General features: G+C 41.8%; 48 protein-coding genes (1 of these 48 running past the window's edge). 12 read left to right on the top strand and 36 right to left on the bottom strand.

Annotation, left to right across the window (positions count from 1 at the left end):
* Nucleotides 1–481, bottom strand: the 5' portion of a protein-coding gene (locus tag ACQ4LT_RS11545; protein ID WP_445666206.1) for a fasciclin domain-containing protein. It extends 95 nt beyond the left edge of the window; only the first 481 of its 576 coding nucleotides appear in the window; it begins with the start codon at nucleotides 479–481; its stop codon lies beyond the left edge, outside the window.
* Between the two features lie 187 nt (nucleotides 482–668).
* Here ACQ4LT_RS11545 and ACQ4LT_RS11540 point away from each other — a divergent pair, with 187 nt between their 5' ends.
* From ACQ4LT_RS11540 to ACQ4LT_RS11525, 4 genes are read left to right on the top strand one after another with little or no spacing between them, the layout of a single operon-like run.
* Nucleotides 669–2,501, top strand: coding sequence for a MutS-related protein (locus tag ACQ4LT_RS11540; protein ID WP_445666205.1), 1,833 nt, complete (start codon nucleotides 669–671; stop codon nucleotides 2,499–2,501).
* A gap of 27 nt (nucleotides 2,502–2,528) precedes the next feature.
* A complete protein-coding gene (locus ACQ4LT_RS11535; RefSeq protein ID WP_445666204.1) occupies nucleotides 2,529–3,212 on the top strand; it encodes an SGNH/GDSL hydrolase family protein in 684 nt (227 codons plus the stop codon).
* Nucleotides 3,213–3,217: 5 nt separating this feature from the next.
* On the top strand, nucleotides 3,218–4,174 hold the full coding sequence (locus tag ACQ4LT_RS11530) for a threonine/serine dehydratase (protein ID WP_445666203.1): 957 nt from the start codon (nucleotides 3,218–3,220) through the stop codon (nucleotides 4,172–4,174).
* Between the two features lie 30 nt (nucleotides 4,175–4,204).
* Nucleotides 4,205–4,876, top strand: coding sequence for an SIMPL domain-containing protein (locus tag ACQ4LT_RS11525; protein ID WP_445666202.1), 672 nt, complete (start codon nucleotides 4,205–4,207; stop codon nucleotides 4,874–4,876).
* Nucleotides 4,877–4,928: 52 nt separating this feature from the next.
* On the opposite strand, the gene ACQ4LT_RS11520 is transcribed toward ACQ4LT_RS11525, so the two are convergent.
* Nucleotides 4,929–5,858 carry a PIG-L family deacetylase gene (locus ACQ4LT_RS11520; protein ID WP_445666201.1) on the bottom strand — a complete coding sequence of 310 codons (930 nt, stop codon included), beginning with the start codon at nucleotides 5,856–5,858 and terminating at the stop codon, nucleotides 4,929–4,931.
* A gap of 18 nt (nucleotides 5,859–5,876) precedes the next feature.
* Entirely contained in the window at nucleotides 5,877–6,524 is a 648-nt protein-coding gene (locus ACQ4LT_RS11515) for an arylesterase (RefSeq protein WP_445666200.1), read from the bottom strand.
* A gap of 122 nt (nucleotides 6,525–6,646) precedes the next feature.
* Here ACQ4LT_RS11515 and ACQ4LT_RS11510 point away from each other — a divergent pair, with 122 nt between their 5' ends.
* The 5 genes from ACQ4LT_RS11510 to ACQ4LT_RS11490 all read left to right on the top strand — a co-directional run bounded on the left by ACQ4LT_RS11510 (nucleotide 6,647) and on the right by ACQ4LT_RS11490 (nucleotide 13,317).
* On the top strand, nucleotides 6,647–7,366 hold the full coding sequence (locus tag ACQ4LT_RS11510; RefSeq protein WP_445666199.1) for an ABC transporter ATP-binding protein: 720 nt from the start codon (nucleotides 6,647–6,649) through the stop codon (nucleotides 7,364–7,366).
* 19 nt (nucleotides 7,367–7,385) lie between these two features.
* A complete protein-coding gene (locus ACQ4LT_RS11505) occupies nucleotides 7,386–9,932 on the top strand; it encodes an ABC transporter permease (RefSeq protein ID WP_445666198.1) in 2,547 nt (848 codons plus the stop codon).
* Nucleotides 9,933–10,193: 261 nt separating this feature from the next.
* Nucleotides 10,194–11,315, top strand: a complete 1,122-nt coding sequence (corA, locus tag ACQ4LT_RS11500; protein ID WP_445666197.1) for a magnesium/cobalt transporter CorA — start codon at nucleotides 10,194–10,196, stop codon at nucleotides 11,313–11,315.
* Nucleotides 11,316–11,370: 55 nt separating this feature from the next.
* The gene (locus tag ACQ4LT_RS11495; RefSeq protein ID WP_445666196.1) at nucleotides 11,371–12,255 is read left to right on the top strand and encodes a universal stress protein; all 885 of its coding nucleotides are present in this window, start codon (nucleotides 11,371–11,373) and stop codon (nucleotides 12,253–12,255) included.
* Nucleotides 12,256–12,261: 6 nt separating this feature from the next.
* Nucleotides 12,262–13,317, top strand: a complete 1,056-nt coding sequence (locus ACQ4LT_RS11490) for an endonuclease/exonuclease/phosphatase family protein (protein ID WP_445666195.1) — start codon at nucleotides 12,262–12,264, stop codon at nucleotides 13,315–13,317.
* Nucleotides 13,318–13,328: 11 nt separating this feature from the next.
* Here the strand turns inward: ACQ4LT_RS11490 and ACQ4LT_RS11485 are convergent, their stop codons facing one another.
* The 8 genes from ACQ4LT_RS11485 to ACQ4LT_RS11450 form a co-directional block, all read right to left on the bottom strand.
* Nucleotides 13,329–14,819 carry an OmpP1/FadL family transporter gene (locus ACQ4LT_RS11485; protein ID WP_445666194.1) on the bottom strand — a complete coding sequence of 497 codons (1,491 nt, stop codon included), beginning with the start codon at nucleotides 14,817–14,819 and terminating at the stop codon, nucleotides 13,329–13,331.
* Between the two features lie 36 nt (nucleotides 14,820–14,855).
* Nucleotides 14,856–16,163 (bottom strand): hypothetical protein, encoded by a 1,308-nt coding sequence (locus tag ACQ4LT_RS11480; protein ID WP_445666193.1) that lies wholly within the window; start codon nucleotides 16,161–16,163, stop codon nucleotides 14,856–14,858.
* Between the two features lie 114 nt (nucleotides 16,164–16,277).
* Nucleotides 16,278–16,913, bottom strand: coding sequence for a response regulator (locus tag ACQ4LT_RS11475; protein WP_445666192.1), 636 nt, complete (start codon nucleotides 16,911–16,913; stop codon nucleotides 16,278–16,280).
* Nucleotides 16,914–16,955: 42 nt separating this feature from the next.
* Nucleotides 16,956–19,817, bottom strand: a complete 2,862-nt coding sequence (locus tag ACQ4LT_RS11470) for a ligand-binding sensor domain-containing protein (RefSeq protein ID WP_445666191.1) — start codon at nucleotides 19,815–19,817, stop codon at nucleotides 16,956–16,958.
* A 124-nt stretch (nucleotides 19,818–19,941) separates the two neighbouring features.
* Nucleotides 19,942–20,796: a sigma-70 family RNA polymerase sigma factor gene (locus ACQ4LT_RS11465; protein WP_095607284.1), complete on the bottom strand. Its 855-nt coding sequence runs from the start codon at nucleotides 20,794–20,796 to the stop codon at nucleotides 19,942–19,944.
* A gap of 177 nt (nucleotides 20,797–20,973) precedes the next feature.
* Nucleotides 20,974–22,155: a phosphopentomutase gene (locus tag ACQ4LT_RS11460; protein WP_445666190.1), complete on the bottom strand. Its 1,182-nt coding sequence runs from the start codon at nucleotides 22,153–22,155 to the stop codon at nucleotides 20,974–20,976.
* Between the two features lie 5 nt (nucleotides 22,156–22,160).
* Complete coding sequence (locus ACQ4LT_RS11455; RefSeq protein ID WP_445666189.1) at nucleotides 22,161–23,672, bottom strand: GAF domain-containing protein; 1,512 nt, start codon at nucleotides 23,670–23,672, stop codon at nucleotides 22,161–22,163.
* 6 nt (nucleotides 23,673–23,678) lie between these two features.
* On the bottom strand, nucleotides 23,679–25,475 hold the full coding sequence (locus ACQ4LT_RS11450; protein ID WP_445666188.1) for a M3 family oligoendopeptidase: 1,797 nt from the start codon (nucleotides 25,473–25,475) through the stop codon (nucleotides 23,679–23,681).
* Nucleotides 25,476–25,694: 219 nt separating this feature from the next.
* On the opposite strand from ACQ4LT_RS11450, the gene ACQ4LT_RS11445 reads away from it, so the two are divergent.
* Nucleotides 25,695–29,354, top strand: coding sequence for a multifunctional oxoglutarate decarboxylase/oxoglutarate dehydrogenase thiamine pyrophosphate-binding subunit/dihydrolipoyllysine-residue succinyltransferase subunit (locus ACQ4LT_RS11445; protein ID WP_445666187.1), 3,660 nt, complete (start codon nucleotides 25,695–25,697; stop codon nucleotides 29,352–29,354).
* Nucleotides 29,355–29,702: 348 nt separating this feature from the next.
* Here ACQ4LT_RS11445 and folE2 read toward each other — a convergent pair whose 3' ends face one another.
* The 24 genes from folE2 to ACQ4LT_RS11325 all read right to left on the bottom strand — a co-directional run bounded on the left by folE2 (nucleotide 29,703) and on the right by ACQ4LT_RS11325 (nucleotide 54,551).
* On the bottom strand, nucleotides 29,703–30,602 hold the full coding sequence (folE2, locus tag ACQ4LT_RS11440; protein WP_445666186.1) for a GTP cyclohydrolase FolE2: 900 nt from the start codon (nucleotides 30,600–30,602) through the stop codon (nucleotides 29,703–29,705).
* Between the two features lie 26 nt (nucleotides 30,603–30,628).
* The gene (locus ACQ4LT_RS11435; RefSeq protein ID WP_445666185.1) at nucleotides 30,629–31,081 is read right to left on the bottom strand and encodes a 6-pyruvoyl trahydropterin synthase family protein; all 453 of its coding nucleotides are present in this window, start codon (nucleotides 31,079–31,081) and stop codon (nucleotides 30,629–30,631) included.
* Between the two features lie 143 nt (nucleotides 31,082–31,224).
* Entirely contained in the window at nucleotides 31,225–32,304 is a 1,080-nt protein-coding gene (arsB, locus tag ACQ4LT_RS11430) for an ACR3 family arsenite efflux transporter (protein WP_445666184.1), read from the bottom strand.
* Nucleotides 32,305–32,400: 96 nt separating this feature from the next.
* Entirely contained in the window at nucleotides 32,401–32,997 is a 597-nt protein-coding gene (locus tag ACQ4LT_RS11425) for a protein-tyrosine-phosphatase (protein WP_445666183.1), read from the bottom strand.
* 86 nt (nucleotides 32,998–33,083) lie between these two features.
* Nucleotides 33,084–33,989, bottom strand: a complete 906-nt coding sequence (locus tag ACQ4LT_RS11420) for an arsenite methyltransferase (protein WP_445666182.1) — start codon at nucleotides 33,987–33,989, stop codon at nucleotides 33,084–33,086.
* Between the two features lies 1 nt (nucleotide 33,990).
* Nucleotides 33,991–34,326, bottom strand: a complete 336-nt coding sequence (locus ACQ4LT_RS11415) for an ArsR/SmtB family transcription factor (RefSeq protein ID WP_445666181.1) — start codon at nucleotides 34,324–34,326, stop codon at nucleotides 33,991–33,993.
* A gap of 174 nt (nucleotides 34,327–34,500) precedes the next feature.
* Nucleotides 34,501–36,135, bottom strand: coding sequence for an IPT/TIG domain-containing protein (locus tag ACQ4LT_RS11410; protein WP_445666180.1), 1,635 nt, complete (start codon nucleotides 36,133–36,135; stop codon nucleotides 34,501–34,503).
* 138 nt (nucleotides 36,136–36,273) lie between these two features.
* Nucleotides 36,274–39,015 (bottom strand): TonB-dependent receptor domain-containing protein, encoded by a 2,742-nt coding sequence (locus tag ACQ4LT_RS11405; protein WP_445666179.1) that lies wholly within the window; start codon nucleotides 39,013–39,015, stop codon nucleotides 36,274–36,276.
* Nucleotides 39,016–39,214: 199 nt separating this feature from the next.
* Nucleotides 39,215–41,272, bottom strand: a complete 2,058-nt coding sequence (gene ftsH / locus ACQ4LT_RS11400) for an ATP-dependent zinc metalloprotease FtsH (RefSeq protein ID WP_445666178.1) — start codon at nucleotides 41,270–41,272, stop codon at nucleotides 39,215–39,217.
* A 165-nt stretch (nucleotides 41,273–41,437) separates the two neighbouring features.
* Complete coding sequence (gene thiL, locus ACQ4LT_RS11395; RefSeq protein ID WP_445666177.1) at nucleotides 41,438–42,478, bottom strand: thiamine-phosphate kinase; 1,041 nt, start codon at nucleotides 42,476–42,478, stop codon at nucleotides 41,438–41,440.
* Nucleotides 42,479–42,552: 74 nt separating this feature from the next.
* Nucleotides 42,553–42,999 (bottom strand): ExbD/TolR family protein, encoded by a 447-nt coding sequence (locus tag ACQ4LT_RS11390; RefSeq protein ID WP_445666176.1) that lies wholly within the window; start codon nucleotides 42,997–42,999, stop codon nucleotides 42,553–42,555.
* A 13-nt stretch (nucleotides 43,000–43,012) separates the two neighbouring features.
* Nucleotides 43,013–43,555 carry a biopolymer transporter ExbD gene (locus ACQ4LT_RS11385; RefSeq protein ID WP_445666175.1) on the bottom strand — a complete coding sequence of 181 codons (543 nt, stop codon included), beginning with the start codon at nucleotides 43,553–43,555 and terminating at the stop codon, nucleotides 43,013–43,015.
* Between the two features lie 21 nt (nucleotides 43,556–43,576).
* A complete protein-coding gene (locus ACQ4LT_RS11380) occupies nucleotides 43,577–43,846 on the bottom strand; it encodes a hypothetical protein (RefSeq protein ID WP_445666174.1) in 270 nt (89 codons plus the stop codon).
* A gap of 53 nt (nucleotides 43,847–43,899) precedes the next feature.
* Complete coding sequence (locus tag ACQ4LT_RS11375; RefSeq protein ID WP_445666173.1) at nucleotides 43,900–44,619, bottom strand: MotA/TolQ/ExbB proton channel family protein; 720 nt, start codon at nucleotides 44,617–44,619, stop codon at nucleotides 43,900–43,902.
* Nucleotides 44,620–44,773: 154 nt separating this feature from the next.
* Entirely contained in the window at nucleotides 44,774–46,780 is a 2,007-nt protein-coding gene (locus ACQ4LT_RS11370; RefSeq protein WP_445666172.1) for a cytochrome c biogenesis protein CcdA, read from the bottom strand.
* A gap of 33 nt (nucleotides 46,781–46,813) precedes the next feature.
* On the bottom strand, nucleotides 46,814–47,272 hold the full coding sequence (gene rplI, locus ACQ4LT_RS11365) for a 50S ribosomal protein L9 (protein WP_445666171.1): 459 nt from the start codon (nucleotides 47,270–47,272) through the stop codon (nucleotides 46,814–46,816).
* Between the two features lie 16 nt (nucleotides 47,273–47,288).
* On the bottom strand, nucleotides 47,289–47,540 hold the full coding sequence (rpsR, locus tag ACQ4LT_RS11360) for a 30S ribosomal protein S18 (RefSeq protein ID WP_445666170.1): 252 nt from the start codon (nucleotides 47,538–47,540) through the stop codon (nucleotides 47,289–47,291).
* 31 nt (nucleotides 47,541–47,571) lie between these two features.
* Entirely contained in the window at nucleotides 47,572–47,955 is a 384-nt protein-coding gene (gene rpsF, locus ACQ4LT_RS11355; RefSeq protein WP_445666169.1) for a 30S ribosomal protein S6, read from the bottom strand.
* Between the two features lie 175 nt (nucleotides 47,956–48,130).
* Nucleotides 48,131–49,582 carry an NADH-quinone oxidoreductase subunit N gene (locus ACQ4LT_RS11350; RefSeq protein ID WP_445666168.1) on the bottom strand — a complete coding sequence of 484 codons (1,452 nt, stop codon included), beginning with the start codon at nucleotides 49,580–49,582 and terminating at the stop codon, nucleotides 48,131–48,133.
* A gap of 5 nt (nucleotides 49,583–49,587) precedes the next feature.
* Nucleotides 49,588–49,878 carry a 4a-hydroxytetrahydrobiopterin dehydratase gene (locus ACQ4LT_RS11345; RefSeq protein ID WP_445666167.1) on the bottom strand — a complete coding sequence of 97 codons (291 nt, stop codon included), beginning with the start codon at nucleotides 49,876–49,878 and terminating at the stop codon, nucleotides 49,588–49,590.
* 4 nt (nucleotides 49,879–49,882) lie between these two features.
* Nucleotides 49,883–51,490, bottom strand: a complete 1,608-nt coding sequence (locus ACQ4LT_RS11340; protein WP_445666166.1) for a complex I subunit 4 family protein — start codon at nucleotides 51,488–51,490, stop codon at nucleotides 49,883–49,885.
* A 13-nt stretch (nucleotides 51,491–51,503) separates the two neighbouring features.
* On the bottom strand, nucleotides 51,504–53,525 hold the full coding sequence (gene nuoL / locus ACQ4LT_RS11335) for an NADH-quinone oxidoreductase subunit L (RefSeq protein ID WP_445666165.1): 2,022 nt from the start codon (nucleotides 53,523–53,525) through the stop codon (nucleotides 51,504–51,506).
* A gap of 209 nt (nucleotides 53,526–53,734) precedes the next feature.
* Nucleotides 53,735–54,037 carry an NADH-quinone oxidoreductase subunit NuoK gene (gene nuoK / locus ACQ4LT_RS11330; RefSeq protein WP_445666164.1) on the bottom strand — a complete coding sequence of 101 codons (303 nt, stop codon included), beginning with the start codon at nucleotides 54,035–54,037 and terminating at the stop codon, nucleotides 53,735–53,737.
* Nucleotides 54,030–54,551 (bottom strand): NADH-quinone oxidoreductase subunit J family protein, encoded by a 522-nt coding sequence (locus ACQ4LT_RS11325; protein ID WP_445666163.1) that lies wholly within the window; start codon nucleotides 54,549–54,551, stop codon nucleotides 54,030–54,032. The genes nuoK and ACQ4LT_RS11325 overlap by 8 nt, the downstream gene beginning before the upstream one ends.
* A 282-nt stretch (nucleotides 54,552–54,833) precedes the next feature.
* Between ACQ4LT_RS11325 and ACQ4LT_RS11320 the strand changes: the two genes are divergently transcribed.
* Nucleotides 54,834–55,835 (top strand): AAA family ATPase, encoded by a 1,002-nt coding sequence (locus tag ACQ4LT_RS11320; protein WP_445666363.1) that lies wholly within the window; start codon nucleotides 54,834–54,836, stop codon nucleotides 55,833–55,835.
* Between the two features lie 72 nt (nucleotides 55,836–55,907).
* Nucleotides 55,908–56,165: a hypothetical protein gene (locus ACQ4LT_RS11315; protein ID WP_445666162.1), complete on the top strand. Its 258-nt coding sequence runs from the start codon at nucleotides 55,908–55,910 to the stop codon at nucleotides 56,163–56,165.
* A gap of 106 nt (nucleotides 56,166–56,271) precedes the next feature.
* Here ACQ4LT_RS11315 and ACQ4LT_RS11310 read toward each other — a convergent pair.
* Nucleotides 56,272–57,671, bottom strand: a 1,400-nt coding sequence (locus ACQ4LT_RS11310) for a 30S ribosomal protein S1 (RefSeq protein WP_445666161.1), incomplete at its 5' end; no start/stop codon positions are given.

Raw genomic sequence — 57,671 nt, 5'->3', positions numbered from 1 at the left:
CATCGCCATCCTTCACTTCTGACTGTACGTACTGCCCAGTGGCCAGATATACATTCATCCCCTTAGCCAATTGATCTTTACTAAGTGAAGCTGGGGATGCGTGAGAAGTTAAAATTTTAGCTAACTTCGATTTATTTTCAGGCTTCATCAAATCATCAAGCGTTCCTTCAGGCAATGCCTTAAAAGCTTCATCAGTTGGAGCAAAGACTGTTAACGGTCCTGGGTTAACCAGCACATTTTGGATACCCGCTGCTTCAATCGCTTTTTCTAATATGGTGTGATCAGGTGATTCTTTAGCAATTCGTAAGATGTGTGCTTTAGACTCATCATCCACTACGCCAGCCTGACCTGTGGTAGATGCAGATGTTGATTGATTTTTAGAAGTGTTATTAGATTTTTCTTCTGTATTCCCACACGAAATTAATGCCATCGAAATTGCCGTCACTAACACTATCGTGCCTACTTTTTTTAAAATACTCATAACTTTTTATTGATTTTTTATTTTGATATATCTCCTAACCGGAGTAAAAGACCTTTTTATCTCTTACATAAATTTATCAAAAATTTATTACTCGGCCAATAATAAATTATATCCAAATTTCTATCTGCATCTTTTCGTTGCTTTCTCTATCCTTTGACATAGTATTTTTATCCCAATAAAACTTCGTATGCATAACTATTCCCGACAGTCATTAGCAAACGCGCTCAAGAACCAAGTTCACCGTTTATCAAATCGTATTGAATCACTTAACAAGTTAAGTGATCGTCTTTCAATGGGGCGTCTTTTCGGCTTTATTGGCGGACTTACGCTGGTTTATGCCTCCGGAAATTGGGGACCGGAATGGTTTTTCTGGATTACACTGGCAGCCTTTCTTTTTGGATTTAGCCGATTAGTAAAAATCCACAATAAAGTAGAACAATCTAAAGAAGGATTTGAAATCTGGAAGTCCATTCGAGAAACCCACTTGGCCCGACAGCAATTAACATGGGAAAACATTCCAGAACGAGAAACTACCTCAAATTACGAAGATCATCATTTTGCTAACGACCTCGACATTATCGGAAAGCATTCTCTGCTCCAACTTATCGATACTTCAACCTACCAAGGCAGTACCGATGAATTGGCAAACTATCTACTAACACAGAATCCCTCTATTGACGACATAGAAAAGCGTCAGGAAATTGTTGAAGAGCTTACACCAAAACCACACTTCCGCGATAAATTACACCTGTTGACAGAGCTCAACAGCAAGCAGGAACTCGAAACCGACTGGAACCTAGATGAACTGCTCAACTATTTGCGAAATTCAAAAGTAGTAAACTACACGCTTCCCCTGACGATCCTGGGGGGACTTTCGACTCTCAACATCGTGCTGCTGGTACTCTATCTTATGGGAACAATTGCTCCCTATGTGATCATCACCTTTGTGGCATATTTAGTGATTTACAACTTCAACAGCGAAAAAATATCTGGCTTATATACCGAAGCACATCAGATTGAAAAGCAGCTCAGTCGATTTAATCCCGTTTTACGCTTCTTGGAAAATTATAATTATCAATCAAATGAACAGCTGAAAGCATTTTGTAAACCCTATTGGAGCAGCGACTATTCTCCATCAAAATACGTGAGCGGCATTATTCGCATTGCCGGAGCGGCCTCCTCTCAACAGAGTGAGATTGTCTGGGTGCTGCTCAATTTTTTAGTGCCGTGGGACCTCTATTTTTCACAAAAACTGAGCACGTATAAAAAAGAGTTGGCCCCAAAACTGGATGAATGGCTCACACATTTCTATCAGCTTGAGGCTTTTTGCGCGATGGCTAATTTTGCGTGGTTAAATCCGCAGTATCATTTTTCTTTGCCGGATGATCAATCATCAACTCCATTTTCTGCCACCGATCTGGGACATCCGCTTATCCCCCACGACGAAAAAGTAACTAATGATATTACTATTAACTCAAAAGGTGATATTCTGTTGATCACCGGTTCCAATATGGCCGGGAAAAGTACCTTTTTACGAACAATGGGGATCAATTTATCCATGTGCTTTGCCGGAGCTCCCGTTAATGCTTCAAAATTCTATACAATTCCCTTTCGGATTTATAGCAGTATCAATGTAACCGACTCACTTGACAACGGATTATCTCACTTTTATGCAGAAGTGAAACGCCTGCGGGAATTAATGGATATGCTCAATGATGACCATGAAACTCCGGTATTTTTTATGGTCGATGAGATCTACCGCGGCACCAACAACCGGGAGCGTCTGCAGGGCAGCGAGGCATTTCTGAAAAATGTGGCAGGGAAAAACGGTGTGGGGCTTGTCTCTACCCACGACCTCGAACTGGCACAGCTCGAAGAATCCATCCCGGAGCTCAGTAACTGGCATTTTGCTGAAACAATTGAGGGCAACAAAATGAGTTTTGAATATAAACTAAAACCTGGTCCCTGCCCTTCTACCAATGCCCTCAAAATTATGGAAATGGAAGGATTGCCTACTTAGGAATCAAGAATTGATAGGCCATAAACTATGAATAGTTATTTGCGATCATTTACTTTTGGACTGCTCTTTTCGGCATTACTATTGTTGGGAGGCTGTGAAGAGGAGTCTTCTCCTATTTCTTTTTTAGCACTGGGTGACTCTTATACTATTGGCGAAAGTGTGGATCAGGATCAGCGATGGCCGGTACTTCTTGCTGATTCGTTGCGCAGTCGCGGATTAGCCGTTAACAAGCCCAATATCATTGCCAAAACAGGCTGGACAACCTCCGATTTACAAGAAGCTATAGGTAAAGAAAGTCCTCATTCTAATTACGATCTCGTTTCTCTGCTTATTGGCGTTAATAATCAATATCAGGGATTGGATTTCAATCAGTTTGAAAGGGAATTTGAGGAGCTACTGCACCAGACAATTTCTTTTGCCGACGGTAATCCCCGAAACGTTTTTGTGGTTTCTATTCCCAACTATGGCGTTACTCCTTTTGGGCAGGATAAGAATCCCGATCAAATTACTGAAGAGATAAATCGATATAATTCAACTGCCAAGGAAATTGCCCAAAAACATGATATTACATTTATCAACATTACTCCTATTTCTGAAGATGCTCTTAACAATCCGGATCTAACGGCAAATGATAGACTGCATCCCTCTGGAAAAATGTACCAGCAGTGGGTTTCAAAAATGCTTCCCTCAATTCTACCTAAACTACAGTAACCAATATGGAGTTACTCAAAAAGATCAAACAAGCTTACAAGCGTATTCGGGATGATGTTTTTCAAACACCATTAATCTACTCAAATTGGCTGAGTGACTACTGTAACGGCGATGTCTACCTAAAACTCGAGAGCGAACAGATCACCGGATCGTTTAAAGCGCGTGGTAGTTTAAACAAGCTCAAATGGATTCAGGAACAAAATCTTACAAGTTTGCCCGTTACCGCCTCAACGGGAAATCACGGACTCGGGTTTGCCCGGGCCTGCGATCTTCTGGGAATCAAAGGAAAGGTTTTTCTACCGCATAATGCAGTTTCATCCAAGGTAGAATCCATCAGGGCTTTTGATGTGGAAATCCAATTTCACGGGGATGATCCCTATACAACCGAAACGTATGCTCGCAAAACGGCAGAGGACAACGGGTGGATCTACGTATCGCCCTATAACGATCAACAGATTATAGCGGGACAGGGAACCATCGGGATAGAAATATTAAATACCATTCCCAATCCTGATAATATTTTAGCTACGGTGGGTGGTGGAGGACTCATTTCAGGTATCGGCACTTATGTAAAAGAGCAATCTCCTTATTCTAATATCATTGGCTGTCAACCAGAGAACTCACCGGAGATGAGCATGAGCGTACGTGCCGGGAAATACCGCGAAGTAGAATCCAAGCCTACCCTTTCGGACGGTTCGGCCGGTGGATTTGAGCGCGACTCCATCACTTTTGAGCTGTGCCAAAAGCTGGTAGATAACTTTATTTTAATTTCTGAAGACGAAATTGCCGATACCATTCGTTCTATGATAAAGCACCACAGCAAGTTAGTGGAAGGATCAGCGGGTGTGGCCATCGCCAGCTTGCTGAAATATCCCGATCAGTTTGCCGATCAGACCACTGTAATCGTTGTTTGTGGTGCCAATATTTCCCAAGACAAACTACAATCCGTTTTGTGTGATTAGCCTATTGAACCTAAACTAACCATTTGTCCTATGAGAGCACTAAGCCTTTTTCTCGCACTTTTTATCTTTGCTACAACCGGGCAAGCCCAAAATGAAATTTCGATAAATGCTGCTGCCCAGGTACTCATCCCGGCCAATAAAATTGCTTTTCAAATTAACCTGAATGCTGAAGGAGATAATCCGCAGGAAGCTTATGAACTACACAAAGAGCGTGAGAAAGTGTTGGTCCAACAGTTGAAAAAGCATGACATCAAAGAAGAAAATATCAACTTTGAACCCATCTCTATCAACAAGAGTTATAACGGATCGTATCGAAATGAGAAAAATAAACGCATTCAAACGCGTCAAAAAGTTATTGTAACCCTGGATAACTTTGACATCTATGAGCAAATTCAGATTACGCTTATTGAAAATAACTTTGACGAATTCAGTGGCAATTTTACATCCAGTGAATCTGAAAAAGGAGAAAATGAAGCCCTTAAAAAAGCATTAAAAACTGCACGTGAAAAAGCTGAAATTATTGCCACAGAAACAGGTGTATCTATCACCGGTATCAAAAATATTAGCCATTCATACAGCAGTCGTCCGCCCAGACCAATGATGGAAATGGCTTCCGCAAAATCGTCTGACAGTCTTTTGGAATTTGATCAGTCGGTAAGTGTTTCAGCTAATGTATCGGTGATATATAAATTTAAGAAGTGATTTTTTTAAATATAAGATGCCATCGGTTAATACGATGGTATCTTTATTTGTGTCAATTCCGAAAATCAATATTGGGATTTCGATAGATTGGCACCTCGTTAACGGCTTCAAAGAATTCTTTTGCTTTCATCAGATCTTCTCTGTCGTTAAGGGCATAGGGCCAATACTGCTCTACGTTACCGCGTCCCATCAGCAACTGCATGGTTCCCTGCGACTTATGCTCGGCAATCACCCAGTTGCCAATAATCTTGTAATCCAGCCGATTATCAAACCCAAACTTCTGCCTCCGATCAAATTCCATTGGCTGCTGTCCTTCCATCAGCTTAGAAATCGGATAGCCTTTCAACTGTGAATAGTCAATTTTCTCTCCCAGCGAATCAACAATAGTCGTGGCAAAAACAAGGGGTCGCTCCTCTTCGGGAAGCTCTTGTATTGTCTGCAGGGCCAAAATCGCCGAGGCTTTATGGTGTCCGTGAGTTTCCTTTGAAGGCATCATAGTAAATACAAAATCGTACTGTTCCTCTTTCAATATCTTTTCAAGTCGCTGTTTAATCCAGTCGGTGTCCCATTTTTCCAAGGGACTTGCAATATTTTTTGAATATTCGTCATCCACCTGATCAAAGAAGAAGTAGTTGCGCATACCCACGATTTTACCGCCGGCCATCAATTCCCGTTTACGGATGCTCGGCAGATAATCGCGCCCCACTTCTTCCCTGTCGAGCTCGCGATTGTAAATATAATTTCCCAACGTTGAGTATTTATATCCGCCTTCGCCGTTGGTCATAATTGCCAAATCCACTATCCCATCCAGCAGATGTGTAGTCTTAAAAACCGTGGCCGCATAAAGAGCGTCATCATCAGGATGGGCGGTCACCAGCAGTACTTTTGGCTCATAATCGAGTTCCTGACCCTGCGTTCTTTCTGCAAATCCAAACAAAAAAAGTAAGCTAACAATTAAGAAAATCCCTTTTATCCTGCGCATAATAATAGTAAATCCTATTTAATTAGTTTGATTACCTGCTCTTTTAGATTCTAATATCGGCTTTAACACTTTCCATGTTTTTTTAGCCAATAACCTATGGCCAGCTTCCGTCGGATGAATTCCATCGGACTGCATTAATTTCGAATCGCCTCCCAGCTCATCCAAAAAATAAGGAATTAGTTTGGCATTATTTTTATCAGCCAATTCCGGATATATCTCCTTGAATTCGCTGGTGTAGTCGGGACCTAAATTGGGTGGCACCTGCATACCGGTAATGACAATAGACGCATCGGGATACTTGGCTTCTACCTTATCAATAATTTTTTGCAAATTCTGTTTCGTTGCATCCAGATCAATCCCGCGCAGTCCGTCATTGCCCCCCAGCTCAAGCACAAAAACAGATACTGGCTGGCGCAACATCCAATCAATACGGGACAATCCACCGGCCGACGTTTCACCGCTCGATCCTCCATTTACCGCTTTAAAATTCCAACCCACCGAATCAATTTTCTGCTGAATAAATGCCGGAAATGCATTTTCTTCTCCTACTCCATATCCTGCAGTAATACTATCACCAAAGAAAAGTATGCGTTGGGGGGACTCCTGCCCAAAGAGCAAGATGGGAAGTAAAAAAATAAAAACAATAGCTGTCAAAATCCGTTTCATAAATCAGTAAGCGTAAATTATTGTTACAACATTTTCATTTAGGTTGGGAAACGCTTTCCTTTACGGAATGATTCACCCGCTGGTAGATGTTACTACCCATAACTCAATTACGATATTATTTTATGGCTTTAGATTCAATTCTGGAAGTTACAAATCTCACACAACAATTTAGAAGTGGCGATAAAAAGTTAACTGTTCTCGATCACGTTGACTTTTCAGTAGAAAAAGGTACCACCTGTTCTATTGTGGGACCATCGGGCAGTGGCAAAACAACCTTGCTGGGACTTTGTGCCGGCCTCGATCGCCCCACAACCGGCGAAGTCACGCTCAATGGCGTAAAATTAGGTTCGCTCAATGAAGATCAGCGCGCCGAAGTACGCAACAAGCATGTGGGATTCGTTTTTCAAACCTTCCAACTGGTGCCAACTCTTACCGCTTTAGAAAATGTAATGGTTCCGCTTGAACTCAGAGGCGTAAAAACTTCCGAAGTACAGCGCGATGCCGAAGAGTTACTTACACAGGTTGGACTTGCTGATCGGATGAGTCACTATCCCGCCCAACTTTCCGGAGGCGAACAGCAGCGCGTAGCTATTGCGCGGGCATTCATCAACAAACCAAAAATTCTTTTTGCGGATGAACCCACCGGGAACCTTGACTCCGAAACCGGAGCCACCATAGAGAAACTACTTTTCGATCTCAATAAAGCTCGCGGCACTACTCTCGTTTTAGTGAGCCACGACTTATCACTGGCCGAACAGTGTCAACGAATCATCCGGCTTAAGAATGGTCAGATCCATAAAGACGAATGGATTGACAACACCACTGCAGAACAGGTTCAATAGAGTTTTAGATAACCAATTTATGTCATCATTTTTTTCTAAATGGTCATGGAAAATGGCCTGGCGCGATGCCCGATCCAACAAAAAGAAATTGTTCGTTTATATATCTGCCATCATTATCGGCGTTGCGGCACAGGTAGCGATCACCTCATTTCGTGACAGCCTCAACAATACAATCGATAACCAATCGAAAGAACTACTGGGTGCAGACCTTGAAATTGAAACAGAGCAACCCCCTCCCGATACGCTTACTGCCTATTTTGACACATTGGGCGGAGAACAATCCACCATTACAGAGTTTCCATCGATGGTGTTATTTCCCCAAAACGGGAATACCCGATTAGCCAACGTTCGTGCGCTGGAAGGAAACTTTCCCTTTTACGGGGCACTCGAAACTATACCAATAGAAGCCGCGCAAACATTTAAGTCGGACACCACTGCCCTGGTTGATCAGGCACTCTTGACTCAATTTAATATTGAAGTCGGTGATTCTGTTAAAGTCGGAGAAGTTACTTTTGCTATCGGAGGTGGAATCACAAAAGTCCCCGGAGAAGCTGCGGCCGCAGCGATGGTTGGACCGCGCGTATTTATTCCCGCCTCAATGTTAGAGGCCACAAACCTTGTACAGCGTGGCAGTCGTGTAGAATACAAACAGTACTTTAGCTTTGATGATGAGCGGGATATGGATGCTATCGAAGCCCGCGTCGACTCACTGCAAGATGCCCTGGGCATTGATATCGACACGGAAACGGTCGAAGAGCGCCGCGAAGAAATCGGTGAGGCAGTCGGAAATCTTGGAAAATTCCTAAACCTCGTTGGTTTTATCGCCCTGCTGTTGGGGGGTATTGGCGTGGCAAGTTCCATCCATGTGTATATCAACCAAAAGATCAGTACGGCATCCGTTCTTCGATGTTTTGGGGCCTCTTCTAATCAGACGATGAGTATCTTTCTTATTCAATCTATTGTTTTAGGATTCCTCGGAGCTCTGGTAGGTACGGTAATCGGAGTAGGTGTTCAATATTTATTACCCGGCTTGGTTAGCGATTTTCTGCCCGTTACTGTAGAACTGACAACCTCGTGGTTGGCCATTGGGCTCGGACTCTTTACCGGCACGGGTGTTGCCCTTGCTTTTGCCCTGCTACCGCTTCTGGCACTCCGCAAAGCCTCTCCGCTGTATGCCCTTCGCACTATGGAGGGATCAATTACGGCACTGCTCTCAAACAAGACAAAGGCTATTATCTATGTAGCCATAGCACTCGTTGTTATGGGATATGCTACCCTTCTGACCTCCGACTGGATTGTAGGCGGACTGTTTACTGCCGGAATGATCGTTGCTTTCGGATTACTTTGGCTGGTCGCAAAGTTATTAATCAAGCTTATTCGTCGGTTTTTTCCCTCTAACTGGCCATACGTCTGGCGTCAGGGATTGGCAAATTTATATCGACCGCATAACCAAACGACGACGCTCATGCTCTCTTTGGGATTGGGAATGCTGCTGGTCAGCACGCTCTACTTTAGCCAGGATATGCTGATGGAGGAACTCGATTTTGCCACGCGCGATGACGCCCCCAACCTTATATTTTTTGATATACAACCTGATCAAAATGAAGGACTGAATCAGCTTTTAAAAGAAAACAATGTTCCCGTCCTTCAAAACGTGCCGATGGTAACTATGCGCTTGGATTCGCTTCGCGGACGCAGTACCCAAGCAATCGATGATGACTCGACAAACAATGTGCGCGACTGGGCGCTTCGAAGAGAATACCGCTCAACCTATCGCGATTCCCTTATTGATTCCGAAACACTGCTCAAAGGTGAATGGACTGGGCAAGCCCCCGATACGGGACGCGTTCCGGTATCAGCGGCCAAGGAAATTTCCGAAGATCTCAATTTAACTATTGGCGATTCGCTTACCTTTGATGTACAGGGAGTGCCGGTTGAAGCAATTGTGGGCAGCATTCGAGAGGTAGATTTCCAGCGGGTGCAACCCAACTTTTTCATGCTCTTTCCCACAGGCGTCCTGGAACCCGCGCCGCAAATTTATGTCACCGTTTCGCGAGCACCCAATCAAGAAGTTTCGGCTACTGTGCAACAAGCAGTAGTTCAAAAATATCCTAATATTTCGGCTATTGATGTCAGTCGTATCCTCGAGACCATCAACCAGTTTATCGATAAAATTTCGCTTGCCGTACAGTTTATGGCGCTGTTCAGTATTATTACCGGACTGATTGTTTTAGCAAGTTCGGTGGCCACCAGCCGTTTCCAGCGCATCAAAGAAAGTGTGTTATTGCGAACCCTCGGAGCCAGCAAGAAACAGATCATCCAAATACTGTCGGTGGAATACCTTTTCTTGGGGATTCTATCCGCACTTACGGGACTCATTCTTTCGGTAGGTGCTACCTGGCTGTTAGGGTACTTCTATTTTGATATCACTTTTACACCTAACCTTTGGGTTATTATTCTAGGCACGTTGATCGTTACCGGCCTTACCATTTTAATTGGTATGTTTAACAGCCGAAGCGTCTATAAAAAAACTCCACTCGAAGTCTTACGCATGGAAGCTACGTAAAGCGATGGATACAAAACAGAAAACAAATTTGATCTCTCTGATCATACTTCTGGCATGTATTTTAGCAGCTGTTTTAATCTACCAATATACAGGCAACATTGTCGTGGCTCTCTTTTTTGCTCCCCCTATCATCCACTGGATCCTCAGGAAAAGAAATAATTCGGAGCACTTATAAAATCAGCGCACAATTCTTTTACAACTTGTTTTAGGATTACAGCTTAACCATATTATTGGCACTGTTGAACAACAAAATCTATTTATATGGCTACTTCCGGTAAGATTAAAAAAATGCTACCAAGTATGCGATTTCGCAATACAAGACATCATAAAAAGCCAGGATCCCCACCCGGAACGATCGAGCATATTGGTGAACGACACATGGATGAGATCAAAATTACCGTTCACGACTACGATGAAGAACATATTGATGAAGTTCCGATCAGTAAGATCCAAAAAGTCCAACCTTATTTAGATGCTCCTTCAAAAACTTGGGTACAGGTACGTGGCCTACATGACACCGAAAAACTTAAATCAATATGGAACTTTTTTAACCTGCACCCACTAATCCAGGAAGATATTGTACACACGGCCCAGCGTCCCAAAGTTGAGCGGTATGACAACTGTATCTTTTTTGTACTTCGGTTGCTTACTTATTCAACTGAAGATCAAAAAATCCATGCCGAACAGATCAGTATTGTACTTGGAGAAAACTATGTATTATCGTTTCAAGAAACCGATAAAGACCATTTTAAACCTATCATTAACCGACTGACAATAGCAGCATCTCGCATTCGCAAGCTCGACACCGACTATTTAACCTATGCCTTAATTGATGCTGTTGTGGATTACTATTTTAACGTTCTGGAATTTATCGGGGACGATATTGAATTTCTGGAAGAAAAGCTTCTGAAAGACCCCGATGAAAATATTCTTGAACAGATTCACAGAATTAGACGTGAAGTCATATTCTTTCGAAAATCAGTTTGGCCACTGCGTGATGCTATCAACAGTGCTATCAGAGATGAATCGCAGTTTATATATGAAGACACCAAAATTTATCTCCGTGACGTTTATGACCATATGATTCAAATCATAGATAATATTGAGAATTACCGAGATACAATTCTGGGGCTACACGATATGTATATGTCGAACGCAAGCAATAAGATGAACGAAGTCATGAAAGTGCTCACTATTATTGCCACTATCTTTATCCCGTTAACATTTGTTGCAGGAATTTACGGTATGAACTTTGATCCCGGAGCAAGTCCCTATAACATGCCGGAACTCAGCTGGTACTGGGGATATCCAACTTCATTGGGGATAATGGGATTTATTGCACTAATCATGATTTTCTTCTTTAAACGTAAGGGATGGTTCTGAGATAAAAAGATATTTTAGTATTTTAAATAAAGTCTCAATTAAACAATCTACCATCATGGAAAACATCAAAATACTTGTGCCCCTCGACTTCTCTGACTTAGGATCAAAAGCACTTTATTCGGCCGAAAGAATGGCGAAATTATTTAATGGAAGTGTTACCCCCTTCCACTCTTACTTACCGCTAAATGAAGTGGATGGCGGACCCTACATGTTTGGAATGGGCACTTCGACAATGGAAGATTTTGATGAAATTGAGGAAGCACTATACGAACGACTTTCTGAACTGGCCAATGAAGAAATTGACTCCTCACTGGTTACTGAACCGCTGATATCTATCGGCAATCCGGCACAATCTATCGTGGAAGAATCCAAGGATTTTGATATGATTGTGATGACTACGCACGGACGTACAGGATTCTCCCGGTTTTTTCTCGGATCCGTATCCGAAAAGGTGCTTAGAATGTCAGATATTCCCGTTTTGATTGTAAACGAAGAACGTGAGCTTACAAACTTAGATCGCATTATGGTGACAACTGATTTCTCGGATCACTCCAAGGAGGCCTTTCCGGTGGCTATGGAAATTGCTAAAAAAGCGAACGCCAAACTTGAGCTGGTCAATGTGATGCCATATGATCCTCAGCATGAAGATGAGCCCGATGATTCCAAAAAACAATTGCGCGAACAGCGATTAAAGGTTTTATCCAAGGAAGTGATGCATGAAATGGGCAATCTGCTTGAAACCAAGGTAATTATATCAGAAGATACCCCACACGAGGCTATCCTCAATTATAATCTTGAGAATCCTCACGATCTTATCGTGATGTCCACTGTGGGGCGCACCGGCATCGACTACCTGATGATGGGAAGTACTACAGCTAATGTTGCCCGGCATGTAAAAAGTCCTGTGCTAAGCGTAAATCCCAAAGCCAATAATAATTAACTATTAATGAATTTTTCGTTTCAAAAGCTCTCCTATTTTCTCACCGCATTATTGATAGTGTTAGCGTCTTGCGGTACGCCCTATCAACCGGAAGAAGACCCCGATGAAAAGCAGGAGGAAGAGGAAGAACAAATCGAACAGAATGATTCTGTTCCTCCTGATGGAGTGCTTGAAACGGTAACATGGAATGTCGAAGGATTTGGTGACGGTACCTATGGCAGTGAAAACTGGGGTCCTGCTAACGAGCATCAACAAACAAAAAATATTTTACAAGTTGCGGATTCGCTTAAAGCAGACCTATATGCCTTCCAAGAAGTATACAGTCAACAAGCACTGGAAGATATCACCGAAAACATGAAAGGTTATAAAGGATTTGTAGCAGAGCATATTGACTGGAAACAAAAAATGGCTTTTGCATATAATACCAATACCATTAATTCAGTTGAGACTGGCTCTATTAAAGATGTAAGGGAAGAATATCAAAACGATTGGTCTTATTACTGGGCTGGTGGTCGCATCCCTTTATTTTTCCGTTTTCATTATACTTACGAAGATGCAACGCAGGAATTTTATGCGGTCGTAATCCATGGCAAAGCTAACACAGGTGACAATGCCCAAGAATATGCGGAAGCGTATAAACGTCGCAAAAAAGCAGCCGAAGGACTTTATTACTATTTAAAAGATAATAAACCGGATGCCAATATTATTCTTTTAGGGGATTACAACGATGATGTTGATAAGTCGATTTATTATGAAGAAGAAAATGGCGACAGAGTCTATCAGGAAACACCCTATGACGAATTTGTTGAAGACACTGATAATTTCGATGTAATAACGAAAAAACTATCAGATGCAGGGGAATCAGCTTCAATAAATTATGAAGATATTATTGATCATATTACGATTAGTGATGAACTATTTGATGAACATGTGCCAAATAGTACGTTAATTCATGATCCTCGGGAGTACATTGATGACTACGGCAACACCACTTCAGACCACCTTCCGGTCTGGGCTAAATTCGATATCACAGCTACTTCAAAGTCGATGGTCAACAAGTAGATAAAAGGATTCTACAATGTCATTCTTAAGCCTGTCATTATATTAAGGCGGGTGACCTGTTCGTTAACCACTTCGGTGACATCAGGTGTTGAATAGAGGGCGTTTTGATCATCCCAAAAACTATATTGGATACCAAAATCGAACGTAAGACCTTTGGTTAACACGGCACTGAATCCACCGCTGATAAACTGCCGACCGCTGTTAATGCCATCTTGCGGACTGGGAAAATAAGCATATCCCGCACGAGCTGTAAAATGATCGTTGGTTCTATACTCCAATCCACCCCTCAGATTTATAACATCATTAAAAGCAGACTTCACGTCGGAGTTTATTGCATTCTCCTGGGGATTTAAATTGATCTCATCAAAATCAATTTTTCCATCCGAATAGGAAATAACCTCAGCCGATCCCGAGAGTGTAAGCTTAGGTATACCTGAAAAGGTTACCCCTGCTTTAATCCGCTGTGGACGTGTTATTGTGTATGAAAATGCCCCGGGCGCCTCATCAGAAAATTGAATGGTATTATCAAAGGTTGTCGTGATTTCAGTATTAAATTCCTCATCAATGAAGAGCTTCGAGGGAAACTCATAGCTGGCAGCCAGTCTAAAATAGGGCATTGGCTCATAAACAATTCCCAGCCGAGCACTAAACGCCTGAATTTCGGCATCGATCCTATCGACACTTAAAATATTTTTAATATCGGTATCGGGATTGCCATCACCATCGGAGTCAATAAATGCGGCATTATAATCATCCTGCCGATCTGATTCCAGGAAATCCCTTTGATAGGTGTACGTGCCGCTATAGTAGCCAATCGAGCCACCGATGAATAAGTTTTCCATAAACTCGGTCGCCATAAAAATAGAATATTCCCCTGTTTTACCTCGCTCGGTCATCTCCACATCCTGATTGATCCCCGGGAATTGTGGGAACCCGATTCGAAAAATTGAGGAAGTCTCGGCATAAGAACTGTCGGTCGTAGCAAAGTCAACAGCATAAGTGTCAAAAGCGGCAAAAAACAGGCTGTCATCTGTCGTGGTGTTATAAAAGTCGGTAATAGTTGACTGCTCATTTCTTCCCGAAGCCGAAAGTGCCCGATTAAAATCGGTTGTTTGGCTATATCCGCCTCCCACTACCAGACTACCTCTCGTTGTCGGTACTTTATAGACTAATCCAAGGTCGCCAATACCTGTCTGATTATCAGAAAAGTTGGACGTATTTCCCAAATAGGTACCCGTCTCGTCGATAAAACGACTGCTTACTCCTACCGAAAGAAAGCTTTCATCAAACAGCGCCATGGATGCAGGATTTTCCTGATAGGCTCCAAATCCGGTGGTATTGCTAACCCCGGGCATTACTATGCTAATGGGATCGTACGAGGGATATTCCAAGCTGTATCGCAATACATCATCCGCACTCTGTGCCTTAACTTGAGTGGCAGAAATAATGAACACACTAATGAATAGCAGAATACTTTTTTTAGACATACTTCTATCATTCATGAATTAAAAATGATTTTGTTGAATGTGGCCAGTTTATTAATTGCCGCGACTCCTCTCCGAGCTCGATGAACTGCCACTATCGCTTCGGCTTCGAGACGAAGAACTGCCACTACCCCGAGAACGTGAATTGCTGGACGATGATTTACTTCTTGTCACCGAGCTGCGATTGTTACTGCTCGAACTACGGTTTAGAGCCGACCTGTTTGTTGATGGGAAACTACTTCTGGTACGTAATGTTCGTCCATTATTTCCATTCGAAAAGCTGCTGGTGTTTTGTTCGAAAAAGTTCTTCATCCGGTTAAAAAACGTTGTTCGGTCGTCCCTGTTACTATTTAACTGAGATCGGTTTATAATGCTCTTTCGATCATTGCTGATACGAGCTCGAATCTGTTCTAACTGCTTTTCATCAATAACAAGCGGTATCTCGTCACTATTACTGCGATAATCATAACGATCTAACCGGCTATTATCGATTTGATCCTGCCCTCTTGTTCGGCTCCGACTTGAACGACTTGAGGAACTGTTATCCCTGTCTTTTGCTCGGTTAACAGACGAGCGACCAGAAGTATCTCGAGTACGCGTTGTACCTACCGACCGAGTACGTACCGTTGACGATGTTCGGTTGGTCACCGCAGCACTTCGATTCCTGTCAACCGTCCTGGATCTATTACCATCCGTTACGACCCGGTTTGTACCGATAGACCGCGGACTATAACGGATATTATTACCCTCTCTCACTTTTTCATCGGGATAATATCCATGACCAAATCCAGACTTACCATAAAAATTCCAATATCCGTAACCGTATGCATATCGACTGTAATATCGATGCCAATAGTAGTCATAATAGGGTCTATAGAACGGATCGTAATAACCGTAATGATAACTTGGCCATCCCCAATTTAAAGTAACCGAAATTCCATAATGCGGTCGATCGTACCAGCGTCCATATAAACTATGATAGGTCCAGCGATCGTAACTAAACGGATGCCACGAATAAAATGAGTTGTATCTCGAATAAGGATAAGTTCTGTGCCCATACCAGTCATTCCCATAAAAGTTGTATACATTGCCATACTTGGTGGCATATTCATAATCTTTATAATAGACTGGGATGTAATCTCTGCGCTCCTCTTGGTTATTTTCTGCCTTAGCTACATCCTCATTCGTTTTATCTCTCGAAGATTCAGCTTTCTCTTCCCCATTCCAAGAGTAGCCCGGGGTATCGCTTGTTTGTTTCTTATCCGTAACCTTCTTCATGGTTTGGCTATACTGAAGCTGTGTATAGCAACCGGTTAAGAGGAGTGATATCAGCGTAATAATTATTGCTTTCAACAGTTTCATGGCGATCTCCGTATTATATTTCAGCAGAGTAATCTAGCATTTCAGTTAATTTCTATCACTATCTTATCAATCTAACACACAGTGATCAATCACATATTCATGCGAAGGGCGTCATTAAATTTCTCCCTTCAGTGACTTGGCAATAACTTCTGCCTTAGAATTAACGTGCAGCTTCTTGTAAATATTACGGATATGGGCACGAACCGTATCAATAGAAATATCGTACCGATCAGCAATCATTTTATAACTTAGTCCGTCTACAAGTCCATTTACAATATCATGCTCGCGCGGAGTTAAATCAGAATCGGTATTCTTTTTTGGAGCATTTTCCTGGAAATGGTTAATCACTTTGCGCGCAATCTGTGGCGACATGGGCGCACCGCCATCAACCAATTTTAATATCGATTCCTTAATCTCCGGCAGTGAAGTGTGTTTTAACAGATATCCCGATGCACCCGCCCGTAAAGCATTGAATATTTTATGAGAATCGTGGTATATCGTAAGCATGATGATATCCACATCCTCATACTCTTCTTTGATCAGGCTGATACCTTTAATACCCGACATACCCGGTAGTTGGATATCCATTAAAATAACATCAGGTGCCGGGTGTTCTTCCAAATACTCCTGCATCTCCTCTACCGAATCTACCGCTACAGGACAAGACAGCTCGTCCTGCATATCCAGGTAGCGCTGTATTAAATCCCGTATTTTTTTATTGTCTTCAACAATACCTACTACCGGTGCCATGATGCCAGAGTTTTATTACATTTTGTATTAAATCCGTACTAATTAGTTACGATTCTCTACGATCACTTCAAAACCATTCTTATTATTAAATGTAATTTCTGCATCAATTCGTTTCGCCCGCATCCTCATATTTCTCATTCCCTGTCCACTTTTTCGCGATCCGGAAGCTCCAGTCCCATTATCTTTAATCCCCATTGTAAACCCACTACCATCAGCAATTAACTTCACATCCACACGTTCTGCGTTCGAATGCTTGGCTATATTATTTACCGCTTCCTTAAATATCAGATACAGGTTTTCTTTTACTGATACATCCAGCTGTTGCTGCATATCACAATCAAAATCGTAAAACACCTTCCGGTCCGGCAATACATTATTCACGTAGTCCTGCATGCGATCGGTCAGGTCCCCAATAGTATCATTACGGGCATCGATAGACCATACAATATCATCCAGGCTCGAGACTATTTTCCGGCTTTGAGCACCAATTTGTTTTAGGGGATCCTCCAATTTGTTCGGCACCTCCATTGTTTGCAAAAAGTCAGACTGTAGAGCAATTTCTGTTAGAGCTGATCCCACATCATCATGTAGATCGCTGGCAATTTGTACGCGCATTCGCTCCATTTCTATCATCTTTTTTACGCGATAATAGTTATAAATAAACAGGATTATACCTGCCAATGCGATAATAACCAATGCTATAAACCACCATCGCAACCAAAATGGAGCCTGCACCGAAAAACTAATATTGGCAGCTTCCGAACTCCATTCTCCATTAAAATTCCGTGCTTTCACCTCAAAGGTATAGTCCCCCGCCATAAGTGCAGAATACCGAACCGATGACTGGGTGGTTTCTTGCCATCCTTCGTTTGAATTTTTTAACCGATAGCGATATTTCACCTGGTGAGGGGCTGTAAAACTAATGCCAATAAACTCAAATGTGATATTCTGGTTATCACTTTCAATATCCAGCGGCTCCTTAATTGGAACACGTTGGCCGGATACGCTAATATTTTCTATATGCACTTTGGGAGCAGTCTTGCTAACCTTTTCTTTAGATGGATCAAAAACAGAAACACCCCCTACTGATCCGAACCAAAGTCGCCCCCGACTATCCTTAAACGAAGCCCCGGCATTCATTTCGTTAGACGTCAGCCCCTGATCTGTGGTAAGCAGTCGAAAAATTTGCTTATCAGTACTTTCATCCCCTGACTGGTAGGCTTGATAATCAAATCGAACGACTCCCTGGGTGGTACCAATCCAAAAAATTCCGCGCTCATCTTGTTCCATGAAGTAGCACACCTCGTCGGGCAATCCCTCTTCGGGTGTTATTGATTCAAAACCATCATCAGCAAAACGAGCAATGCCCCCAAAAGTCGTCACCCATAACTCTCCTCTATTATCTATCAAGACATCTAAAATGCCGTTGTGGGGCAGACCATCCTGAATAGTATAGTTGGTAACAGAATCATCTTGAAAACGACTTAATCCACCATAGGTACCAGCCCAAATAGTCCCTTCATTACTTTGTTCAAAGGCCATTACAGTATTATTTGGCAACCCATCAGCTTCGGTTATTTGGTTAAACTTACCATCTTGGAACTGGATAATTCCTTGCCCATAGGTTCCCAGCCAAAATTCATTCTCCCCTTCTACAGGAAGAATCGCTCTAATTTTACGATGTGGCAAGTCATCTTCATCAAAGTTCTGGAACGTATTTTCATGGTAAATACTCAGTCCCCAACGCGTACCAATCAGCAAACGACCCAGAGCATCTGTTTCCATAGTATAAACCTTGTTATCAACCAATCCGTCCGAGTTATTAAGGGTTTCAATATCGTTATTCTTAACTCTTGTAATGCCACCACCATACGTTGATATCCAGTACTGTCCCAACGGATCTTCGGCAATAGATGTTACAACATTATTGGGCAAGCCATTTTCAATAGTATAATTTTGGATTTGATCTCCCATAAACATACTTACTCCACCGCCGAAGGTTCCAAGCCAAATATTACCTTCGCGATCATAATAGGTTGTGTAAATAATATTATTGGAAAGCCCTTCATCAACAGAATAATTTTCAAATTCACCATTAGAAAAATAGCTGGCCCCCTCTTCTGTACCTAACCACAAGTTATTGTCGGTATCTACTGATATGGATTGAATCCGATTATTAATTAGGCCATCTCGCTGGGTAAAACAATTAATCTCGTCCTCAGATACAGTACAAAGGCCGCCCCGACTGGCAACCCAAAGAGTTCCATTTTCGGTTAAGGCAAGATCTCTGAGTCGATTGTCCGGCAATCCATGTTGTGTGGTAAAGGTTCTAAAATTTCCATCATCTAACTTAGTGAGACCGTCACGAGTAGCAAACCAAATAACTCCTTCCTGATCTTCAAGAACATCCCGCACCCGATTACTGCCCATCCCATGTACTTCTCGATATTGGGTCAGTTGCTCGCTGCGATCCCAGTGCCAAACCCCTTCGCCATCCGTGGTAAACCAAAACTCATTTTGACTATCTTTATAAATCGATAAAATCGAACTTGACGCCAATGGCTGTAACTCCGGTATGGTATGGATGCTGTCTTTTCTCATAACATTAACACCACCTTCGGTCCCAATCCACAGCTCATTTTCTCCATCGGCATAAAGCGACTGTATACTATTATTAAGCAAACCATCTTCAACGTAATAGTTCTTAAATCCAATGCCGTCAAAACGGTTTAAGCCATATCCCGTACCGATCCACAAATATCCGTCTTCATCTTGCGTAATCGTATTAACAACCGATTCGCTTAACCCGTTTTCAATAGAGTACGTGCGAAAGGGATACGTTTGCGCCTCCACTATAGTAGTCATAGAAAGAAGTAGAAGAAGTACACTAATTCCTTTTTTCATAATCATTTACATCATAAAACAGCTGAAGAATATTTAATATCTATACCCTATTCTATCAAAAGTTTCGACAAATAAAAAAGCCCCGGAATTCGGGGCTTTTAATCATTTAATATGTTTACAAATCTTATCCTAAATAGGCACGCAGTGCGGCACTTCTGTTGTGGTGACGCAATTTACGTAGTGCTTTTTCTTTAATCTGGCGAACTCGTTCACGTGTCAGATCAAAACGCTCACCAATTTCTTCGAGTGTTAACGAGTGTTCGCGACCAATGCCAAAATAAAGACGAATAACCTCTGCTTCCCGATTCGTCAGCTTAGAAAGCGCTCGCTCAATTTCAACTTTGAGCGATTCCCCCATCAGATCCGTATCGGGATCCGGGGTTTCTTCATTCTCAAGGACATCAAGCAGGCGGTTATCTTCACCCTGTGCAAATGGTGCATCCACAGAAAGGTGTCGGCCCGAAATTTTAAGCGTATCGGCTACTTCCGAGACCGTCATATCCAAACTTTCGGCAAGTTCGGCAGCAGAAGGAACACGCTCGTACTCCTGCTCTAACTTGGAAAGCTCTTTACCTATTTTATTGAGCGCACCTACACGGTTGAGCGGGAGACGTACAATACGACTCTGTTCAGCCAGTGCCTGTAAAATAGATTGACGAATCCACCAAACCGCGTACGAAATAAACTTGAAACCCCGCGTTTCATCAAAACGCTTAGCGGCTTTGATCAAGCCAAGGTTCCCTTCATTGATAAGATCGCCCAGTGAAAGCCCTTGGTTTTGATACTGTTTGGCAACAGAAACCACAAAACGCAAGTTTGCCTTCGTTAAATCTTCGAGCGCTTTTTGACTGCCTTTTTGTATTTCTTTGGCAAGTCTAACCTCGTCTTCGGGGGTGATAAGTTTTTCTTTTCCTATCTCCTGTAAATAGCGGTCGAGAGATTCTGATTCTCGAGTAGAAATACCTGAACTTCTAGCCACGGGATGTGATGGATTAAATTAGGATTTATTAGCGATGATTTGATCTGCTGCTAAAGATCACTTCGATAAGACAATCAAGTTTGTTAAATGGGATAATACAACGACTAAATCGGATATATGTTGTCTATTCTCGATCTCTATAATATAGGACTTTAAAATATAAATTTCGAACCGATTTTAACGCCCTTCTTCAGTTTTATTTAACATTGATGTGCCCGGAAATGTTTCCGAAATCCCGAAAAAATCAGCAGCGGTAGTTGCGATATCACTAAACGTATCACGGGTCCCCAAGTTAATGCGTTCAGCCTTATCGAATGGACATATTAATACGGGTACAAACTCTCGGCTGTGATCAGTACTTTCAGATGTAGGATCGTTACCGTGATCTCCGGTAATAATCAAAATATCATCCTCATCCAGCTTACTTACGATTGCCGGTATCGCCCGATCAAATTCCTGCAGACATTCTGCAAATCCCTGTGGATCAAGCCGATGACCATATTTTTGATCCGTATCAATCAGGTTTACAAATATAAAACTGTCTTCGACAGCTGACATCAGGCTTAGCAGTTGAGAAATGCCCTCTGCATTACTTTTGGTTCGCCGGAATTGAGTAAAATATTCTTCGGTAAAAAGATCAACGACTTTACCAATAGAATAGGTTTTCGTCCCCTGCTGCTGCAACCGATTGATAATATTGTGCTCCGGCGGCTTCATTGAAAAATCATGCCGCTTATCAGAAATGCGCTCAAAATTTCCCGGCTCTCCTGTAAACGGTCGGGCAATAACTCGTCCTACCCCGTGTTCCTCCTGCAGTACTTCTTTGCGCGCAAATTCACACCATTCGTAAAGCGTATCAACAGGAGTTACATCCACATGGGCAGCAACCTGGAACACACTGTCGGCCGAGGTATACACAATAGGATATCCGGTTTCCATATGCTCCTCACCGTAATCGGCAATAACCTCAGTACCCGAATACGGTTTGTTCACCAACGCCTTTTCTACGCCAATTCCCTCACAAAACTGGTTAATAATCTCTTGAGGAAAACCATCGGGATAGGTTGGAAATGGCCGATTGAGTTGTATCCCAGCAATTTCCCAGTGACCTGTGGTAGAATCTTTTCCGGCCGACAGTTCCCGCATTTTTCCATAGGCACAAATGGGCTCCGACTCAACAGCCACTGATGTCAGCGGAATAATATTGCCAAGACCCATTCGCTGCAAATTGGGTAGCTTGACATCTGTTTCTTCACACACGTGACCCAGCGTATTTTCATCTTCATCTCCATATTCGGCAGCATCTTCTTGCGCCCCAACGCCAAGACCATCAACAACAATTACATAACAATTTCCCATAAACGTTATACCGCTTCGTTTTTATTGGATTTTAGTGCCTGTGATAAAGCCGATTTAGCATTTTTCAATACTTGATAACTATCTGTATAGTCGCTGTCCAACCGCACAAATCCCACTTTTATACCAGTTTCAATATGCATACCGTTTGAAAGTTCAAACGAACCGTCAAACTTCTTTTTCACGGACTTACTCCAGTTTTTTACGGCATCCCCATCTTTGCTCTGAATTAAAAAGGAATACACATAGTCAGAATTATATCCCAAAATCCCATTATAGCCGAACTGATTGGGATTAAATGATTTGATCAAATCTTTCTGCATCTGATCCAGCTGATCCATCCGCAACTTTGTTCGCAATTCAGGTAGATTGGAAAGGGTAATCAATCCAAACCAGCTTTTCTGTATCGCCGAATCGGGTTTAAGACGCTTTAATTCTGAATTGATCGTCTGCTCCCATAGTTCCGGCAAATAAGCTTCATACTGATTGGCAAAAACGGAACTGTCAACATCCAGCTTGGGATTATTTGAGAGCATCTGTAATCCCGCGATACGCACCAGATTTATTAACTTGTGTTTCGTAGATTCCTTAAAAATCAGCGGATTTTTATCATATACCAATACCACACCCTGGCGACGATCTTTCATCATCAACGGGATAGCAAGTGTAGCCCCCTCCGAATTCAATTCCCTTGGCGAAAGTCGTTTGGGATTATTATTAAAATGGATGGCAAACTCAGCCTTACCTTGCTCAGCAGCCTCATAAGCCAGCGAACGCTCTTCCATCTTCATCCCAATAGGCGGTGCATAGTTGGCTTCATCAGCGTTTAGAACATTATACCAGTTGTCCATTCCCCGGGTGATAAACGAAACCCCACCGTCATACAAAAAGGATTGTATGGTATTCAAGAGCCTCTTTATCAACTCTGTGCGGTGACAACGAATTTCCAATCCGGAAATACAATCCTCGTAATTAATCCACTCATCCTGCTGTTCGTAAAGGTCACTGATTTCCAAATAGGTATTCAGCACATTGCGCAGCGCATTGATGTACGAATAAATAACATCGCTCTTATTTTCGGTAAAGATATGATCCCGAGACTCCAACACGGTTATAGCTACCGTTTCCCCGTTATTCACAAATGGAAGCAACGTAATGTACTTGACCGGTACTTCGCTGTAGTAATGATTTAATGCAGAGGCCGGTATATCCTCACCAACTTCAATCGCAGTGGGTTCATCCAGATCCTTAAACTCATCCAAAAAGTGTTTGTCAAAACTAATGCGATCTTTAAACATCACATTGTCAAACACCGTGGATTTCGTCTCCATTACAAACTGCTCCCGCGAACGGTTTACCCAGTACATATACACCGTTTCCATCTCGGAAGCACTCTGCAACATAAAAATCAGGTCATTCAGCACTTGCTTAAATTCACGCAGCGCTTTTTCCTGACGCTTCTGCCCCATTAATTCCGCGTTCGATCGCTCCTTTTCCCGTGCCGTTGCGTAATTATCCATCCCCTGTTAATTTATCTTTTTTGCCAGTTCTTCTGCCTGTTTAATCATCTCCTCAATAGCCGCAAGACCGTTATCCCAAAAATCCGGCTGCGTAATATCTAATCCCAACTTCCCGACGATGTTTTCCGGCCAGTCAGATCCACCTGCACGCAACATCTCAATATACTTATCTGAAAATCCATTTTGCGATCGCGTGTATTGTTGATAAAGCGCCAGCACCAGCAGTTCACCAAAAGCATAAGCATACACATATCCCGGCGTATGCAAAAAGTGCGGTATGTAGCTCCACCAAAGATTGTATTCCTCCGTAAGTGTAACGGAATCACCATAGACCGCTTCCTGCGTTTCACGCCAAAGTGTAGAGAAATCTTCGGTTGTCAGTTCTCCTTTCTGGCGCCGGTGGGTGTGCATCGCATCTTCGAATCGATTCATAGATACCTGTCGAAACACCGTTGCAATAGTATCATCAATTTTGCCAATCAGCAGTGCCAGCTTTTCTTTAGGATCGTCGAGTTTGCCCATCAGTTTCTGAAAGACCAACATTTCACCAAATACCGAAGCCGTTTCCGCGGTCGTCAGTGGCGTATCCGCCTGCAGCGCACCTTGCTCTCTGGATAAATACTGATGAACCCCATGTCCCAACTCATGAGCCAATGTTTGTACGTCTCGGACTTTACCATCAAAATTCATAAATACATAGGGATGCACCGACGGTACGGTGCTCGCCGAATAGGCTCCTCCCCTCTTGCCGGGTTTCATTGCAGCGTCAATCCAGTTGTTATCGAAAAATTTACCGGTGACCGTTCCCATTTCAGGATGGAAATCGGTGTAGGAATCCATCACCATTTCCCGGGCTTCGTCCCAGCTAATCTTCTTTTCACTTTCTAACAACGGCGCATAACGATCGTAGTCATAAAGCTCGTCATAGCCCAGCAAACTGCGCTTCAGATCATAAAAACGATGCACCAGATTATAACTGTCGGTTACCGAATTGATTAAAACATCCACCGTTTCATCGTCAATTTCGTTGGCCAGGTTTCGTGATGAAATCCAGCTATCGTAGCCGCGCAACTTATCATCGGTATGCTTGTCGGCCAGCAGCGTATTAAATATAAACGTCATCGTGCGACTGTTATCTTCGAACGTATCTGTCAGCGAAGCATGTGCTCGCTTTCGAAGATCGCGATCCGGCTCATGCAGCTTACTCAATACTTCTTGCTGCGTTAATTCTTCTCCATCCAACTCAAAGCGGGCCGCGCCCATAGTTTCATCAAAATAACGATTCCACGCACTGCGTCCGGTTACTTTCTTGGCGGATAATACCTGCTCTTCCTTTTCACTCAGCACATGATCCTTATATCGACGGGATGTTTCCAGATAGTGCTTATACGGTTCCAGCTCACCACTTTCGATCAGCTTCTGTGCTTTTTCATCATCCACATCAAGCCACTCCACATCAAAAAACACCAACTTCTGATGAATTTCGGAAGAAAGCTCATTGGCTTCCTGCATTAGCTTGCCGTATTCGGATTTGTTGGTATCGGTCGACCAGATGAGATGCGCATACGAACCGATCTTGCCAACCGTTTCAATCAGCTCTTCATAATCTTCAAGAGCCTGTTTCATACCTTCTTCATCAAGATCCGCTACGTTCCCTTTATAAGTTGATGCAAATTCTTCTGCCTGCTCAATGAGCTTTTTCTTGTCGTTTTCAAGAGCGGGATCATCAATGGAATCATAGAGGTCAGAAAGATCCCATTGCACATTTTCTGCCCCTGTTTTTTCTTTCACTTTATCACTCATAAATTTCCTGAAACCTACTTTATCTAATCATTGTTGAAGTATCCAAATAAGCAGAATAAAGCCAAAAATTATCTCTGCTCAAGAATCGTAATTTAATATAACAATGATTAACTTTACGCTTGATTGTTTATGGTTTAAAGAAACCAAAAATAACATTCAATATTAACTCTTTCAGACGTTTATTTACTAATAATCTAAACCTACTCAATAAGACCTATTTTGAAGTCGCTCGAAGCTGTTTTTGGACCTAATTCCGCACTTGTTGAAGAACTTTTTAATCAATACAAAGAAGACCCCTCTTCTGTACCCAATCACTGGCGTCAATATTTTGATGAGATCGAAGGCGTTGAACGGCCAGAAGATATAAAATCGGAAGCGCAAAAAGCCGATGACGGTTCGTCTACTGCCAAAGCTGCTCCATCGAAATCCCAAAAACAGGAAAAGGTGAAAAAAGCACCTCAGCCAAAAGAGGATACCGATGCTGATATCCCTTCAGGAGCTACGCTTGAAAAAATTAAGGGGGTTTCCAGCAAGATCGTCCAGAACATGGATGAAAGTCTGGAGGTTCCCACTGCCACGTCGGTTCGTTCACTGCCCATGAAGATGCTCATTGAAGATCGGGCTATCATCAACCGGCATCTAAAGCAGCGCAACGAGCCCAAATCTTCGTTTACGCACTATATTGCTTGGGCTATTATCAAGGCGCTGGAAGAATATCCCAACATGAACAACTCGTTCATGTATAAAGATGACGATCCCTACAAAGTTATTCCACAGCAGGTAAACCTGGGACTCGCTATTGATGTACAGAATAAGGATGGTTCTCGAAATCTATTGGTGCCCAACATCAAGGGCGTTGATAAGATGAACTTCAAGGAGTTCCTGCATGCTTATTCGGATCTTGTTGACAAAGCCCGAAACGGCAATCTTGAAATTTCTGATTTCCAGGGCACCACCCTTACACTTACCAATCCCGGCATGATCGGAACAGTACAGTCGGTACCGCGCCTGATGAAAACCCAGGGAGCCATTATTGCTACCGGGGCCATTGATTATCCGGCCGAGTATCAATCAATGTCGCAAGAAGTGCTCAACAAGCTGGGCATTAGCAAAGTGATGAATATGACATCAACCTACGATCACCGCGTCATTCAAGGGGCTGAATCAGGTGCATTTCTGAAGAAAGTACATAGTCTCTTAAATGGCGAAGAGGATTTCTACAGTGATATCTTTGAAGATCTCGAAATTCCATACGATCCCCTGCCCTTCGGTGCGGATAATTATGTTGGTCAGCTTGATGGTAGTGGCGCTACCCTGGAACAAAATAAGCGCGCCATTAATGTGATGAGACTTATTAATATGTATCGCACGCGCGGACATGTTCTTGCTGATCTCGATCCGTTGAGCGACGAAACGGGACACAGTCCCGAGCTCGATCTCAGTTACTACGATCTCACACTTTGGGATCTGGACCGAGAATTTTACTGCGGAGGTCTGGGTGGCAACGAAAAAGCTACACTGCGCGAAATTATCACCTTACTGCGAGATACCTATTGTGGTAAGATGGGTGCTGAGTTTATGCATATCCTCGATCTCGAGGAACGCAAATGGCTGCGCGAGCGAATGGAATCCACCACGAATACTCCAGAGCTTACTAAGGATCAGAAAGAACAGATCTTGCACAAGCTCAATCAGGCGATGGCTTTTGAACAATTTCTGCATAAAAAGTATATCGGGCACAAGCGTTTCTCCCTCGAAGGTGAAGATACGCTTATTCCCATGATGGATCACATGCTTGAAAAAGCGGGGCAAGACCAAGTGGAAAAAATATTTATGGGTATGGCCCACCGAGGACGTTTGAACATTCTCGTCAATATTATGAACAAGCCGTACCGAAAAGTCTTTGCCGACTTTGAAGGCAACCTCGATCCCGACAGTATTCAGGGATCCGGTGATGTAAAATACCACTTGGGTTCTAAAGGAACGTATGAAACCACGGCTGGGGAAGAAGTTGAAATTGAATTGATGCCGAACCCAAGTCATCTCGAATCGGTGAACCCGGTTGTTGAGGGAGCGACACGAGCAACGCAAGATCACGACGGCGAAAATGCCGAAAAGAAAAATGTTCCTGTACTTATTCACGGCGACGCAGCATTCTCTGGTCAGGGAGTAGTTGCAGAAACTTTAAATATGTCGCAGCTGGATGCCTACCAAACCGGGGGTACTATCCACATTATTTTAAATAACCAAATTGGATTTACGACCCTGCCTGAAGATGGACGTTCTACCGAATACGCCTCGGATCTTGCCAAAGCTATTCTTGCTCCAATCTTTCATGTTAATGGGGACAACCCCGAAGAAGCTGTACATGCTATGCAGATGGCGTTCGAATATCGGCAGAAGTTTGGGAAAGATGTGGTTATTGATCTGATAGGCTTCCGTAAACACGGCCATAACGAGGGTGACGAACCCGCATTTACACAGCCGGGTATGTATAAAGAAATCGAAGACCATCCCACAGTCCGCGATATTTATACGGAAACGCTCTTGGAACGCGGTGAATTTACTGAAGATGAGATGCAGGAAATCTTTGATGAATTTGATGACCTACTCCGAGAGGCTTTTGAAGATGCAAAAAATGCATCTCCCCTTGAGGTTACTGAAGATATGATTGATCGTCATGAAATGAAGCAAGAAGATTGGAACGAGTTCCCGGATACGACTTACCCCGAGGATGAAATCAAAGATATTGCGGTTAAGCTCAATACCGTTCCCAAAGATTTTGACGCAAATCCCAAGTTATTACGACAGCTGGCTAAACGCGCCGAAACCGTTGAAAAGAACGAGAAAAAAATTGACTGGGGCTTTGCCGAAGCTCTTGCTTTCGGATCGCTCCTCAAAGACGGTACCACTGTTCGTCTTACCGGTCAGGATGCTGAACGCGGAACATTCTCACATCGTCACGCAATTCTGCACGGAACGCAAACCGATCAACAGTTTATTCCGCTCAATAACCTTGAGGACGATCAGGCTCCATTTTATCCATATAATAGCTTGCTCAGTGAATTTGCTGCGGTAGGTTTTGAATTCGGATACAGCGCCGCCAAGCTCGATGCACTTGTTATTTGGGAAGCCCAATTTGGTGACTTTGCCAACGGTGCCCAAGTAGTAATGGATCAATATATATCGGCAAGCGAGGCCAAATGGGGACAGAAATCATCTCTGGTTATGACGCTTCCTCACGGATATGAAGGACAGGGACCCGAACATTCATCGGCACGACTGGAACGGTACTTACAACTTTGCGCCGAAGATAACATGCAGGTTGTCAACTTGACGACTCCTGCTCAATATTTCCACATCTTGCGCAAGCAGGCAAAGCAGGATAATAAAAAGCCACTAATTATCATGTCGCCCAAGAGCTTGTTGCGACATCCGATGGCTACATCCAGAACAGATGATTTAACCAAAGGACAATATCAGCCGTTTATTCCTGATCAGGAAGTGGAAGACAAGAGTAATATCGATCGACTGGTTATCTGCTCTGGCAAGGTTTATTATGATCTATACAAACAGCGTCAAGAAGAGGAAATCGATAATGTTGCCATTGTTCGATTAGAACAATATTACCCCTTCCCAGATAAAGATATCAACGATATTCTGGATGAGTACAGTCATGTTGATGATATTGTATGGTGTCAGGAAGAACCCAAAAATATGGGGGCTTGGACATTTGTATCCACACGTATCATGCAACAGCTTAAAGATGGACAGAATCTGCGCTATGTCGGTCGACTGGCTTCAGCTTCCCCCGCTGCCGGACAAAAGAAAGTCCATAAGGCCGAACAGGAGAAGCTTGTAAATGAGGCTTTGAACTAAGCTTTTAAATTTAAAGATGCCACCAACCTAAATGATGGCATCTTACTTGATAAATCTCAAAATTTATTCTGGCATCGTAGCTCTGCTGCGATGCCTTTTTTATTTCCAGGAAAGGAACATCCGCAACTTAGCCCAAAGATAAATCAGTAGGCTTTCTGTTAATAAGTCCGTTTTAAGCAGACTTCTACAAATATTGCAGTCTGATGAGTTATCTTCAGGCTAAATTTGATAAAAAGTTTTACTTTTCTCCAGTTTATCGAACAAGTGAAAGTAACACAATTTGTAAATAAAAATCCTGACAGGCTTCTCAATCCTGTCAGGATTTAATAAACTTAAAACTATTGATCGCTACCTAAGTCCGTTTTTAACCCCTTTACAAATACGACTAACCGCATCATGGCTGTGGAGGCTTTCCATATGCACGCATCGAATCACAAAATCATGGATACGTTCTTCCTCATTTAATTGCTCATAAAGCAGACGTGCCGCATCTTCCACAAATTTTTGATACGCCCCATTCATCTCTGCAAACGCCTGTTCATCTTCTCTTTTAACCATAACCTGGGTTTCCGTCATAAGTGCCTCTTGGCAATGGCTAACCAATTCCTCAATAAAGATTTCTTCATTCAGCTCAACCGTTAAGTTCGCAATACTGCGCTGGCTGTGTGGAATGCTTGCAACTTCTCTGGTTTCACGGGCATGCTCAGAAAGTTCGTACGAACACGGACATGCACTGCTGTATTCAAAATCAAGATGCATAAACTTGCGAAACTTGCCATTTGCATCCATGGTACCTTCGATAGCTACCGTATAATATTGATAGCCTTCTAATCCCGAGCGCAAACTTTCTTGCTTAATCGGATAGTTAAATGAAAGCCGCAGGTATGCCGATTTAGAATCCAGTTCATTGCGGTAGGTCTCAAGAACTTCTTCTAATTTATCCAGATGAAAGACATCATCTTCAAAATCATAAAAAGATCGCATAATGCGACTCATATTGATTCCCTTCTTCCCGGCCTCCAGCCCGACGTAACCATCCACTGATGTTTCCAACGTAAGCAATTCGCCATCGGGACGAGGATACTTTAGGGGCAGTTTAAAGTCTGATATACCAACCTGCTGAATCGGTACATCGGCCCCTTCAATTAATGAAGCAGGCCCGTTTTGCAAGTCGGGTAAACTCGCTTTATAGTCGTCAGAAACGGTAAATGTGGGATCGTAATGTCGATTCAATTTTGTAGAAATCATTCGTTTACGCTACAGTTCTTAAATTTTTAATCAATAGTGGGAGTCTCTTTTCCCAAAAGGTATGGACAATATTTAGCGGAATTTCGTTCGGTTTCCTGTAACTCAACCTCATACAGAAATCCATTATTGTTGGTTGCCTTTCGAATAGGATCTTCAAGTTCCTTGAAAAAGACCTCAACTAAATTCTCGGTTGAAGGTAAAATATCATCCAAAAAGGGAACATCCAGGTTTAGATTTTTATGATCACATTCATCAACAATACGAGTTTCAATTATAGATTTTAATTTGGATAAATCAATAACATACCCGGTTTCTGCATCAGGTTCACCGGCTACGGTAACCTTTATAATATAATTATGGCCATGCCAGTTTTCATGATTACATTTGCCAAAGGTTTCCTCATTCCATGCGTCGGATTTATCCGGGTTATGCAACCGGTGGGCTGCATTAAAATGTGCTTTTCGAGTTACAAGGACCAAGTTCTGCTTATTTATAGTTTGATATTGACCCTCTTTAACGTTTCTAAAAAATAAAGGGTTCCCAAATCATAAACCGAAGTTATTAGCTTCGGTCTATGATATCAAATATTACTTAAAACAGTATATTATTAGCTAATTTTTGATCACTCTCCCTGCTGTAAACTCGATTCAGGGGCTTGCGGATAATATTTATCTTTCAGCCAGAACGATACGTTGACAAGCCCTATCAGCGCCGGAACTTCAATTAACGGACCCACTACGCCGGCAAATGCCTGTCCACTATTGAGACCAAATACCGCAATGGCAACGGCAATAGCCAGCTCAAAGTTATTCCCGGCGGCGGTAAATGAAATAGATGCGTTCTTGTCGTATTCCGCTCCTATCATTTTGCTCACAGCAAAGCCAATAAAAAACATGACCATAAAATAGATTAGTAGCGGTACGGCAATGCGAGCAACATCCAGCGGAATTTGAACGATGAGTTCGCCTTTGAGGCTAAACATTACGACAATAGTAAAGAGCAGCGCAATGAGTGTCATCGGTGAAATAGCAGGTATGAATTTTTCCTCGTACCACTCCTTACTTTTTAATCGAACAAGTCCAAATCGGCTAACCATGCCTGCCAGGAATGGAATTCCCAGATAGATGGCCACACTTTCGGCTACGGTATAAATTGAGATATCAACGATAGCTCCCTCAAACCCGAAAAAAGGTGGCAGTTTGGTAATAAAGATCCAGGCATAAAAACTGTACGCAAACACCTGAAATACACTGTTGAGTGCTACCAGTCCGGCTCCATATTCACTGCTTCCATCGGCAAGGTCGTTCCAGACCAATACCATGGCGATACAGCGGGCCAGCCCAATGAGAATTAGTCCCGCCATATACTCCGGATAATCCTGTAAAAAGATAATGGCCAGCGCAAACATCAGTACCGGACCTATAATCCAGTTAAGCACCAGCGAAATACTGAGTACTTTCACATCCTTAAACACCTTTGGTAGAAGTTTGTAATCCACTTTAGCTAACGGCGGATACATCATCAAAATTAGTCCGATTGCTATGGGAATATTGGTAGATCCACTACTAAATGAATTGATGAATTCGGATGTAGATGGAATGAAATAACCGATCGCCACTCCTATAGCCATAGCTACAAAAATCCACAGCGTTAAATAACGATCGAGGAAACTCATCTTTTTCGTTGGTGCTGGTGTACTCATTTAAATCTTTAGTAATCAAATTTGAATTGTTAAGTGTATAACTGTATATCCTGAAACAAGATCAGGATGACATAGAAAAGATTTTCTTCCAATAACTCAGACGTTTGACATCAAATAATACATTTCCATCGCAATTTGTCTGCAACTCTCATCGTAGGTTTCAGCTTCTTGTGGTGTGCCGTCTGATTCTTTGGGATCGATGTAGGGAATAGAAAATCGTTTTTCAGCTCCTTGTACGAATGGACAGTTTTCATCGGCATCGGAGCAGGTCATAATAGCCGCAAAATCTTTCTGCGGATTATATGCGTCATCAAATGTTTTTGAGAAACAGATCAACGGTTCTTTCTGCCCATCAAAATATACTTTGTACTTAGGATTTTCTCCGCCAGGATTTTCGACCTTAAATCCTGCTCTCTTTATGGCTGCAACCGCACGTGGATTAAAAGCAGTAGATTCAGTACCTCCGGAATACGTTTTAATAATGTCCAATCCCACATAGTCTGCCATAACCGCTGACCAAATCTGACAAAAGTGGCTTCGCCTGCTATTATGCGTGCAGATGAAAATAAGCTTTGGCTCAACTTTTTCTCTGATATAATTAGCTATTTTTCTTAAATGGACTTTACGGCTTTCAGAAATTTCGGATTGTGCCTTTTTAACATTTTGTATGTATGAGTTTAGTTCTGAAAACATTTAAGCAATTACTTTGTCCCGACACAGTGCATTAGGATGAGATAACGAAAGATTCAGAAACGAGTTCAGAATGACACTGTGGAAAATCAGCAGCAGCCCGATCCCAGTGTGCAAGCAGGTCCCTCTTCTATCATTTCTATTTTCTGTTCATCAACATCACTTTTAGATCCATCCCCGGGTTTTTGGGCAAAAACCGTAATGCTATAAATACCGGTATTACCATTTTTGAACTCTTCCATCTCATCTTCAGATAAATATTTATCCAGAATATCGTCGGGAATGGTAATCGTCTTTTCTTTTTGAATGGTGATATTCTCAAATCCAAGTTCTGTAATATGTCCCATATATTTCTCTTTCTGGATAGCTCCCGCCACGCACCCGGCATACATTTCGGCGTCTTCGCGCAGGGCACCGGGCAGATCTCCCACCAAGACTATATCTGAAATACTGAAATGTCCGCCTGATTTAAGCGTGCGAAAAATCTCGGAAAAGACTCTCGGTTTATCGGGCACCAAATTCAATACACAGTTACTAACGATCACATCGGCCACGTTATCCGAGATGGGCATGTCTTCAATATCCCCATACCGGAATTCGACATTATTAAAACCAAGTTTATCAGCGTTCTTTCGAGCTTTGGCAATCATCGGTTCGGCAAAATCAATACCAATCACCTTCCCTTCCTCTCCCGTTTCGTGTCGAGCTACAAAACAGTCGTTACCGGCTCCCGATCCAAGATCAATAACTGTGTCTCCTTTTTTTATTTTAGCAAACTGGGTAGGCAGACCGCATCCAAGTCCCAGATCGGCATCGGAATTATAGCCTTCGACTTCGCTATAATCATCAGTCATGATGTTGTATACTTCATCAGAACTTTCTCCCGCCCCACAGCACGAGCTGGCATTATAATCCTTCGACTGTTCGCTAATTTGACTGTATTTTTCCTTTACCGTTTGTTTCAGTTCTTCAGCCGTTTTTTCTTTGGTACTCATATCAGCAGCATTGGTCTTTAATTGCACTTGAAAGATTAGTCAATAATGGTGTAAATAATTCTTCTATTTCCGCTATTCCCTCTTCATTCAGACAGTAGCACGTTCGTACTCCGTCGATCTCGCCTTTAATAATGCCCACTTTTTTAAGGGCTTTGAGATGTTGTGACACCGTTGATTGGGCCAGCGGCAATTCGTCGGTAATATCCCCACAAATACAAGTTTCACGCTCTGCGAGCAATTCAATAATAGCAATACGCGCCGGATGCCCAAGTGCTTTCATAAGCTCCGCAGTACGTTTCTGGGATGTGTCAAATAATTTCGCTTTGGTAATTGCCATGTGATTTATCGGTTATCGTAAATTTACGATTAAATGTATGTTTATTCCCTTCTTTTGTCAAGCACAATAATCTATTAAAAATAAAAAGGAAGGCCCGAATCAACGGACCTCCCTTGTGATCAGCACACCTCACATATAGGATGTGAGAGTTTTATAAAACTTGAGACTGCTATCTTATTTTTCCCACTTAATCCATTGAGCATCAGTGGTCCAGTCATGTTCAGAACCTTTAACTCCTACAGCACCACTGAAATCCACCTGGGTATAGAAAGATTCATTGGGAACAGAGACACCACCAGTGGCTGGTGCAGATCCTTCTACCAATGAAAAGTCGAAGTTTGCGGCATCGGTGAATGGTGAATCGTTAACAACTGTAAGACCTACATCTTGCTGTGTATATGGTAAGCCAGAATAGTCGTTAGATGCATTATTATAGGAGAAGTTTCCACCGAAAGTTAAGGAATTGCCAATGTTGTTTTCTGTACCATCAGTTTCAACATAAATGGGTACAACCGAATTTCCATAGTTGGCAATAATGTTATTTTTATATGCTCCGGTAAGACCTTCTCGGAACATCGTGCCATAGATTGTTTCACCATTGGCATTGTTATTGCCCCACATCGTTGCATTATAGACTTTGGGTTCCGTCGGGCCATTTCCGCCGTCACAATCACCAGTATCAGCACAACCATCGTTCTCCCAACCACGATTTGATGGCGTACCGTCGGTTGTAATACCTAACCAAAACTGACCTCTTCCAGTCCATCCCTGGTCACCATCAAAGGTGTCGTCTTGGGCGTCTACAATAACGAGGTATTTAATATCATGTGTACCTCCAAAAGGCTCAATCCCATCATCTACTGATCGAAAGATGCTAATATGATCAATCTGTGTTCCACTACCTACAGAATATGTGGTAAGTGCCTGCAACTCACTACCCGCAGCAATACTGTATCCTGAGTAGTTAATTTGGACATAACTCAGTACACCGCTGTCATCATCGTCTTTGAAGGATTGTCCTCCGTCAATGTCAGCACCGAATTGAACACCTTCTGAAAGACCTTCAATTTCGCCTTGTCCTCCGGGAACATTGTTGCTGGCTTCACCGGCTAAAATAATACCACCCCAACTTGCCACTTCTTTCCTGGTAGAGGTAAAAACAATAGGAGCATCCGCTTCACCATCGGCAACTAATCTGCCAGAAGGGCGTTCATTAGTGTAGTTAGATTGATCTCCTGGTATAGTAATAATGGTTCCTACATCATCCGCATTGTTGTCGTGATACTCAAACTGAACTGTTACATCCGGTTCTACAGTAAGCGTAGCGCCCGGAAGCACAAAGTGAGGACCTGTAACTGTTGTGTCGTTAGACCAAGTTACATCGCCGGTAATGAGCGTTTTATTACCTGGAAAATCTTGGTATTCCTGAGGAACAATAGCAAAGGCATCACCTGATTCAGCGGTTTCATCATTTGCTTCTACTGAAATAGGACCATCTACAGCTCCTTCTGGAACTGTCACAGTCAGTTCCGTTGAAGAGGCGGATTCTACTGTAGCTTCCACCCCTTCTGCAAAAGTAACCGTGTTATCATCGGCGTTAGAGGCAAAATTTTCGCCTGTAATTGTTATTTCTTGGCCAAAATCGGCATAAGCAGGATCAAAGGAACTAATAGAAGGTGTACCTCCATTGCCGTTTCCATTACCGTTTCCGTTAGGGTCAGTTGGGCTATCGTTGCCGCCGCAGCCGGCAAAGGTTAAGACAAAGGCAAGTACAAGTAAGCTTGCAAATTTAGTAAAGTAGGATTTCATGATATAGTATTTTGTATTTTATTTAGATTAGACTTTTGGATTAGTTCGAGCTAGGTTTGATTATAAAGCACATACTTTAAGAAACAGTTAACTCCACATCAGCAAACAATTAATTCTGACCACTGAGTTTTAATTATTTCATAACGAAAGTGTTGCTCCAAGTTTGAAAGTCATACCGGGCTTGTATTTAAATGTAGTCACATCTCCAAGTGTGTATTCGCGAGAATCATCAAGTAAATTGCTGGCTTCCAGACTCAAGTCGAACCGACCAATGGAATGATCAATTTTAACACCCAAGTCATGAAACGATTGCTCATATTCATCGTGACGTTGCGCACTTTTACCAACAGTCACGATTCTTTCTCCAAAAGTGTTATAGCTCACCGAGAAATCCGTACTCCAATCGGGCATGGAATAAAAGACCGATGCATTAATAACGTATGGAGATTGCCCTACCATCGGTCGTTCACTGTTGGCAACTCTATTTTGCTCTGTTTCACTCATTCGAGTTTCTGAGTAGATGTATGTAGCGTTGGCAACGACCTGAAGGCGATCAGTTATATTTTTACGACCCTCAACTTCAACTCCAAAAAGATCTGCTTCTTTGGCGTTATCAAACCTAACTTCGTTGGCTTCCGTAAGTCGGTAAAACTTTTCAATAGGTTTTTCAAACTGTTTGTAGAAGAGGCTAACGGCAAACATTTGTCCGCCTTGGGAATATTTCTCGAAGCGAATATCATAATTAGTAATATTGGTTTGCGTCAACTTCGGATTCCCGTACACCCGTTGGCCGACCAAATAATCAGCAAACGCAAAGTTTGATATCTCGCGAAATTCCGGTCGGGCCAGGGTCTGCGAATAAGCCAACCGAAAGTTTGTTCTATCAGCTATCTCATATGTGAGGTTAATGGCAGGTAAAATGTTAGTACTATCAACTTTTGATACTTCTTCATACTCCCCATTTATACCGTCTGGAGTCTCAATCCTCTGCGTAGACTGCTCAGCTCGCAATCCAACCTCAAACGAAAGATTATCAAGTACTTGCCATTTGGTACTGATGAAAGCTGCGTAAAGATTTTGTGTCCCATCATACCAATCTGCATCAAACTGAGTTGTTTCTGTCAACTCCATGTATTCAAGTACATTGGCATCATCAAATAAAATGCCAGGGCTTTGTCTTGCTAAGTCATCAGGAACATAAGGCGAAAGTACATCTCGATAAGCAAGACGGCGTGAAGTAAATCGACGCTCCTTGATTATCACATTTCCACCGGCTGTGACATCCAGAAATTTTAGCGGATTGAATTTATATTTAAGCTCACCTGAGTAGTTATTGTCGTCCTGATTGGAGAAGAAATGCCCGTTGTTATCTCCAAACGGACTAAATTGGAAATCTCCGGAACCTACTTCATTATACTGTGTACTACGGCGATCAGGACGAACACGTTGGGCTTTATTATATCCAATATGACCTTCAAGAGTTGACTGCAAGAAATTTTCAAAATAAGTCTCACCTTCCAATGTTGCCGAAAATACGGTGCGGCGGTCAAAATCTGAGACCGTTTGGCGTGTTGTGAAGTTTAAGGCATCTCCCTCAACGATTGTTTTACGATCCGTTGCCGAATTAGAATACAGCGTTTTCAAACCGAACTTGGTTACCGAGGATGGCTTTATGTAGATATTTAGCATACCGCTCAGATCTGCCGTTTCCAATCCTTCGCTTTTGCCAAAGTTAGAATTGAAATTAGGCGTACCATCATCTCTAAAATCCTGAACAAATTTTTCTGTCTTGCCGGGTTCTAAACTACGATTAAACTTGTATGAAAAGTTACTAACGATCCCAATGGGCATTTTATCTTGATTAAACTGATTTGCATAATTTATGCTATAACTCTGCGATGGCATGCTCCGCTTGTTATTGCTGATATTCCAGTCGTTATGCAAATCCTGCATAATACTATTTGCATTCGATTGATCTGCCCGCTGGTTGTTCAAGGTGGAAGGCATGCTCCGTTTCCCGTCATCATATCCTAAAAAGTCGGTAGTACTTCCAGAGCTGGTGAATGTATCCTCAAATGTCGAAACCGTGTTGTAACTGGTAGAATAGCTGATGCTGAAATTTCTGTCGTAAGGAAACTGTTTGGTTACGATCTTGACTGATCCTCCTGAAAACTCAGCCATTTGATCAGCGGTATAGGTTTTTTGAACCATTATGCTTTCCACCAGTCCACTGCTGAACAGGTCGGTGGGCGCTTCTTTTTTATTGGGATCGGTAGACGGTACTTGGGCTCCATTAAGCTGGATATTGCTATAGCGATTGCCAAGACCGCGTACATAAACATCCTTGCCATTACGAACAGTAACCCCTGTCACCCGTTTCATAGCCCTACCAACATCACCATCACCGATCTTTGATATTTGTTCTGAAGAAAGTCCATCTTGAACCGGTACTGATTTTCGCTGTATAGAAAGCAAACCTGCTTCGCTACTCTGGTTAGCCTGGGCAGTTACCGTTACTTCTTCCATGTTTACGGTTTTCGACTTTAGCGAAATATTAAGTGATGTGTTTTCGCCGGAAGATACTTCTACCCCGGTAATAGTCTTTTTGGCATATGAGATGTAGGATACAGAGATTGAGTAAATACCAGGTTCTAAATCACGTATGGTATAATTACCATCAAGGTCGGTTGCAGCGCCTTTTGTTGTTCCTGTAATAGAAACATTGGCTCCTATAACTGCTTCACCGGATTTTGCATCAACAACAGTTCCAGCAATTGTCCCTGTATTAGATTGGGCTGTGGATTTTAGCGGTCCAATACAAATAATAACGATACATACTGCTAGGTTTTTAAATAAAGATAGGTTTATAAAGTCCAACATAAGTGTGCTGATTATGTTCGGGTTGTCCTTAACATTACATGTCAAGGATAGCCCACTTAGGTTGTTGAACTGTTATGTGACAGTTATGTATCTGTTAACCTAATTTTAAGCGAATATTAAGAACCCTTTTTATTGAATATCAGGGGGATATTCTTGAGCAAGCATTCAAAATCCGCAAACAAGCCGTTCTTCTATCTCTCTAATTATCGCTGTTGTCAGGTAGGTCAGCAGGCGATTCTTCTGTCTGATCTTCGTTATCCAAACCAGCAGACTTTTTCCCATTTTTATCAGTTATGCTTTTCTCATGCTTAAAGATACCCTCCGGATATTTCCCTTCGGGATGATCGCCAAGCAGTTCTTTGAGATCATTATGATCGAGCACTTCTTTATCCAGCAATGTCTCTGCCATTTTTTCGAGCTTATCTTTGTGCTCCATAAGTAAATTTTTAGTACGCTGATAATTTTTCCGGATTATTTCTCGAACGGCGTTGTCAATCTGCTGAGCTGTTTGCTCAGAATATTTTTTATTAAATCCGTAACTATTTTCTGGATTCTGAGAATCTTTTAAAGAAAGATAACCCAGCTCTTCACTCATTCCGTATTCAGCCACCATAGCAAAACCCATATTCGTAATACGTTCAAGATCATTTTGAGCTCCTGTTGAGATACGTCCGAATATGATTTCTTCGGCAATTCTTCCACCAAGCAGTGCACAAATTTTATCATTTAATTCTTCAGTTGTCATTAGAAAACGATCTTCTAACGGGGTCTGAAGGGTATACCCCAATGCAGCCAATCCACGTGGAACGATACTCACTTTCAGCACAGGATCGGTATGCTTAAGATACCAACCCACAATAGCATGCCCCGACTCGTGATAGGCTACAATCTCTCGTTCTTTAGGACTAATAAGCTTATTTTTCTTCTCTAGCCCTGCAATAACACGCTCTATAGAGTCCTGAAAATCCTCCATTTCAACGGCATCTTTACCACGCCGTGCGGCAATCAACGCAGCTTCATTACATAGGTTAGCCAACTCGGCTCCGGCAAAACCGGGAGTCTGAGAAGCAAGCAATTTGAGATCAATGTCGTCAGCAAGTTTTAATTTATCTGCATGTACTTTCAATACCTCAACTCGTCCACGAAGGTCGGGCTTGTCAATAAGAATCTGTCGATCAAAACGACCGGGACGCAATAGCGCAGAATCTAAGACATCAGGGCGGTTAGTGGCTGCCATAATTATTACCCCTTTATCGGTATTAAAACCGTCCATTTCGCTAAGCAACTGATTCAGAGTGTTTTCACGTTCGTCATTTGACCCCATCTGCATACCCTTGCCGCGGCTGCGACCTATGGCATCAATTTCATCAATAAAAATAATACAAGGAGCCTTTTCTTTGGCCTCTTTAAACAAATCACGCACACGAGCTGCACCTACCCCGACAAACATTTCTACAAAATCTGATCCACTAAGGCTAAAGAATGGAACATCTGCCTCACCGGCAGTAGCTTTAGCCAATAACGTTTTACCTGTACCCGGAGGACCAACTAATAACACTCCTTTCGGCAGGGTACCACCGAGTTTTGTAAATTTTTGCGGATTTTGGAGAAATTCGACCACCTCTTCTACTTCCGCTTTAGCTTCTTCAAGTCCGGCAACGTCTTTAAATGAAACCTGATTTTCCGCCTGTTTATCATATAACGAAGCTTTGTTCTTGCCAATACTCAAAACCTGCTGGCCGGGATTCATTCTTCGAAATATATAAATCCAAAAAATAATGGCAAGACCTATTGGTATCAACCAGATAAGAATCCCACTAAACCAATCCTCTTCAATCTGTACATCATAGGCCACATTATTTTCATCCAGTATCGGACGGATATCATCCCCCTCAAGCATAATGCTTGTAAAACGGTTGGCTTCAGGTGCTGAGGAAAGCGCCCATTGATTTTCACCTTCAGCTGGTGGCGTTACAATTCCATCCTCAATCGCCTTTTCAGTATATTCACCATTTATATAAGCTCCATTCTTAATGGTAATCTCTTCCACATATCCTTTTTCAACATACTCTAAAAAAGTACTATACTTTATTTTATTCCCAGCATCCGGGTTCATGAAATAAAATTGTATGCCCAATAACACCAGTAACAAAATCACATAAATCCAGATAGGAAATTTTGGTGAACTATCAGTCCCTTTTAACGGAGCTTTAGAATCTCCCTTTTTACCTTGTGGTTGTTTTTTATTCTCAGACATGTAACAATACTAATTATTCGTTCAATAAATAGGGCAATATACGGCAAATATTAATGTTCTGCGTATTTCTTAGATATTAATCAATTAATTAAAATAATTGCTAAAAAAAATAAAGCCGACCATTTAGAACGGTCGGCTCTTATAGTTATTTGATTCGTAATTAACTTATTCATCATCTTCAGGTTCATCGAAAAGAATCATATCCCCTTCTGCCTGCTGCATTTTAACCCCTTCTTCTCGATCAATAATCTTTCCAATTACAGCAAAGTCAGAAAATTCATCCGTTAGTTTTTCTACATCATCTTTGGGCAATGTAAACATGAGCTCAAAATCTTCTCCGCCATATAGAGCATATTTATCTACATCCTCTTTCATCTCATCAGCTACGTGCCGTGTTTTTAATGAGATGGGAATAGTAGCACCATAAATATGAGCCCCAACATCAGAAGCATTTGCCAAATATTTTAAATCACTCACCAATCCCTGAGTAATATCCATCATAGAAGTTGGAATAATATTTAACTCATCCAACTTATCAATAACATCTTTACGAGCAATAGGTACCAGCTGACGTTTTACAACGTATTCATATTCATCAAGATTAGGCTCAAAAGCCTGTTGTTGCTGTTGCTCTTCCCAGTACTGTTTTTCTCTCATTAAAATCCTGAGACCTGCTATTGCTCCCCCCAAGTCTCCCGTTATACATATAGCATCGTCTTTTTGTGCTCCTCTACGATAGGTAATCAAATCTTTTGAAACATTACCGTAACAACTAATACTGGCACTCAATATTTGATGCGAAGCTGTTAAATCACCACCAACAATTTGAAACTCAAAATCTTTAGACGCTGCTTCGATACCTTTATATATCTCCTTCAGCATATCTACCGAAATTTTGTTGGGAACCGCAAGGTTTACCAATACAACCTCGGGATGTCCGTTCATTGCATATACATCACTTACGGCAGCAACCGCAATTTTATAACCCAGATGATGAAGCGGGAAATAGGTAAGATCAAAGTCGACCCCCTCCATAAATGTTTCAGAAGTCAATAATTGATAGTTATTACCATCCTCCAAAACCGCTGTATCATCACCAAAACTTTGAACAACTGATGATTTCTCGAAGGTAGCATGTTCCATCAGCTCATTAATAAGTTGAGTACGGCCAATGGATTGAATTGAACGAAAAGAATCTTTGTCCATAATATTTAGATAAATAAAAAAGGCAGGTACACAAAGTGTACTTGCCTTTTTTTGAAAAAATTAGATGTAAAAAATTATTGTTCCTGCTGTGTAGAATAATTGATACGTAGGGTACCAGCATCTCTAAGCTCTTCCTGGATATCTGTTACAATACCAAATTCAGTTTCATCATGTACACGAAGTGACACAATTATCTTAGGTTGTTCTTGAAGCTTATCATACATCAGCTGTTGAACAGCACCAACATCTTCAATTATTGAATCATCAATCTGGATTTTGGTATTACCTACTTTGTTACCCTGAAGTTTTTCAGGGCCGACATAGATGTAACTCACAAGACGCTTCTGTTCTATCTTTTCGATATTTTCTGCACGTGTAAAATCAACTTGAACCTGCAAAGTCACTTCGCGCAGTACTGTTGTCACCATAAAAAAGATGAGCAACATAAATATAATGTCTGGCATAGCCGTCAGTGAAATTGTTGGATCCGACTTTGCAGACTTTTTTTCAAATTTTCCCATAGGTTAAACTCTTTTATTGGTTGGGCTCTGCGATTGAAATTTTCTTGGGATAAGTATCCTTAATAGCTTCTTTCTGCTCGCTATTGTCTTCTAATTGTTCATAATTTCTCCCAAATTTTGCCTGGGCCGCCTGATTCCGTAACTCAGCATAAGCTCCCATTACTTCATCAAGCATATCAATATAAACGTTATAAGGAGTTTCCCTATCTGTTTTAATCGATACAATAGCTTTATCCGGAGAATCGGATAATTCAGGATCTTCTCCTCGGTTCGTAACAAAATCTTTTACCTTTTGTTTTACTTGATTAACCGGGGTAGGTTCTTCATCCATCAACACCATACCCTGAGAATTTACCAGGATATTTAAAAGATTCCGCTCTTTGATGGGTGGGGGCTCCTGATTTTCTTCAGGAGCAGGTGGCAACTGAAGGCCTATCCCCGTATCAACATCAATTGTTGTAACAAGTAAGAAGAAGATAAGCAGCAAGAAGGCAATATCGGCCATTCCGGCACCGCCTATTTCCGGATCTTCTCGATCTCTTTTATTATCAAACATCGCTTCGCTGTTTTAAAAAGATTATATATTAAATGTGGTGCGCATACCAGTAAGTGCGATAAGCAGTACCATTGCCCCCATCATGAACAACATTGTTCCTATGGCGGCCTCAGTAACCGTTCCCGCAATTCCGTATGCTATACCAAACACAACGAAAGGAACCAGCATAGTAATTATTTTTTTAACATCCTGCTTTCCCTTCATTACACTACTGATACCGGAAACTATCATGCCCAGTACTCCAAGGCCAATTAATCCTAATCCTAATCCTAATGCTATATTCACAATCATAATAGTAAACTAATTAATTAATATAGGTGAATTTCTTTTGGAAACTTTGGCTATTACTCAGTATCTGAGCTGCCGGAAGTATCGATAATTTGTTCACCTTCTTTAAGCCTAACAATAGAATCAATCAAGGTTATTGAACTTTCTTCCATTTCTGAAATAAGTCGATCAATTTTAGATACACAGTAGTTGTATCCTATCTGAAGGATAATACCGGCAAGCAAACCTGCGGCTGTTGTCAAAAGCGCAACCTTAATACCACCAGCTACAAGGGTAGGTGAAATGTCACCTGCTGCCTCAATGGCATCAAACGCCTGAATCATACCTACAACCGTTCCGAGGAAACCAAGCATTGGTGCAATTGCAATAAACAGAGAGAGCCATACAAGTCCCCGCTCAAGGAAACTCATCTCAATAGAACCATACGATGATATGGCTTTTTCTGCTGCTTCAACACCTTCATCAACGCGCATCAATCCAGCTTGAAAAACAGAAGCTACTGGACCTCTTGTTTCTGCACAAAGTTCTTTGGCAGCTGGTACCCCTCCTTCTTGAAGGGCTTCTTGTACGTCAACAATAAACTTACGAGTATCAATATCAGCTAAGTTAAGGGTAATTATACGCTCCAAGAAGATAGCCAATCCAAGAATTAGGGCGACAAGGACCGGCCACATGAACCCACCCTCATTACCTTCGTTAAATTTTTCTACGAGAACATTAAAAAATCCTTGGTCTACTCCTGCTTGAAGGAAAAAGAGAGTTATAGACGATGTCATACGATTACTCCGATTAGATTATATTTATTATCTGTTAATAAGGGCTTTTAAAGATGCAAAATGATAGATCATTTTGACTAAAATGTCAAAGATAGAAAGCTACATTTTTAATTAAATAGTATTTTTAAACGTATTTAACATAATGAAGCTCCCATCAAAGATTTTCTGCACTAAAACTTTTATTTAATTGTTCAAATCGTTGAAGTCCTGAATCTAAAAACTGCCGGAACTTTTTTTTGTTCGCATATCCCACAAGCTGATCCATAATTTTTTCGGTTTCAGGATCAATAATCACATAAGTAGGTAAAGCAACTGTTCCTGTCAATTCAAATTGAAACTTTTGATTTGCCGGTCCGTCAGAACCGTCATCAGTATATAAACGCACTTGCTGCATTTTTGCAAATCGATTTTGTATCTCTTCCAGTGGAAAAACATTCGCTTCCATAGCCCGGCAATTTGTGCAAGTATAGCCTGTGAAATCTATAAATACAGGTTTATTTTCATTTTGAGCTATCTCCCGGGCTTCTTCGTAATTGCTGGTCCAGTTTTCGGCTTCTGCAGAATTAGCAGTCCCACCTCCCTGCTGTGCGAGTGAACGAACTACACTAACATCCGTAGCCTGTTTCGGGGGAAGCCAAGCATCCCAAATCCCAAGTGATGCTCCCATCAAACCGGGAATCAAATAAAAACTAAATAAGATAAATGGCATAGCCAACATCAGGCGACCTGTACCAATTTGGGAAGTTTTGGTATCATGATTAATAGAATATACCCCTAACAGGTATAAACCCGCCATAAGAAAAATAGCAATCCAAGTAGCAATAGCAAATGGCCGTGATATAAGTCCCCACTCCCAAACAAGATCGGCATTAGATAAAAACTTCACAGCAGCAGCCAACTCAATAAATCCCAATAATACTTTCACAATATTCATCCAAGAGCCACTCTGGGGCAGGCTTTCGAGCCAGCGCGGAAACAGGGCAAACAATACAAAAGGACTGGCAAAAGCTGTTGAGAAACCGGCCATTCCTATTATAGGGTAGAACCACTCCCCTCCTGTGGTAGCTACCAATACGCCCCCCACAAACGGAGCTGTACAAGAAAATGACACAGCACTTATAGTCAATGCCATAAAAAGTATACCGATAAGCCCCGAACTTTCGTTGCTTTTTCGATTTAACCAGTTCGTAAGTTGATGCGGAAGGCGAAGTTCAAACGCCCCCAATAAACTTATGGCAAAGAGCACAAGTATAAATGCTATAAATAAATTGACCCACGGATTGGCTGCAAATTTGTTCGCGCCAGATGCCCCTATAAAAAAGGCCAGTAATGCCCCTAAAATGGTAAACGTAACAACAATAGCCAGACCAAAACCAAAGGCTTGTCCAATTGCTGCCGTGCCCGCACCTTCTTTTTGCTTAGAGAAGAAAGAAACTGTCAATGGAATCATCGGGAAAACACAGGGTGTCAACAAGGCAGCAAAGCCGGCAGCGAGTGCAATCCAAAGAAAAGAAAATATCCCACCTGAACCATATCCGCTTGTATCAATTTGACCTTGATTCTGTTCGTCTTCTGGCCCGGATTCCTGTTTTTCAACATTGGATTTTGCTTGTTCAGCTTCAGCATCTCCGGTCGCACTTTCCTCAAAGTTACTGTAGGGATTGTCAGCAACGCCTTCCACAGATATAGTATGAGCAATAGATTTTGTCTTTGGCGGCAGACAAGATTTATCATCACAAACTTGATATAATACCTCTAAAGCAATCTCTGAAGATCCTGAAACATCACTGCGCAATGCTACTGGAATAGTAAAGGTTGCTTCCTTGGTGTGCCATCCCAATTCAGCATTAAAATTGGGATCCATCTCAATAGAGGGCTCACTTTCTTGCACCTCTCCTGCAATAGCTACATCCGAAGAAGCCGATGAGAATTGGGTAGGATAAGGTCCGGCATCGGGATCGTTCGCAATAGAATACAGATGCCATTCCCCGTCAATAGAAGCTCTGACTGTAATTTCAAATACTTCGCCTGCTTTTATCTGTTCGGGGGCATCTACAACAGAATATGAGACAGGGTCTAACATTTGACCCTGTACTAAAAATGGGGATAACATCATAACGATGATCCCCACCACTTTCTTAATAGGTAAAGAATGTTTCATTACCAATCGATTCTACTAAACGCTAATGTGATTTTATTCTTTAACTACCCAAACCTTGATTTGTGCTTTTATTTCACTAATCAGGCTGATCGTTGCGGTGTATTCACCTAACGTTTTGATATCTTGATCTATTGTAATCTTACGTTTATCAATTTCTATATCGCGTTCCGCTAATGCGTCGGCAATATCCTGGGTAGTAACTGAACCATGAATACGTTCATCTTCACCTACTTCAACAGGTATAGTTACTGAAGTCGTTTCAAGGCGATCGGCCATATCCTGAGCACGTTCAACGGTTAGCTCTGCACGACGCTCTGCTTGTTCTTTCATGCGCTCAACCCGCTTCAGTGCCCCATCGGTAGCCATCATAGCTTTGCCTTGAGGAATCAAGTAGTTGCGGCCATAGCCGGCCCGTACTTCTACGATGTCGCCGGATTCTCCAAGTTTATCGACATCTTCTCGTAAAATTAATTTCATGTACTTATTAGCCATTGGAATAAAATCTTTTTTATCGAAGGTTATCTGCTACATACGGAAGTAATCCAAGAAAACGAGCGCGCTTAATTGCACGAGATAACTGTCGCTGATATTTTGCACTCGTCCCGGTCACACGACGAGGAAGTATTTTTCCCTGGTCGTTCATAAATCGTTCTAACAAGTCCGTATCTTTATAATCAATATACTCAATGCCCGCTTTGGTAAACTTACATTCGCGGGATTTAATATGTCCCTTCTTTGGATGTGATGGATTCTTAATCATAATCTAAAAAAATTTGGTTTATGGAGATGAATTAATCTTCGTCTTCTGTTTCTTCCTCTTGATCATCGACAAAGACTTGCGGCACGGCATTTTTACGCTGCAACTCACGATGGCGTTTCATTTTTGCATCGTACTTGAGCGTCAGATAACGCATAACATGATCTTCGATGCGAAGCGCACGTTCCAGTTTTTCAATCAGTTTGCCAGGGGCAGTAAAATAAGCGTTTACATAGTAACCGCTTGACTTATCATCCATTTCGTATTCAAACTTACGGATTCCCCATTCATCTACTTCATCAATTTCACCTTCATTATTTCGAATAAGTTCGGTGAATTTCTCGACGATCTCTTCATACTGATCGTCTTCTAAGACAGGATTTAGTATATATGTTAGCTCGTAATAATTTCTACTCATGTGATATGTTTCCTTTGGTTGTTCCTTAATTGAAACAGCCGACGTGGTGACTTTCACTCGTCAGCAGGCACGCAAAAATAGGCTTTTTTGTATTTAATTCCAATCTATGATTGGATAATATTTTCACATCTTCAATACGAGATAAACGAGGAAGTAATAACAAGATACCTTATATCTATTGCCCCATTAAATGAGTAACCCAATCAGCGGTATAGTAAGAGGAAAGCAAGTTATGCAAGTCGCCAAAAGCTATACCGAAGTAAACAGTTAATGCGGCAAGAACGACCAGCGTATAACGAAATACAATTCCAGAGCGAACCAGTGGTACATCTTTATGAGGATCTCTGAAATACATATACACCATCGGGCGTAAATAGTAATACACACTTGCTGCACTTGCCAATGCAAGAATTATAGCTAAGGCTACATATCCGGCATCAATAGCCGCAGCAAAGATTAAATATTTTCCGGCAAAACCTACAAAGGGAGGTATGCCAACCAATGAGAATAAGAAAAATGAAAGCAATATTCCCATTAAAGGCTTTTTAAATCCGAGCCCTACATAATTGTTGACATCAGTAAAATCCAACCCTTGCTGACGTTCATAATATGCTACAACCCCAAAAGCGCCAATATTCATGATAGTATAAGCGAAAAGATAAAATAGCACTGCGCTATACCCTTCTGGCGTTCCGGCTGCTAACCCAACTAACAGATATCCTGCATGGGCTATACTCGAATAAGCAAGCATTCTTTTAATATTATCCTGAACAATAGCTACCAAGTTGCCCAAGACCATTGTAAGAATTGCAATAACTTCAATTACTCCCGCCCAGTCAGCTGTTTCTGCTGGAATCATTTTGGATAAAACGACCAATAACGCGACGAAGGCCGCTGATTTTGAAGCCGTGGCCATATAGGCTGTGATTGTTGTTGGTGTACCCTGATAAACATCCGGCGTCCACATATGAAACGGTACAGCCGAAACTTTAAAGAAAAAGCCAACCAGCAATAGTCCTGCTCCTGATATGAAGATAAGATCTGAGCTTGCCGCTTCGGCAATTTCAGTAAGATACAATGAGCCTGTTGCTCCATATAACAATGCCATTCCATATAACAAAAATCCGGTAGAAAAAGCACCGAGCAGAAAATATTTGAGCGCAGCCTCGGCCCCGGTTTTTCGTTCTTTAATTAATCCTGCCAGTACATACAGGCAAATTGACATCGTTTCAATGCCGATAAAAATCATAATTAAATTATTGGCACTGGCCAGACCCAACATCCCGGCCGTAGCGAAAAGTATTAGTGCATACACTTCGCCATACTCGTGATCAATGGCATTTAAATATTCTCGAGATATCAACACGCAGAATAATGCCCCAAATAGAACTACGCTATTCCCAAATGCCGCTACGCCTCCATACGTTATCATCCCGGAAAACGCTTCTCCCACGGGACCAAACATATCTATAACCGACAGGACAAGGGCGGCCAACAGTGAAAAGACCGTAAGGCCATAAATAGCTCCGTGGTCATCTTTATAGGCGTCAATGACAATAGCAATAAGTCCGGCAAGGGCAACAATGACTCCGGGCAAAAAAACGTTAAGATCGTGTAGGTAATCCATGCAACTTATTTATTAAACAGTGACTCAATAGTTTTTGCGAACTTGATATCTTTTTCGGTTACTTTTCCGCCGGCATCATGGGTGCTCAACGAAATATTAACCGTGTTATAAACATTAAAAATTTCGGGATGATGAACCTGCTCTTCGGCTTCAAATGCTATACGATTGATAAAAGCCATCGCATCCCGAAAATTATCAAACTCAAACTCTTTGGTTAATTTATTATTTTCGTGACTCCAGCCAGGTAATTCCGATAGTTCATCCGCTATTTGATCATTAGAAAGTGGGTCGGCCATAATACTATTGGTTTTCTATTTTCGATACTAATTCATCCGTAACATCATACAAATTAGAAGCCCATTGCGGTAGCTCCTCACTATTAGCAGACTGCTGAATTGCTACCCGCTTTTCATTCGATGATTCTAATAGTTCTTGTACCTGAACTTCAGAGTACTGGGTAAAATCTGTCGGTCTGATTCCAATCCATACCATAAAAATAACCAGCGGAATCAGAAGCCCAATCTCACGTGCATTGAGATCGACCAGTTTTTTGTTTTCTTCGTGCTTAATTGGCCCAAAGATTACGCGCTGGTACATCCATAACATATAAACTGCAGCCAAAATAACACCCAGTGCAGCAAACACTACAAACGCATTTTGCGGAAGTACCTCAGAACTAAATGTTCCGTTTAGAATCAGAAACTCACCAATAAATCCATTTAATCCAGGTAGGCCAATTGAAGCCAACGTTGCAATCATAAACATTACGGCAAAAACAGGCACAACTTTCGCAATTCCGCCATAATCCTTGATCTCTCGAGTATGTGTACGGTCATATATCATTCCTACTATCAAGAAGAGTGCTCCCGTTGAGAGACCGTGATTAATCATTTGGATAAGTGCACCCTGTACAGCGATAGTATTAAAGGCGAACAATCCCAATACCACAAAACCCAAGTGACTGACCGATGAATACGCCACCAGTTTTTTTACATCTTTCTGAACCATTGCCACTAGCGCGCCGTAAATAATACCGATAACTGCCAATGTAGCCAAGTAAGGCGCAAATTCTACAAACGCATTGGGGAAAAGGGGCAAACAAATTCGTAGCAAACCGTAGGTTCCCATCTTCAGCATAATAGCTGCAAGTACAACCGAACCTGCTGTTGGTGCTTCGGTATGGGCATACGGCAACCAGGTATGAAACGGAAACAATGGTACTTTGATACAGAATGCTAACGCAAATGATAAAAACAGGTACGTCTGTTCTACTAAACCAATATGATAACCATCACCTGATAAAAATCGCCAATCAGTCGTAAACTTATATCCTTCAATAGCAGCTCCTGCATCGTATCCTGTATAAATTAATCCAACTAACATGACGAGCGAGCCAACTAACGTATAAACAAAAAACTTGACCGTTGCGTGGATCCGATTCTTCCCACCCCAAATGCCGATAAGAAAATACATCGGGATTAATGAAAGCTCAAAGAAAACGTAAAACACGATTAAATCTAAGGAAGCAAATACTCCCATCGAAGCAGTTTGCAACAACAGAAGCATCGAATAGTATCCTGCTAAATGTTTCTTAACGGAATCCCACGAGGATAGAATTACAATAGGTCCCATTAGCGTAGTAAGCATAAAAAGCAACAGGCTAAGACCGTCAAGTCCAATCAGATACTTTATATCAAGGCCATTCATAATATTACTGCCTTCTGTCAGATATTGAACCGCGCCTGAATTGGCTATATCAAAACTAAAAAGCAGTGGCAGTGAAAGTAAAAATGTTGCTGAAGTGGCGACAAGACTTATCCACTTTGTAGCTTTATCATTCCGGAGAGCAAGAATTCCGGCAATTCCTAAAAGGGGTAAATAAATAACTAAATTTAGCAGTAACTCCATTATCAGTTCTTTTTTACAGGATCAACATACTTAATACAAGAATAACACCTAACACCAGTGCCAATGCATAACTGCTGGTAACACCCGTCTGGATATATCGGAAGACACTTCCAAATAGCCTGACAACACCGCCAACAGTATTAACAATTCCATCCACGATTTTCATATCGAATTTGGCCAAGCCTTTGTCTGACCATCGAACAATGGGATGGACAACAAGACCTTCATAAAATTCATCGAGGCTATACTTTTCTTTCCAAGTTTCGTAGAGCGCTCCAAAGCGATCGGCAAGCTTCGCATCAGATTCCTCTGTAGCACCACTTCCATACATTCGATACGCAGTATAAACGCCTCCAACAGCAACAAGAATTGATACCGTCATCAAAATCCATTCTACCGAATGAGACAATCCAAGCTCATAATCTGCGGTGACGTTGTAGAGCCAGTTATGAAGAAGATTAATATGCTCTTCCTGGTGCGTAAATGTTGACAGCAAGAAGTTTGGAACACCTAAAAATCCACCAACAACCGAGAGCCCACCGAGTGTCCAGAGTGGAATCGTCATACTTTTCGGACTCTCGTGCAAATGCTTTTCTGCCCCTGCCGCCTCACTAATTTTCTCGGGGAGCTTAAACTCACCGTTGAACGTTCCGAATGTGAGACGGAACATATAAAATGCTGTTAAAAAGGCTGTGAGTATTCCCACGCCCCAAAGAACCATATACAACGGTTCGGCAAAACCTGCAAAGCCGGCATTAAAAGTAAATGCTAAAATCTCATCCTTCGAGAAAAATCCGGCCAGTGGCGGTATCCCTGCAATGGCAATAGTGGCAATTAAAAATGTCTTATAGGTAGATGGCATATACTCTTTGAGTCCACCCATGAAACGCATGTCCTGTGGATCAAAGTGAACATCTTTGCCCTCTTCGTGAAGTCCATGCTCGACATGTTCCATAGCGTGAATAACCGATCCGGAACCAAGGAAAAGCAGCGCCTTAAAAAATGCATGAGTTACAACATGGAACATAGCTGCCGTAAACGCTCCCGACCCCAGCGCCAAAAACATATATCCAAGCTGCGAAACGGTTGAATACGCTAATACTCGTTTAATATCATTTTGTGTGAGTGCGATTGTTGCTGCAACAAGTGCTGTAAGAGCTCCAATCACCGCAATGATCATCATCACTTCTGGCGACATCACAAACATTTCGGACATCCGAGAAATCAAATAAATACCAGAAGTAACCATCGTCGCGGCGTGTATCAATGCTGATACCGAAGTGGGACCGGCCATCGCATCAGGCAACCAGACAAAAAGTGGAATTTGAGCGCTTTTACCCGTTGCTCCAATAAACATTAAGAAAGCAATCCAAAACTTATCATCAGCAGGAATAGCCTCAAGGCTCGAAAGGATTACATCAAAATCTAAACTGCCCACATGTTGGAAGGTCAAAAACATAGCTACCAGAAAAGCAAAATCCCCAACGCGATTATACCAGAAGGCCTTGCTGCCCGCGGCAGAGTTAGCCATATCGGTATACCAGAAACCAATCAATAGATAAGAACAAAGTCCTACCCCCTCCCATCCAAGAAAAAGAAGCAACAAGTTATCCGCCATCACCAAATTGAGCATCGCAAAAATAAATAGGTTCAGATAGGCGAAAAACTTCCAGTAGCCCTCATCTTCCCACATATATCCAATAGAATACATATGGATCAAAAATCCAACGCCCGTAACAACGAGTGTCATCAGTATTGACAGCTGATCGAGCTGGTAGGCGATATCTACACTAAAACTTCCAACTTCAATCCAAGTAAACAGCTCTGCAAAAATAGGTGCAGAATCCTGCCCCATATTTATAAAGAAGTAAACAGCAATAGCGAATGGAATGAAGACCGTAAGATTGGCAATCGTTCCAATAAGAGCCTTCCTCTGACGGAAAGATTTTGAGCTCAATCCAAGGAGCCCATTTACGAGAAACCCCAGCAGAGGCAATGCAATAATCAGACTTGTAAGCGTAGTAGCAGAATCCATTAAAGATGATCTTTCAAATTTGTATCCATATACATTTTCGGCCCAAATGTAGCCAACACCCCATGCATTCACAAGGGTAAATTCTCAAGTGGCAAAGATACAAAAAAGTAAGTGAAGGTAAAGAGATTTATTGCTGTTTAGACCTATTATAGAAATGCAAAAAGGCTCCTAAAAATGGGAGCCTTTTTACATTAAATATCACAAAAAAATTACCAGCGCATTAGATTCACTTTATTGATATCAACAGAAAGATTATTGCGGAAAATGGCAATAATAATGGCTAATCCAACCACCGCTTCTGCGGCTGCTACAGCCAAAGCAAAAAATACCAGTATCTGTCCATCGATATTACCGTAATGGCTGCTAAAAGAGATCAGAGAAAGATTTACGGCATTCAACATCAGCTCAACGCACATAAAAATGACAATTGCATTTTTACGAATTAAAACGCCAATAATCCCAATACAAAAAAGCAGAGCGCTAAGTGCTAAAAACCAATCAATACTAATCATTCGTTGCTCCAGATTTAATTTTGTGCTGCGCTACAATCAGTGCTCCTACAACGGCAGCCGTTAATAAAATTGCGGTAAGTTCAAACGGTAACAGATACTCCGTAAACATCACGTCTCCCACTGCTTCTACCGTTCCAACATATGTCATTTCAGACGAAACAGTCGGCAGTGTATCTGTAAAGCTACCAAGACTATATAAAATTTGAGAGAAGACTCCTACCCCCAATAAAAATGCTACAAAATACTTGAGACGAAACTTGTTAAACAAACTTTCTTCATCTTGTACATTCAATAACATTATCACAAATAAGAATAACACCATGATCGCCCCGGCGTAAACTAAAATCTGGATAACAGCTAAGAACTGTGCCTTTAATAATAAAAATAACCCGGCCAGCGACAGCATATTCAGTACAAGAAATAAGGCACTGTTTACCGTATTTTTACTGATCACCATTGCCAATGCTGATGCAACAGCTAAAACAGCTAAGAAAACGAAGAAATAAGTTATCATATCAATCTGTTTATTTTTGTGGCTTCAAAGGTAGATAAATTTGAAAACCTCATCAACTAAAATTGTAGAAATTCACTTCTCCCAAAAGGTTTTATATTCGATTAAAATAAAACGTTTTTCATACTGTTATTTGAAGTTGCGAAACTAATCACGCTACGAAATAGAAAAGAATCTATAATTTCCATTTATTAACTTTGTTCTTTTCGAATTTTAGCCTCTCCAAAGGCATATACCGATTTAAACCTTAACAACAATAAATTTTCGACTATGGGTAACACTTCAATGTCAGCAGATTCAATAGATATGGAAAAGCTGGGTGCTAAAATTGAGCAGTCCAGCGCTTTTATCGATGATATTTATACTGAGCTAAATAAAGTTATAGTTGGTCAGCGCTACATGATTGATCGACTGCTCATTGGACTCTTGGCTGACGGACACGTACTATTAGAAGGTGTACCCGGGCTTGCCAAAACGTTGACGGTTTCTTCTCTTGCAAAAGTAATTGATACAAAGTTTCAGCGGCTGCAATTTACTCCCGACTTACTCCCGGCTGACTTAATCGGTACTCTAATTTACAATCAAAAAGAAGCAGAATTTACAGTCAAAAAAGGGCCTATCTTTGCAAATATTATCTTAGCTGATGAGATTAATCGTTCACCCGCCAAAGTACAAAGTGCTCTGCTCGAGGCTATGCAGGAGCAACAAGTTACTATTGGTGAAGAGACCTTTTCGCTTGATGATCCTTTCTTAGCATTGGCAACACAAAATCCCGTTGAACAGGAAGGCACCTATCCTCTGCCCGAAGCTCAGGTAGATCGTTTCATGATGAAAATTAAGATCGATTATCCCACTGAACAGGAAGAATTAGAAATTATGCGCCGGATGGCCAAAACTGGTGCTGATAAAGAGCTAAAACCAGTGATCAATACAGAAAAGGTTTTAGAAGCACGACAGGTTATCAATGACATTTATGTAGATGAAAAAGTTGAGAAATATATTATTGATCTCGTCTTCGCCACCCGAAAACCTGAAAACTATAATCTTAAAGATCTTTCAGAACTCATCGATTTTGGAGCTTCTCCTCGTGCCTCTATTAATCTGAACCTGGCTGCAAGAGCTCATGCTTTTATGCAGCATCGAGCCTACGTAACCCCCGAGGATGTTCGAACTATTGCCATGGATGTACTTCGCCATCGCATTATTCCAACCTTTGAGGCTGAAGCTGAAAATATTACTTCCGAAGATCTTATTGATAATATTCTCTCTACGGTTCAAGTACCTTAATGACATCTCAATAATTTGAAACTCTTTCAGGGCTTTATTTCTTAGTAACAACATCTCAGAAAAATTTCATTTATGGACATTAATTTTGTCTCCAGAACAGATATAAAAATCTCTAAAAAAAGTTCTTCAAAATATAAACCATTGCTTGATGCCGTAAAAAAGCTGGAACCCGGTGGGAAAGCTCTCGAAGTCTCATTTAAAGATGAAACAGAGCTAAATTCGATGCGCAACGTCGTTTACGGCTATAATAGAGATACCGGAGATCAAGTTAAAAGCAGTAAACATCCCGAAAAAAAGGTGGTTTTCTTCTATAAAGAGGAAGATGAATAGAAAATAGCTATCCCTTCTTTTTCCAAAACGTATATTATTCCAAAAAAAAGGCTCAGAGTTATTCACTCCGAGCCTTTTTTAATTCAGTAAGAAAAAGAGTTAAGCATTACTCTTCTTCATCATCAGCATTGTCTTCCTCCTCTTCAACCTCTTCGGCTTTCTTCTGGAGGTTACGAGCTGCTTTCTCTTTATCAGCCATCTCTTTTTTGAGATCAGCAAGGCCAGACATCTCACCCAATGTAGGAGTGCCGGTTTGTGGCGCGGGTTCCTGCTCTTGCTTACCTCGAGTTTTCTTGGCTGGTTTAGATTTAGCTTCCTTAACGTCTTTCTCACGCTGACTTAGCGTAATATTTTTGTTGGTTTCATCCAGCTCAATTACATAAGCCTCAACGGTATCACCTTCTTCGAAGTTTTCTTCGGGCTCACCTTCGGCTTCCATTTTACTTGAGGGGATGAACCCTTCGAGATCATGTGGAAGTTTCACAAACACACCTTTGTCGGTAGTCTTAATGACTTCCCCTTCAACTTGGTCTGTGCCGCTGTATTCTTCAGCGAATTTCTCCCATGGATTCTCTTCAATCTGCTTATGACCGAGCGTAATGCGACGATTTTCAAAGTCAATCGCCAGAATAACAACTTCGATCTCTTCATCCTTATCGATAACCTCGTTTGGATGATTGATCTTCTCAGTCCAACTCAAGTCAGAAATGTGAATGAGTCCGTCAATACCGGGCTCGAGCTCAACAAACACACCAAAGTTGGTGAGGTTGCGGACCGTTCCCTTGTGCTTGGATCCGACAGGATAACGCTCGTCGATATCTTCCCAAGGATCTTTCTCGAGCTGCTTGACACCGAGTGAAATTTTCTTCTCGGGCTCATTTACATTCAGTACAACACAGTCAATGATGTCATCCTTGCTAACCAGCTGTGATGGGTGCTTAATGTGTTGCGTCCAGGACATTTCACTAATGTGGATAAGTCCTTCAACACCTTTTTCGAGCTCAATAAAGGCACCGTAATCAGCGATAGAAACAACACGACCCTGAACCTGAATATTTTCAGGATACTTAAGATCGATTTCCTCCCATGGATGCGGCTGCAGTTGCTTGAGTCCGAGTGAAACACGTTTTGTTTCCTCATCAAAATCGATAACCGCAACATTGAGTTGCTGATCAAGCGAAACAATTTCCTCGGGATGTTCAACGCGTCCCCAAGACAGATCAGTAATGTGAAGCAGACCGTCAACCCCACCGAGATCGATAAAGACACCAAAGTCGGTAATATTTTTGACGATACCTTCAAGTACCTGCCCTTCTTCAATAGTTGAAAGAATTTCTTCGCGCTGCTCTTCAAGATCAGACTCGATAAGCGCACGGTGAGAAACAACGACATTTTCGGCCGACATGTTCAGCTTAACAACCTGAAACTCCATCGTCTTACCAACATAGGCATCAAAGTCGCGTACAGGTCGCACATCAATTTGCGAACCGGGCAAAAAGGCTTCAA

This window comes from Fodinibius sp. AD559 (assembly GCF_052712805.1).
The sequence above is the reverse complement of the archived record's forward strand: the minus strand, read 5'-3'. Positions and strand labels throughout refer to the sequence as shown.

Excerpts from the sequence above, each read along its gene's own strand:
- ACQ4LT_RS11495 (WP_445666196.1), top strand. The coding sequence starts at position 11,371 with ATGGAAAACATCAAAATACTTGTGCCCCTCGACTTCTCTGACTTAGGA.
- ACQ4LT_RS11375 (WP_445666173.1), bottom strand. The coding sequence starts at position 44,619 with ATGACATCGTCTATAACTCTCTTTTTCCTTCAAGCAGGAGTAGACCAA.
- ACQ4LT_RS11390 (WP_445666176.1), bottom strand. The coding sequence starts at position 42,999 with ATGGGAAAATTTGAAAAAAAGTCTGCAAAGTCGGATCCAACAATTTCA.
- ACQ4LT_RS11475 (WP_445666192.1), bottom strand. The coding sequence starts at position 16,913 with ATGGCACCGGTAGTAGGTATTGTTGAAGACAATAAAAAAATACGGGAT.
- ACQ4LT_RS11540 (WP_445666205.1), top strand. The coding sequence starts at position 669 with ATGCATAACTATTCCCGACAGTCATTAGCAAACGCGCTCAAGAACCAA.
- rpsF (WP_445666169.1), bottom strand. The coding sequence starts at position 47,955 with ATGAGTAGAAATTATTACGAGCTAACATATATACTAAATCCTGTCTTA.
- ACQ4LT_RS11405 (WP_445666179.1), bottom strand. The coding sequence starts at position 39,015 with ATGTTGGACTTTATAAACCTATCTTTATTTAAAAACCTAGCAGTATGT.
- ACQ4LT_RS11425 (WP_445666183.1), bottom strand. The coding sequence starts at position 32,997 with ATGTTTTCAGAACTAAACTCATACATACAAAATGTTAAAAAGGCACAA.
- nuoL (WP_445666165.1), bottom strand. The coding sequence starts at position 53,525 with ATGGATTCTGCTACTACGCTTACAAGTCTGATTATTGCATTGCCTCTG.
- rpsR (WP_445666170.1), bottom strand. The coding sequence starts at position 47,540 with ATGATTAAGAATCCATCACATCCAAAGAAGGGACATATTAAATCCCGC.
- ACQ4LT_RS11320 (WP_445666363.1), top strand. The coding sequence starts at position 54,834 with ATGTCAGCAGATTCAATAGATATGGAAAAGCTGGGTGCTAAAATTGAG.
- ACQ4LT_RS11480 (WP_445666193.1), bottom strand. The coding sequence starts at position 16,163 with ATGAAACTGTTGAAAGCAATAATTATTACGCTGATATCACTCCTCTTA.
- ACQ4LT_RS11315 (WP_445666162.1), top strand. The coding sequence starts at position 55,908 with ATGGACATTAATTTTGTCTCCAGAACAGATATAAAAATCTCTAAAAAA.
- ACQ4LT_RS11415 (WP_445666181.1), bottom strand. The coding sequence starts at position 34,326 with ATGGCAATTACCAAAGCGAAATTATTTGACACATCCCAGAAACGTACT.
- ACQ4LT_RS11345 (WP_445666167.1), bottom strand. The coding sequence starts at position 49,878 with ATGGCCGACCCACTTTCTAATGATCAAATAGCGGATGAACTATCGGAA.
- ACQ4LT_RS11535 (WP_445666204.1), top strand. The coding sequence starts at position 2,529 with ATGAATAGTTATTTGCGATCATTTACTTTTGGACTGCTCTTTTCGGCA.
- ACQ4LT_RS11350 (WP_445666168.1), bottom strand. The coding sequence starts at position 49,582 with ATGGATTACCTACACGATCTTAACGTTTTTTTGCCCGGAGTCATTGTT.
- corA (WP_445666197.1), top strand. The coding sequence starts at position 10,194 with ATGGCTACTTCCGGTAAGATTAAAAAAATGCTACCAAGTATGCGATTT.
- rplI (WP_445666171.1), bottom strand. The coding sequence starts at position 47,272 with ATGGCTAATAAGTACATGAAATTAATTTTACGAGAAGATGTCGATAAA.
- ACQ4LT_RS11505 (WP_445666198.1), top strand. The coding sequence starts at position 7,386 with ATGTCATCATTTTTTTCTAAATGGTCATGGAAAATGGCCTGGCGCGAT.
- ACQ4LT_RS11525 (WP_445666202.1), top strand. The coding sequence starts at position 4,205 with ATGAGAGCACTAAGCCTTTTTCTCGCACTTTTTATCTTTGCTACAACC.
- ACQ4LT_RS11485 (WP_445666194.1), bottom strand. The coding sequence starts at position 14,819 with ATGAATGATAGAAGTATGTCTAAAAAAAGTATTCTGCTATTCATTAGT.
- ACQ4LT_RS11370 (WP_445666172.1), bottom strand. The coding sequence starts at position 46,780 with ATGAAACATTCTTTACCTATTAAGAAAGTGGTGGGGATCATCGTTATG.
- thiL (WP_445666177.1), bottom strand. The coding sequence starts at position 42,478 with ATGGACAAAGATTCTTTTCGTTCAATTCAATCCATTGGCCGTACTCAA.
- ACQ4LT_RS11490 (WP_445666195.1), top strand. The coding sequence starts at position 12,262 with ATGAATTTTTCGTTTCAAAAGCTCTCCTATTTTCTCACCGCATTATTG.
- ACQ4LT_RS11340 (WP_445666166.1), bottom strand. The coding sequence starts at position 51,490 with ATGGAGTTACTGCTAAATTTAGTTATTTATTTACCCCTTTTAGGAATT.
- ACQ4LT_RS11410 (WP_445666180.1), bottom strand. The coding sequence starts at position 36,135 with ATGAAATCCTACTTTACTAAATTTGCAAGCTTACTTGTACTTGCCTTT.
- ACQ4LT_RS11530 (WP_445666203.1), top strand. The coding sequence starts at position 3,218 with ATGGAGTTACTCAAAAAGATCAAACAAGCTTACAAGCGTATTCGGGAT.
- ACQ4LT_RS11470 (WP_445666191.1), bottom strand. The coding sequence starts at position 19,817 with ATGAAAAAAGGAATTAGTGTACTTCTTCTACTTCTTTCTATGACTACT.
- ACQ4LT_RS11455 (WP_445666189.1), bottom strand. The coding sequence starts at position 23,672 with ATGGATAATTACGCAACGGCACGGGAAAAGGAGCGATCGAACGCGGAA.
- ftsH (WP_445666178.1), bottom strand. The coding sequence starts at position 41,272 with ATGTCTGAGAATAAAAAACAACCACAAGGTAAAAAGGGAGATTCTAAA.
- ACQ4LT_RS11520 (WP_445666201.1), bottom strand. The coding sequence starts at position 5,858 with ATGCGCAGGATAAAAGGGATTTTCTTAATTGTTAGCTTACTTTTTTTG.
- arsB (WP_445666184.1), bottom strand. The coding sequence starts at position 32,304 with ATGAGTACACCAGCACCAACGAAAAAGATGAGTTTCCTCGATCGTTAT.
- ACQ4LT_RS11380 (WP_445666174.1), bottom strand. The coding sequence starts at position 43,846 with ATGATTGTGAATATAGCATTAGGATTAGGATTAGGATTAATTGGCCTT.
- nuoK (WP_445666164.1), bottom strand. The coding sequence starts at position 54,037 with ATGATTAGTATTGATTGGTTTTTAGCACTTAGCGCTCTGCTTTTTTGT.
- ACQ4LT_RS11325 (WP_445666163.1), bottom strand. The coding sequence starts at position 54,551 with ATGATAACTTATTTCTTCGTTTTCTTAGCTGTTTTAGCTGTTGCATCA.
- folE2 (WP_445666186.1), bottom strand. The coding sequence starts at position 30,602 with ATGATTTCTACAAAATTGAATCGACATTACGATCCCACATTTACCGTT.
- ACQ4LT_RS11450 (WP_445666188.1), bottom strand. The coding sequence starts at position 25,475 with ATGAGTGATAAAGTGAAAGAAAAAACAGGGGCAGAAAATGTGCAATGG.
- ACQ4LT_RS11510 (WP_445666199.1), top strand. The coding sequence starts at position 6,647 with ATGGCTTTAGATTCAATTCTGGAAGTTACAAATCTCACACAACAATTT.
- ACQ4LT_RS11515 (WP_445666200.1), bottom strand. The coding sequence starts at position 6,524 with ATGAAACGGATTTTGACAGCTATTGTTTTTATTTTTTTACTTCCCATC.
- ACQ4LT_RS11420 (WP_445666182.1), bottom strand. The coding sequence starts at position 33,989 with ATGAGTACCAAAGAAAAAACGGCTGAAGAACTGAAACAAACGGTAAAG.
- ACQ4LT_RS11460 (WP_445666190.1), bottom strand. The coding sequence starts at position 22,155 with ATGGGAAATTGTTATGTAATTGTTGTTGATGGTCTTGGCGTTGGGGCG.
- ACQ4LT_RS11385 (WP_445666175.1), bottom strand. The coding sequence starts at position 43,555 with ATGTTTGATAATAAAAGAGATCGAGAAGATCCGGAAATAGGCGGTGCC.